51 protein-coding genes and 2 pseudogenes (2 of these 53 cut by a window edge) are annotated in these 57,671 nt (G+C 42.2%); 36 read left to right on the forward strand and 17 right to left on the reverse strand.

Annotated elements, in window-relative coordinates:
• The 3 genes and pseudogenes from recD2 to rnhC form a co-directional block, all read right to left on the reverse strand.
• A pseudogene (gene recD2, locus AB3329_RS00570) lies at positions 1-131 on the reverse strand (SF1B family DNA helicase RecD2); its annotated part reaches 2,069 nt to the left of the window's first position; the annotation flags it as partial.
• A 605-nt stretch (positions 132-736) separates the two neighbouring features.
• The gene (gene lepB, locus AB3329_RS00575) at positions 737-1,330 is read right to left on the reverse strand and encodes a signal peptidase I (protein WP_368393789.1); all 594 of its coding nucleotides are present in this window, start codon (positions 1,328-1,330) and stop codon (positions 737-739) included.
• A gap of 11 nt (positions 1,331-1,341) precedes the next feature.
• Positions 1,342-2,247: a ribonuclease HIII gene (gene rnhC, locus AB3329_RS00580; protein ID WP_368393790.1), complete on the reverse strand. Its 906-nt coding sequence runs from the start codon at positions 2,245-2,247 to the stop codon at positions 1,342-1,344.
• 327 nt (positions 2,248-2,574) lie between these two features.
• Between rnhC and zapA the strand changes: the two genes are divergently transcribed.
• Genes zapA through AB3329_RS00595 form a run of 3 tightly spaced genes read left to right on the forward strand, consistent with a single transcriptional unit; the run spans position 2,575 to position 5,816 of the window.
• On the forward strand, positions 2,575-2,889 hold the full coding sequence (gene zapA, locus AB3329_RS00585) for a cell division protein ZapA (RefSeq protein WP_368393791.1): 315 nt from the start codon (positions 2,575-2,577) through the stop codon (positions 2,887-2,889).
• Complete coding sequence (locus AB3329_RS00590; protein ID WP_368393792.1) at positions 2,886-3,434, forward strand: CvpA family protein; 549 nt, start codon at positions 2,886-2,888, stop codon at positions 3,432-3,434. The genes zapA and AB3329_RS00590 overlap by 4 nt, the downstream gene beginning before the upstream one ends.
• 45 nt (positions 3,435-3,479) lie before the next feature.
• The gene (locus tag AB3329_RS00595) at positions 3,480-5,816 is read left to right on the forward strand and encodes an endonuclease MutS2 (protein ID WP_368393793.1); all 2,337 of its coding nucleotides are present in this window, start codon (positions 3,480-3,482) and stop codon (positions 5,814-5,816) included.
• A 10-nt stretch (positions 5,817-5,826) separates the two neighbouring features.
• Here AB3329_RS00595 and AB3329_RS00600 read toward each other — a convergent pair whose 3' ends face one another.
• Positions 5,827-6,072, reverse strand: coding sequence for a hypothetical protein (locus tag AB3329_RS00600; protein ID WP_368393794.1), 246 nt, complete (start codon positions 6,070-6,072; stop codon positions 5,827-5,829).
• Positions 6,073-6,085: 13 nt separating this feature from the next.
• On the opposite strand from AB3329_RS00600, the gene AB3329_RS00605 reads away from it, so the two are divergent.
• Positions 6,086-6,601: a phosphatase PAP2 family protein gene (locus AB3329_RS00605; protein ID WP_368393795.1), complete on the forward strand. Its 516-nt coding sequence runs from the start codon at positions 6,086-6,088 to the stop codon at positions 6,599-6,601.
• Between the two features lie 183 nt (positions 6,602-6,784).
• Here the strand turns inward: AB3329_RS00605 and AB3329_RS00610 are convergent, their stop codons facing one another.
• Positions 6,785-7,813: an NAD(P)H-dependent amine dehydrogenase family protein gene (locus AB3329_RS00610; RefSeq protein WP_368393796.1), complete on the reverse strand. Its 1,029-nt coding sequence runs from the start codon at positions 7,811-7,813 to the stop codon at positions 6,785-6,787.
• A gap of 277 nt (positions 7,814-8,090) precedes the next feature.
• Here AB3329_RS00610 and AB3329_RS00615 point away from each other — a divergent pair, with 277 nt between their 5' ends.
• A complete protein-coding gene (locus tag AB3329_RS00615) occupies positions 8,091-8,798 on the forward strand; it encodes a MerR family transcriptional regulator (RefSeq protein WP_368393797.1) in 708 nt (235 codons plus the stop codon).
• Between the two features lie 246 nt (positions 8,799-9,044).
• The gene (gene trxA, locus AB3329_RS00620; protein ID WP_067060052.1) at positions 9,045-9,359 is read left to right on the forward strand and encodes a thioredoxin; all 315 of its coding nucleotides are present in this window, start codon (positions 9,045-9,047) and stop codon (positions 9,357-9,359) included.
• A 172-nt stretch (positions 9,360-9,531) separates the two neighbouring features.
• On the opposite strand, the gene mutY is transcribed toward trxA, so the two are convergent.
• Entirely contained in the window at positions 9,532-10,686 is a 1,155-nt protein-coding gene (gene mutY / locus AB3329_RS00625; protein ID WP_368393798.1) for an A/G-specific adenine glycosylase, read from the reverse strand.
• 1,122 nt (positions 10,687-11,808) lie between these two features.
• Here mutY and AB3329_RS00630 point away from each other — a divergent pair.
• The 11 genes from AB3329_RS00630 to AB3329_RS00680 all read left to right on the forward strand — a co-directional run bounded on the left by AB3329_RS00630 (position 11,809) and on the right by AB3329_RS00680 (position 26,316).
• Positions 11,809-12,093, forward strand: coding sequence for a DNA repair protein (locus tag AB3329_RS00630; protein WP_368393799.1), 285 nt, complete (start codon positions 11,809-11,811; stop codon positions 12,091-12,093).
• A complete protein-coding gene (lepB, locus tag AB3329_RS00635; RefSeq protein ID WP_368393800.1) occupies positions 12,071-12,673 on the forward strand; it encodes a signal peptidase I in 603 nt (200 codons plus the stop codon). The genes AB3329_RS00630 and lepB (AB3329_RS00635) overlap by 23 nt, the downstream gene beginning before the upstream one ends.
• 42 nt (positions 12,674-12,715) lie before the next feature.
• On the forward strand, positions 12,716-17,653 hold the full coding sequence (locus AB3329_RS00640; protein ID WP_368393801.1) for an InlB B-repeat-containing protein: 4,938 nt from the start codon (positions 12,716-12,718) through the stop codon (positions 17,651-17,653).
• A gap of 88 nt (positions 17,654-17,741) precedes the next feature.
• A complete protein-coding gene (locus tag AB3329_RS00645; RefSeq protein ID WP_368393802.1) occupies positions 17,742-19,136 on the forward strand; it encodes a SpaH/EbpB family LPXTG-anchored major pilin in 1,395 nt (464 codons plus the stop codon).
• Between the two features lie 383 nt (positions 19,137-19,519).
• Positions 19,520-20,458: a class C sortase gene (locus tag AB3329_RS00650; RefSeq protein WP_438272887.1), complete on the forward strand. Its 939-nt coding sequence runs from the start codon at positions 19,520-19,522 to the stop codon at positions 20,456-20,458.
• Between the two features lie 729 nt (positions 20,459-21,187).
• On the forward strand, positions 21,188-21,925 hold the full coding sequence (locus AB3329_RS00655; protein ID WP_368393803.1) for an amino acid transporter: 738 nt from the start codon (positions 21,188-21,190) through the stop codon (positions 21,923-21,925).
• Positions 21,926-21,936: 11 nt separating this feature from the next.
• Complete coding sequence (locus AB3329_RS00660; protein WP_368393804.1) at positions 21,937-22,515, forward strand: CPBP family glutamic-type intramembrane protease; 579 nt, start codon at positions 21,937-21,939, stop codon at positions 22,513-22,515.
• Positions 22,516-22,526: 11 nt separating this feature from the next.
• Entirely contained in the window at positions 22,527-22,955 is a 429-nt protein-coding gene (locus AB3329_RS00665; protein WP_368393805.1) for an Msa family membrane protein, read from the forward strand.
• Positions 22,948-23,823: an ABC transporter ATP-binding protein gene (locus AB3329_RS00670; RefSeq protein WP_368393806.1), complete on the forward strand. Its 876-nt coding sequence runs from the start codon at positions 22,948-22,950 to the stop codon at positions 23,821-23,823. The genes AB3329_RS00665 and AB3329_RS00670 overlap by 8 nt, the downstream gene beginning before the upstream one ends.
• A 4-nt stretch (positions 23,824-23,827) precedes the next feature.
• Positions 23,828-24,598 (forward strand): ABC-2 family transporter permease, encoded by a 771-nt coding sequence (locus AB3329_RS00675; protein ID WP_368393807.1) that lies wholly within the window; start codon positions 23,828-23,830, stop codon positions 24,596-24,598.
• Between the two features lie 2 nt (positions 24,599-24,600).
• Complete coding sequence (locus tag AB3329_RS00680) at positions 24,601-26,316, forward strand: ABC transporter ATP-binding protein (protein ID WP_368393951.1); 1,716 nt, start codon at positions 24,601-24,603, stop codon at positions 26,314-26,316.
• Between the two features lie 532 nt (positions 26,317-26,848).
• Here the strand turns inward: AB3329_RS00680 and AB3329_RS00685 are convergent.
• Positions 26,849-27,232: a hypothetical protein gene (locus AB3329_RS00685; RefSeq protein ID WP_368393808.1), complete on the reverse strand. Its 384-nt coding sequence runs from the start codon at positions 27,230-27,232 to the stop codon at positions 26,849-26,851.
• A 139-nt stretch (positions 27,233-27,371) separates the two neighbouring features.
• On the opposite strand from AB3329_RS00685, the gene AB3329_RS00690 reads away from it, so the two are divergent.
• Positions 27,372-28,106 carry a response regulator transcription factor gene (locus AB3329_RS00690; RefSeq protein WP_368393809.1) on the forward strand — a complete coding sequence of 245 codons (735 nt, stop codon included), beginning with the start codon at positions 27,372-27,374 and terminating at the stop codon, positions 28,104-28,106.
• Between the two features lie 3 nt (positions 28,107-28,109).
• A complete protein-coding gene (locus tag AB3329_RS00695) occupies positions 28,110-29,477 on the forward strand; it encodes a sensor histidine kinase (RefSeq protein WP_368393810.1) in 1,368 nt (455 codons plus the stop codon).
• A 513-nt stretch (positions 29,478-29,990) separates the two neighbouring features.
• Here AB3329_RS00695 and AB3329_RS00700 read toward each other — a convergent pair.
• Positions 29,991-31,100 (reverse strand): alpha/beta hydrolase, encoded by a 1,110-nt coding sequence (locus tag AB3329_RS00700; protein WP_368393811.1) that lies wholly within the window; start codon positions 31,098-31,100, stop codon positions 29,991-29,993.
• Between the two features lie 39 nt (positions 31,101-31,139).
• A complete protein-coding gene (locus AB3329_RS00705; protein ID WP_368393812.1) occupies positions 31,140-31,559 on the reverse strand; it encodes a helix-turn-helix domain-containing protein in 420 nt (139 codons plus the stop codon).
• Positions 31,560-31,789: 230 nt separating this feature from the next.
• On the opposite strand from AB3329_RS00705, the gene rpsF reads away from it, so the two are divergent.
• The 3 genes from rpsF (at position 31,790) to rpsR (ending at position 33,653) form a co-directional block, all read left to right on the forward strand.
• Complete coding sequence (rpsF, locus tag AB3329_RS00710) at positions 31,790-32,080, forward strand: 30S ribosomal protein S6 (RefSeq protein ID WP_368393813.1); 291 nt, start codon at positions 31,790-31,792, stop codon at positions 32,078-32,080.
• Between the two features lie 14 nt (positions 32,081-32,094).
• Entirely contained in the window at positions 32,095-32,598 is a 504-nt protein-coding gene (locus tag AB3329_RS00715; RefSeq protein WP_368393814.1) for a single-stranded DNA-binding protein, read from the forward strand.
• A gap of 815 nt (positions 32,599-33,413) precedes the next feature.
• On the forward strand, positions 33,414-33,653 hold the full coding sequence (rpsR, locus tag AB3329_RS00720; RefSeq protein ID WP_000068664.1) for a 30S ribosomal protein S18: 240 nt from the start codon (positions 33,414-33,416) through the stop codon (positions 33,651-33,653).
• Positions 33,654-33,861: 208 nt separating this feature from the next.
• On the opposite strand, the gene AB3329_RS00725 is transcribed toward rpsR, so the two are convergent.
• Positions 33,862-34,545, reverse strand: coding sequence for a DUF1129 domain-containing protein (locus AB3329_RS00725; protein ID WP_368393815.1), 684 nt, complete (start codon positions 34,543-34,545; stop codon positions 33,862-33,864).
• Positions 34,546-34,851: 306 nt separating this feature from the next.
• Complete coding sequence (locus AB3329_RS00730; RefSeq protein ID WP_067060088.1) at positions 34,852-35,796, reverse strand: magnesium transporter CorA family protein; 945 nt, start codon at positions 35,794-35,796, stop codon at positions 34,852-34,854.
• Between the two features lie 258 nt (positions 35,797-36,054).
• Between AB3329_RS00730 and uvrA the strand changes: the two genes are divergently transcribed.
• The 10 genes from uvrA (at position 36,055) to AB3329_RS00780 (ending at position 47,099) form a co-directional block, all read left to right on the forward strand.
• On the forward strand, positions 36,055-38,880 hold the full coding sequence (gene uvrA / locus AB3329_RS00735; RefSeq protein WP_368393816.1) for an excinuclease ABC subunit UvrA: 2,826 nt from the start codon (positions 36,055-36,057) through the stop codon (positions 38,878-38,880).
• Positions 38,881-39,078: 198 nt separating this feature from the next.
• Complete coding sequence (locus AB3329_RS00740; RefSeq protein WP_368393817.1) at positions 39,079-39,768, forward strand: hypothetical protein; 690 nt, start codon at positions 39,079-39,081, stop codon at positions 39,766-39,768.
• Between the two features lie 81 nt (positions 39,769-39,849).
• On the forward strand, positions 39,850-40,659 hold the full coding sequence (locus AB3329_RS00745) for an Nmad3 family putative nucleotide modification protein (RefSeq protein ID WP_368393818.1): 810 nt from the start codon (positions 39,850-39,852) through the stop codon (positions 40,657-40,659).
• Between the two features lie 348 nt (positions 40,660-41,007).
• A complete protein-coding gene (locus AB3329_RS00750; RefSeq protein WP_368393819.1) occupies positions 41,008-41,208 on the forward strand; it encodes a hypothetical protein in 201 nt (66 codons plus the stop codon).
• A 119-nt stretch (positions 41,209-41,327) separates the two neighbouring features.
• On the forward strand, positions 41,328-42,392 hold the full coding sequence (locus tag AB3329_RS00755) for a M24 family metallopeptidase (protein WP_368393820.1): 1,065 nt from the start codon (positions 41,328-41,330) through the stop codon (positions 42,390-42,392).
• A gap of 546 nt (positions 42,393-42,938) precedes the next feature.
• Complete coding sequence (locus tag AB3329_RS00760; protein ID WP_368393821.1) at positions 42,939-43,409, forward strand: deoxycytidylate deaminase; 471 nt, start codon at positions 42,939-42,941, stop codon at positions 43,407-43,409.
• A gap of 74 nt (positions 43,410-43,483) precedes the next feature.
• Entirely contained in the window at positions 43,484-44,044 is a 561-nt protein-coding gene (efp, locus tag AB3329_RS00765) for an elongation factor P (RefSeq protein ID WP_067060098.1), read from the forward strand.
• A 31-nt stretch (positions 44,045-44,075) separates the two neighbouring features.
• Positions 44,076-44,465 carry an Asp23/Gls24 family envelope stress response protein gene (locus tag AB3329_RS00770; protein WP_368393822.1) on the forward strand — a complete coding sequence of 130 codons (390 nt, stop codon included), beginning with the start codon at positions 44,076-44,078 and terminating at the stop codon, positions 44,463-44,465.
• The gene (nusB, locus tag AB3329_RS00775) at positions 44,458-44,904 is read left to right on the forward strand and encodes a transcription antitermination factor NusB (RefSeq protein WP_368393823.1); all 447 of its coding nucleotides are present in this window, start codon (positions 44,458-44,460) and stop codon (positions 44,902-44,904) included. The genes AB3329_RS00770 and nusB overlap by 8 nt, the downstream gene beginning before the upstream one ends.
• A gap of 731 nt (positions 44,905-45,635) precedes the next feature.
• Entirely contained in the window at positions 45,636-47,099 is a 1,464-nt protein-coding gene (locus tag AB3329_RS00780; protein WP_368393825.1) for a glycoside hydrolase family 32 protein, read from the forward strand.
• 114 nt (positions 47,100-47,213) lie between these two features.
• On the opposite strand, the gene AB3329_RS00785 is transcribed toward AB3329_RS00780, so the two are convergent.
• Together AB3329_RS00785 and AB3329_RS00790 are read right to left on the reverse strand one after the other, a co-directional pair.
• On the reverse strand, positions 47,214-48,179 hold the full coding sequence (locus AB3329_RS00785) for a LacI family DNA-binding transcriptional regulator (protein WP_368393826.1): 966 nt from the start codon (positions 48,177-48,179) through the stop codon (positions 47,214-47,216).
• Positions 48,160-49,617: a sucrose-6-phosphate hydrolase gene (locus tag AB3329_RS00790; RefSeq protein WP_368393827.1), complete on the reverse strand. Its 1,458-nt coding sequence runs from the start codon at positions 49,615-49,617 to the stop codon at positions 48,160-48,162. The genes AB3329_RS00785 and AB3329_RS00790 overlap by 20 nt, the downstream gene beginning before the upstream one ends.
• A 194-nt stretch (positions 49,618-49,811) precedes the next feature.
• On the opposite strand from AB3329_RS00790, the gene AB3329_RS00795 reads away from it, so the two are divergent.
• On the forward strand, positions 49,812-51,725 hold the full coding sequence (locus AB3329_RS00795) for a sucrose-specific PTS transporter subunit IIBC (protein WP_067060110.1): 1,914 nt from the start codon (positions 49,812-49,814) through the stop codon (positions 51,723-51,725).
• Between the two features lie 353 nt (positions 51,726-52,078).
• On the opposite strand, the gene AB3329_RS00800 is transcribed toward AB3329_RS00795, so the two are convergent.
• Both AB3329_RS00800 and AB3329_RS00805 read right to left on the reverse strand, forming a co-directional pair.
• Complete coding sequence (locus tag AB3329_RS00800; RefSeq protein ID WP_368393828.1) at positions 52,079-53,416, reverse strand: NtaA/DmoA family FMN-dependent monooxygenase; 1,338 nt, start codon at positions 53,414-53,416, stop codon at positions 52,079-52,081.
• 3 nt (positions 53,417-53,419) lie between these two features.
• Entirely contained in the window at positions 53,420-54,400 is a 981-nt protein-coding gene (locus tag AB3329_RS00805) for an NAD(P)H-dependent flavin oxidoreductase (protein WP_368393829.1), read from the reverse strand.
• Positions 54,401-54,517: 117 nt separating this feature from the next.
• Between AB3329_RS00805 and AB3329_RS00810 the strand changes: the two genes are divergently transcribed.
• On the forward strand, positions 54,518-54,886 hold the full coding sequence (locus AB3329_RS00810; protein WP_368393830.1) for a TetR/AcrR family transcriptional regulator: 369 nt from the start codon (positions 54,518-54,520) through the stop codon (positions 54,884-54,886).
• Positions 54,887-54,976: 90 nt separating this feature from the next.
• Here the strand turns inward: AB3329_RS00810 and AB3329_RS00815 are convergent, their stop codons facing one another.
• Positions 54,977-55,333 (reverse strand): hypothetical protein, encoded by a 357-nt coding sequence (locus AB3329_RS00815; RefSeq protein WP_368393831.1) that lies wholly within the window; start codon positions 55,331-55,333, stop codon positions 54,977-54,979.
• Positions 55,333-55,741: pseudogene (locus AB3329_RS00820) on the reverse strand (Y-family DNA polymerase); the annotation flags it as partial. The pseudogene AB3329_RS00820 and the gene AB3329_RS00815, both read right to left, overlap by 1 nt.
• A 133-nt stretch (positions 55,742-55,874) precedes the next feature.
• Here AB3329_RS00820 and scrK point away from each other — a divergent pair.
• Positions 55,875-56,756, forward strand: a complete 882-nt coding sequence (scrK, locus tag AB3329_RS00825; RefSeq protein WP_368393832.1) for a fructokinase ScrK — start codon at positions 55,875-55,877, stop codon at positions 56,754-56,756.
• A 144-nt stretch (positions 56,757-56,900) separates the two neighbouring features.
• Positions 56,901-57,671 carry the 5' portion of a MurR/RpiR family transcriptional regulator gene (locus AB3329_RS00830; RefSeq protein ID WP_368393833.1) on the forward strand. It continues 6 nt past the right edge of the window, so the window shows 771 of its 777 coding nt (coding positions 1-771); its start codon is at positions 56,901-56,903; the stop codon falls past the right edge of the window.

The following is a 57,671-nucleotide window of genomic DNA, read 5'->3' on the forward strand; positions in this document are numbered from 1 at the left end:
CCTGTTACAATAATTTCATAATCAGAAAAAGGACTGTCGGTGTCCTCAATTTCTAAAAGCAGGATTTTAAAGAAATTGCTGCTGTTTTCAAAAATAATACGCTCGATGCTGCCGGAAAAATAATACTCCATAAATCCCTCTTAAAAACAAGATACAAAGCCCGTTAAAAAATCCGTATGAAAATAGGGGATGGCAAGTGATGCTGGCATCACGCTGACAGCCATCTTTTTCACTAGGATTTTAGGGCGTGTTCAATTCCAACAAGATACAAAGGGCGTTAAGAACGCAAAAAGAAAATAGGAGACTGACCGATGAATCCAGAAAGATTCGAGGTCAGGCTATCTTTTTCCCGCAGCGTTTAGCCCGTGTTCAATTCCAACAAGATACAAAGGGCGTTAAGAACGCAAAAAGAAAATAGGAGACTGACCGATGAATCCAGAAAGATTCGAGGTCAGGCTATCTTTTTCCCGCAGCGTTTAGCCCGTGTTCAATTCCAACAAGATACAAAGCCCGTTAAAAGAGCAAAGCAAAAATGGCGGTAAGCCAGAAATCTTTGATTTCGCAGACGCACCCCTGCCAGAACGACTAGACAGGTGCGGTCGGCTGTCAAGACGACAAAGCTTTCAGACGTTTACGGCTGACGGTAAGTCCGAAATCTCTGATTTCGCAGACGCACCCCTCTGTGCTACATAAAGAAGTGTTTAAAAAAGCCGGAAAGGGCATGGCGTTCCGGACTTTAACTAATGAAGCCGATACTTGATAACGGCCAGAAACGAAATTTAACTTCACCGGCTATGGCGCTTTCAGCAAAAGTGCCAACTTCACGGCTGTCTTTAGACACAATGCGGTCATCCCCCAGCAGATAATACTGCCCTTCAGGAACTTGGACCGTAAAATTGGCTTGGCCGTCAGCATCCGTTGTAAATGCTGTTGCCTGAGCGGCTAATTCCTGAAAGAGGGCACTGTAAGAGTAGGTGCTTTGAAGTTTATCCTGAGTAAATTTTTCTTTATAGGCATCTAGGTAAGCTTCATCTACTTCCTTGCCATTAACAGTCAGGACATCATTATTATAGGCAATCGTGTCCCCGGGCATTCCGATGACGCGTTTAACAACCTGCTTGGTTTCGCCATCTTCCGTTTCGTCGGCAACCACAATATCAAAACGCTGAATCTTAGCAGTTTTGACCATGATCAAACGGTCACCCTCAGCCAGGGTAGGATCCATAGAATGACCGTCAACTTGAACCGGAATAAAGATAAATAAACGCAGTAAAACAATAGCCGTGATCAAAAGGGTGAAGGGGCCCCATTCTTTGATAAATTTTCTCATAGACTTCCTTATTATGATTTTTTTAATAGTAACTGTGCTTTTTGGGTATTGGCAAAATGAAGTTTTGCCGTACGGGCCAGGCCGGACATGCCGTAAGCAGCTAAAATTTTGCTCGCTGTCATATCCGATTGGGAACCGGCTCCGCTGGGTAAACGGTAGCCGATGTCTTGCCCCAGTTTTGTTAGATTTTCTAAAAAGAGCTTGCGGGCAATGATAGAACTGACTGCCACAGCCAGATACTTGGCCTCAGCCTTTTCTTCCAGCCAGACAGCTTGGCTGAAGCGGTTGCTTTCTTTTTGCAGATATTTTTGATAATTTCTGGGACTGGTAAAAGCATCAATAATAATTTTGTCAGGCTGCAGCCCTTTTTGCAGCAGCAAAAAAATGGCTTGATTATGCAGGGCTACTTTGACAGAAACGGCATTATGCTGTTTATTTTCACCGACAACTTCATTATATTTCTGCGGTGATAGAAAGAGTGCTTGATAAGGGATTTCTCTTTCCAGAATTGGAGCAATTTGTAAGATTTTAGAATCTGTTAATTGTTTGGAATCAGCAACACCTAATTTTTTCAGTATGTCATGCTTCTCAGGAGCAACAAAACTGGCTACAACAGCAAGACCGCCAAAATAAGAGCCGTTCCCGACCTCATCAGAACCAATTAATGACAGTTTTTCCTTCTGGCTGTCCGGCTGCTTAGTGGGACTAGAGGCTTGTATTCCTAGTTTTTGAGCAACACTTTCAACCTGGCTGCCCTGCAGGACAACCTTACCGGACGTATAGATGAGAATCGTCACTTGTTCAAGCTTGGCAGCGAAAACGACATATGAATTGTGGCGCGGAATCTGCTGATTTACCAGACGCTTCTGCAAATCTGCCAAAGTTTTTTTATCCGGCTTTGCAACAAAAGTTTTCATACCTAATATTCTATCACAAAAAGCTAAAAGTTAAAAAAATTCTCCTTCAGTCACAGCAGAAGATCCTCTCTATACTGTAAAGGCAGTGAGAGTAGGGGACAGCCATTTTAAACAGTGATAAAATATCGATTGCATTTTGGTTTTTTGGCAAAAGAGGATCAAAATCTGAATGATCAAAACACACGCTAAAGACAACCGGCTGTTTTGTCTGTCGGGTCTGTCTCCTACCGCTTTGGCTGATGAAAGCTTTTTTAACAGAAAAAGGCTTATCGCTATTTTACGAAAATCTTATTTTGCGGTATAATGCTAAATGAGAGGTGTGAGAGTATGACAAGTAAAAATCGCTACAAATTCAGCTTTGGGGATAAGCCTTTGACGCTGACGACTGATAAAGATAACCTTTTTATGGAAGAGGTAGAGCGTGTCGCCAAGGAAAAATATGAGGCCATCAAAGAAAAACTCCCGCAGGCTGATAATGAGACAATAGCCATTTTAATGGCGATTAATTCTTTGTCGACACAGCTCAGCCGCGAAATTGAGTTTGAAAAAACAGAAAAAGAATTAACTGAGCTGCGGACCAAAACGATTGTCGGCATTCAAAAAAGGGCCGGACATTCTCAAGGCAGCGGAGAAGAACGATGATGACCTTTCTGCTTTTGCTTATTTTAGTCTGGCATTTCTATATTGGTTATACACGCGGCCTTCTTTTACAAGGTTTCTATTTTGCTGGCAGTATTGCCGCCTTGGTTATTGCCGGGCAATTTTATAAAGAATTGGCTCAGGTCATTACGCTTTGGATTCCTTATTCCAATCCCAGCGAAGGGGCTGAGGTCGCTTTCTTTACAGATGTTGATCTTTTTGATTTAAGCTATGTCTACTATGCCGGAATAGCGTTTCTGCTGATTTTTATGGGAGTTTACCTGCTTGTTCGTTTGCTGGGTATTTTTCTTCATTTAGCACCGCTTGATTATTTTGATAATACACGTGCAAATTGTATCAGCGGTACGTTGTCAGTTCTTGTTACCCTCCTATTTTTTAGCCAGATTTTATCTATTTTAGCGACAGTCCCTTTAGATTTTGTGCAAAATGCCCTGTCAGGAAGTTTTTTGGTGCGCTTGCTGGTCAGTCATTTTCCGCTCCTTTCGTCCCTGATAGAAAATCTTTGGACGGTTAATATCCCTAAGTAAGGCAGACGCCTTACTTTTTTTAACTTTTTAGGTATAATAAAAGGTATGAACAACAAGATTTTAGAACAAATGGAGTTTGTTAAAGTCAAGAATCTATTTGCGGTCTATTTGCAGACGGAACAAGGGGAGCAGGAACTGGCTGCCCTGACACCGATGACCGAAGAGAAAAAAATTAAGCGTGCCTTTGCGGAAATTTTGGACATGGAGGCTGTTTTCACAGAAGAGCACTCTTTTGGGGTCGGTCAGATTCAGGATATATCGGGCAGTATTCAGCGGCTGCAGGCAGACGCTGATTTAGATCTTACAGAACTGCTGGGGATTAAACATGTTTTATTAACTGCAGCCGATCTAAAGCGCTTTTACGCTGACTTGGAAAATGTCAGTTTAACGGAACTGCAGCGTTTATTTGAAGAGCTGACTGTCTTTCCGCAGCTGCAGGGAAGTCTGCAGGCGGTTAATGATGCTGGTTTTATTGAGGATTTTGCTAGTCCGGACTTGACTAAAATCCGCCGTCAGCTCCGCCAGCGTGAGGATGAGCTGCGTCAGCTCCTGCAGGATTTGTTAAAAAAACAGGCCGAGTTTTTATCTGAAAAACTGATTGCCAGCCGTAACGGACGCAGTGTTCTGCCTGTCAAAAACACTCACCGGCACCGGATTCCAGGTGTTGTACATGATATTTCAGCATCAGGTGCTACTGTTTACATTGAACCGCGAGGGGCTGTCAATTTACATGAGGAAATCAGCCGACTGCAGGCAGACGAACGCTATGAAATTCAGAGAATTCTGCATGATTTATCACAGCTTTTGCGGCCTCACACAGCTTCTCTGCTTCAAAATGCCTGGATAATTGGGCATATTGACCTTGTCCGGTCTAAATATTTTTTCCTGCGTGACTATAAAGGGACAGTGCCGTCTGTATCGAAAGATAAGACAATCCATCTCCTTTCAGCCCGTCATCCTTTGCTGGCTGACCCAGTGCCTAATGACTTGCAGTTTGCTGATGACTTAAGAGCGATTTTAATCACCGGGCCGAATACGGGCGGTAAAACGATTATGCTGAAAACGCTCGGTCTGGCTCAGATTATGGCTCAGGCCGGTCTGCCTATTCTAGCGGCTGCTGGTTCAAAAATTGCTGTTTTCCGCCAGATTTTTGCCGATATCGGTGATGAGCAGTCTATTGAACAAAGTCTCTCAACCTTTTCCAGCCATATGACACAAATTGTTGCTGTCTTAAATAAAGCCGACCAAGACAGTCTCGTTCTTTTCGATGAGCTTGGAGCAGGTACTGATCCTAAAGAAGGAGCGGGCTTGGCTATGGGGGTTTTGGAACATTTGCGCTCACTTAATATTAAGACTATGGTAACGACGCACTATCCTGAACTCAAAGCTTATGGCATTAAGACAGACTTTGTAGCCAATGCCAGCATGGAGTTTGATCAGGACAGCCTTCGCCCCACCTATCGCTTTCTCCAAGGCGTTCCTGGACGATCTAATGCTTTTGAAATTGCCCGCCGTCTGGGTCTGTCTGATACCATCGTTAAAAAAGCCGAAGAACTGACGGATACGGACAGTGATGTCAACTCCATTATTGAAGAGCTGGAAAAACAAACGCTGGAAAGCCGCCGGCGCTTGGAAGGCATTACAGAAATTGAAGAGGAAAACAAGAAGTTCAACCGGGCTGTCAAAAAACTCTATAATGAGTTCTCCCGCGCGCGTGATCAAGAGCTTCTGAAAGCTGGTAAACAGGCGCAGGAAATTGTCGACCGTGCCTTGTCTGAGAGCGATGAAATCCTTAAAAATCTTCGGGAACAATCAGCTTTAAAACCTCATGAAATTATTGCTGCGAAAGGCCAGCTAAAAAAACTGGCACCGGCAGAAGATCTGTCCAAAAATAAAGTGCTGAAAAAGGCCAAACACAGCAAAGCGCCGCATGCTGGTGATGATATTGTCATTACGGCTTACGGCCAGCGAGGAACACTGACTAAACAGTTAAAAGACGGGAAATGGGAGGCGCAAGTTGGCCTGATTAAGATGACGGTCGGGGAGGATGAGTTTACCTTAGCTAAAAACCAAACCGGCAAGCAGCCTTCTAAAAAGAAGGAACTTAAGGTTGTTAAAAAGGCCAATAGGAGCAGCAGCCCCCATGCTCGTTTGGACTTGCGCGGCAAACGCTATGAAGAAGCGATGCAGGAATTAGATGCCTTTATTGACCAAGCGCTTCTTAACAATATGACTCAAGTGGATATTATCCACGGTATCGGAACAGGGGTTATCCGTCAAGGGGTGACTCAGTACCTGCGCCGCAATAAACATGTCAAAAAATTTGCTTATGCTCCGCAAAATGCCGGAGGCAGCGGCTGCACCATAGCCCATTTAGGCTGACAGCTAAGCACTAAAAAATCAGCTGGATCTGCTTTTCAGATCGAACCTCAGCGCTGTAGGGAAGGTATTTGGGAAGAAATCTGCTGGACATTTCCGGTGTTTTCATGCCTTCCTTTTCTAAGATGGCTTGGTGCAAAGGCCGGTCTCTAAAAAGTTCCTGCTTCGGAGCTTTCAGGTTTGGATATCTGAATTCAGCCGTTTGACCGCTCTTTAGCCTTTCGGTTTTAAAGCGCGGTTCAGCCGATTTCAAAATCATGATTGCATTCAATATGACAGTATTTAAGAAAACAGAAAAAAATTATGCGGCTTTTTACAATAGCCTCACGGCTAAAATTCGCCGACAGCCGCAGAAAATCCGCCTTCTGAATCAGCTCAACACGTTTCTGACTAGGTTGATTTATCTTACCTATCCCCTGCTTTTATTAGCTGTATTATGGCAGAAAGACTATCCTTTTCTTCCTTTTGTATTTATTCCTGCCCTCAGTTTTGCCGGTGTATCGCTGCTGCGGCGCATTATCAATCTGCCACGGCCTTATGAAGCATGGGGAATTGCCCCCTTAATCAGCAAGGACACCAAGGGCCAGTCTATGCCCAGCCGCCATGTTTTTTCAGCTGCTATTATCAGTATGTCCGTCCTGAGGCTTTACATTTGGCTTGGTTTGCTTTATCTTATTTTATCCCTTTTGCTGGCTTGCTGCCGCGTTCTGGGAGGCGTTCATTATCCTAAGGATGTTATCGTGGGCTATGCTTTAGGTCTGCTTTACGGTCTGCTTTTATTTCTATAAAAAGCTGTCTTTAGCATTATAGCTTGATTATTCAGACATTGCCTCAAGCAAAGTATCTGTATTGGGTGCTATGTTCTTTCACTGCTTTTTAGACAAATATCCGAAAAGCTGAAACAGCAATTCAAAAGAAATCATGACAGACCTCTGTGAATAGAGATCTGTCTTTTTTCTTAATTGGATAGTTTACAGATAAGTGTGCAGAGGAAAGCTTGGGTAAGACAGAAGTGGTAATTTTTCTGCGGTTATAAAGCCTGCCGGAGCATTAATAACACTTGGGATTCGGTTGACAATGGTAGCGCAGGTTAAGGCAACCGTATCAGGTTTAGAAACTGAAAATTCCAAATCAGGCTGACCGGAAATAAACCAATCGCACATATCGCCGTCTTCTTTACGGTAGACTTTGCCGATGCATTCCACCTCCAGATCGATTCCCTGCTGTGTTTTAATTTCTGTAACCGCAGACATTCCGATAGCCTGTCCGGCTGGGATTGTCCGTCCCAGTGTCTGAGAATAGACATCCTCATCCAGAATAAAAGGGACATTTTTTTGCTGGATTCTGCTGATTGTCCAGCCCATTTTTGCACAAATCGCTTCAGCAGCATTCCACATATAAGAAGGCAGACTTTCAGCAGCAGCGATTTCTTGATTGAAGCGGTCCAAATCATAGCCGGCACCGTGTGCTTCTGCTAAGGCTGGACCGTAATCTTCTACATTGTAGCTGACTTTCCCGCTGACTTTTTTTATCTTATTCATACCGGCCATAGCTAAGCAGGGCATGTTAATCCAGTAAATATCCTGCATACCGGATCCGGTGATTGTGGCATGATTGGCTTTAGCCAGCTTATCTAAGCGGTTGGTTTCCGAAGGAGAGGTTGTCCAAGGGTAGATGGCCTCCTCACATGTGGAAATAACATTGACACCATGTCTTAAAGCTATTTCGTAGAAATCAAACATTTCAGGCATATAGGAAAAGACAGTTACAATGGCAATGTCAGCGTCGCACTGTTCAAAAACAGCTTCGGCATCATCAGAAATAATGACACCTGTCTGGCAGCCCAAGTCAGCAAATTCTCCTAAATCTTGACCGACAAGCTGAGGGTTCGTATCAACAGCACCGACAATTTCCACATCGTGGTCTTTCAAGTAGCGGCAGATAAATCTGGCCATTTTACCGCAGCCAAACTGTACGGCACGGATTTTTGTGTTTCTCATGAGAAGTTCCTCCTTTTAGTTAAGTGATAAATATTGTACAAGGTGAGATGATATACTGCTAAAAAGTCAGTGTTCATTAGCAGAGTACCTATGTCTGCAAGGATTAAAAAGATTTTCGGCCCTTTCTCTCTCTGCTGACTTGATTTTTTATTTTCTGCCTATATTATAATGTCTATAGTAACTAGAGGGTCAAGAATACACCATAGAGTGAAATTTCTGCCCCTTAAGAATTCTTCTTTCCTGCTTAAGGCAAAAGCATAAAAAGAAAGGGGAGGCAATGAAAAAACTTTTACGGATTGGAAAATTTTCAGAGATGAATCATATTTCCATTCAGACAATACGTTTTTATGACCGCATTGATTTATTAAAACCTTTCTATGTTGACCCTGTGACCAACTACCGCTATTACCATATTAACCAGTCGTCTATAGTAGATGCTATCCAGCATCTACGGCAGTTAAACTTCTCCTTAAAAGAAATTAAGCTGATTCTTTCACAGGACGACTTTTCGTTTCTTAATAAGCTTGTTGAAAAGCACAGACAGGATTTAAAAGAAAAAGAACTTATGCTGAACAGGCAGCAGCAGGACTTGAAAGATTTTCAGGCCTCCCTGCAAGCCTATCAAGAGCATGCCTCCTGTCAGAAATTAGAGATTATTCCGCTCCCCAAGCGGCGAATCCTGTCTTATACTGTAGAAGATAACATTTACCAAATGACCGCAGAAGAGTATGAGCTTCAGCTAAGAAGACTGAAAGACAAAATTCAGTCTTACAGCCCTGCTTTCCAGAATTTTGGCTGTATCGGTTCGATTATGCCTCAGCAATCTTTTTTATCAGGAAACTGGTATTCTAAAGAAATGATTGTTTTAACGCAGGCCGAGCCGGGTTTCCCTTTTACAAAAGTCAGCTATCTTCCTCAATCGCTTTATGCTGTGAGCTACTGCGATTCTTTTCAGGAGGAACTGGCTGCTCTGCCTCTTTTTTAAAAGCTGTTCAAGAAGCAGACTGCCGTATTTGCGGTGACTACGTTTGTCAGGTAATTTATGAGCACCCTAAACTGACAGAGGCAGAAAGAAAAATGTTTATCCGCATGCAAATCCCGGTTCAATATAACTAACACGGATTCGCTTTGTTCTGTTTGGACAGTTTTTCATTTACCGTAGCAAATATTTGGCAAAACACTTTTTTTCCCGTACAATAGGCTCATAAACTAAAAGAAACGAGGGAAATACATGACACAGGTTGTTACAGATAAAACTTTTGCAGCTGAAACAGATCAAGGTCTGGTTTTAGTTGATTTTTGGGCTACTTGGTGCGGCCCCTGCCGGATGCAGGCTCCTATTTTAGAACAGCTTTCCGAAGAGCTGGACGAAGATGAGCTTAAAATTGTTAAGCTGGATGTAGACGAAAATCCCCAAACAGCACAGCAGTTTGGTATCATGTCCATTCCTACTCTGCTTTTTAAAAAAGATGGAGAAGTGGTTAAACAAGTGGCAGGTGTCCATACAAAAGATCAGCTTAAAGAAATTGTAGCTGAGCTGAGTTAATCAGCCGATTGTTAAGTAAATAAAACCAGCGTCTAATGCTATAGACGCTGGTTTTATTTGTTTAAAAATGGAAATAGGGCTAATGAATAAGATCCTAAATCCGTCAAAGGCCTTTGCTTGAAATGAGCCTGCTGCCTGCAGCAGGCTCCAAATAGTTTAACTGGGCAAAAACCTAATCGCTATCGTGTTTCAGATACTCCTCCAGTATTTTCTGCTGCGGTGCTGCAAAAGGATAATTGGCAAAATCGGCCGCAGAAACCCAGCGGACGGTTTCACTCTCCTGTATATCAGCCGCTGCCAGCAGACCTTCTGTCAGCTCGATCTGCCATTTCCGATGGCTAAAGACATGTTTAAGCTGGCTGAAGCGTCTGTCAGACCAGCTGGGACTGATCTGATACTGCTCTTCAAACACCTTTTTTTGAGACAGAGTTTCCCGCAGACTGTCAGCACTATCGTCAAATAAAGTTAATGGCTGTCCGATAAAGCTTGTTTCCATCAGCGGGAAGGACCAAAAACCTTCCAGCAGGCGGCTGTTCTTATTTTTTTCCAGTAAATAATCGCCTGTTTCATTTCGGATAATAAAAGCTTGAATTTGTACCGGCTGCGGTTTTTTCTTAGGACGCTTGATGGGGTATTTGTCCATTGTTCCATTTAAATATGCAGCACTGAAAAAGCGGACAGGGCTCTCCTCTGGTCTGGGATTTTTGGCCGATTCAATATCGCTCCCTAGATCCATCAAGGCCTGGTTAAAGTCTCCCGGCCGCTCAGGGTCAATTAGGATTTCCATCAAAGCTTGAAAAATTTTACGGTTTTTAGGCTGACCAATATCATAATCAATTTCAAATAACCGTGACAGCACACGCATGACATTTCCATCAACAGCGGGTTCCGGCAAATCAAAAGCGATGCTGGCTATAGCACCGGCAGTGTAAGGGCCGATGCCTTTGAGCTGAGCTATTTGTTCATAGTTTTCCGGAAAATGTCCTTGAAAATCCTCAACAATCTGTCTGGCGGCTTTTTGCATATTACGGACTCGGGAGTAATATCCCAAACCTTCCCAAGTCTTGAGCAGTTTTTCTTCGTCGGCGGCTGCCAAGTCGGTGACAGTCGGAAAACAGTCAAGAAACCTCTCATAATAAGGAATAACGGTCTGAACTTGGGTTTGCTGCAGCATGATTTCGGAAATCCAGATTTTATAAGGGTTTTTAGTCCGGCGCCAAGGGAGATCACGCTTCTCTCGGTCGTACCAGTTGAGGAGAGTTCGCCGGAAAGAAGCAATCTTGCTTTCATCCCACATGACAATCCCATAGGCTTTTAAATCTATCATATCTCCTATTGTAGCAAACTGACTAAAAATTTCAAAATTGGATCATTTTATGAGCTTTATACTTGACAAGCGAAAACGCTTACAGTATAATATAGATGAAATTAAGTAAGACTCAGTAAAAAGAAAGGAGATGTTTAAAAAGATTTTGGGAGTCTTCAATAGGTAGGCAATAATGATTTGATTATAAGGAAGGTGGCACATATGTTAGTTTTAAATATAGGCCGCTATAAAAACGGTGACAGTAAATAGCAGGCGGTTTTTCCGCTTCTTAAGAAGACTTTGCAGAATATTCGTTTTTGGAGGTCAGTTTATGCATGTAGCTAGGTATAAAAATGGAGATACTGCTTAGATGGGAACTTAAGAGTTTCTGTCAGCAGTAAACAGATTAGAAGAGGTACAGACAATGCTTAAACTTAATCTAGGCCGCTATAAAAACGGCGATATTTTCTCTTGACACTAACAGAAATAAAACAGACGAAACTTATATAAAAAATCATACTAAAAACACAAGCAGCCTCATATGAGGCTGCTTTTTTTATGTAAGATACAAAGGGCGTTCAAGCTCACAGCAAAAATGGCGGTAAGCCAGAAATCTCTGATTTCGTCTGCGCACCCCTGCCAAGACGGTTAGAAGGGTACGGTAAAAGCTTTAACTTTTGAATCAATTCTAGCTTTTTTTCAGGACATTAGTGTCTAGTGACATTTTAGTCGCTTTTTCAAAGCTTTAAAATGCCTACTAGGCCTTTCGGAGGTGGGGCAAAGAACTTTTTATCCTTGACAAAAGTTCTGTCCTACTCCCAGACGTCTGCGGTTGCACTCAGTGACGCAGAGCCTCAGCTTATAAGATCGCCTCACCCTCTAATTTCTAAGTTCTGTCCCAAATCCTCTATTAGATAATTTGGATAATTTCACTCCACAGCACCTAGACTGTATTCAGGTCAAATGCAAAAGCTGTTAATAGAGCGAGGCAAAATGGGGATGAAGCCCCAGAACAGGCGGTCTGTGCTCTATGTTTCTCAAAGATTACAAAAATGTTAATTGTTTTACAATATAATATAAAATTAATTACATTTTTTGCTAATCTTATGATATAATTAACACGGAGAGTTAGGAATTACAATTATGTTAAATAAAGAGAGAAAAAACTTAAGAAAACTTAAAAAAACCGAGCTTTTAGAGATTATGTTAGCGCAAAGTGAAGAGATTGAAGCGCTTAAAAATCAACTGGCTGCCGCTGAAGAAAAACTGGCAGACAGGGAGATTATTCTCAAAGAATCGGGATCTCTGGCTGAGGCTTCGCTTAAATTGACCAATATTTTTGCAGAAGCGCAAAAAGCAGCCGACCTATACTTGAATAATATAAAAGCAAGATTGGGAGAAGAAGATGGAAAAGCCGACAGAAGCTAAGATTCAAGAGACTCCTGTACTGCCTGAAAAAAAAGAAATTGAAGCTGCTTACAAGGAGCTGAGCTACCGCAAGAAATTTTTAGAGACATTAAGAAGCACCGCCTTTATGTTAACAGTAGTCGCAGCTGTCGCTGTTTTGGTTGCCGTGCTTTTTTTGCCCATTTTGCGGATTTACGGCAAGTCTATGAAGGGGACGCTGGACAGCGGAGACTTAGTTGTTTCAGTCAAAAGCAGCCGCTTTGAAACAGGCGATATTGTTGCCTTCTATTATAATAATAACATTCTGGTCAAACGGGTTATTGCTGAATCCGGCGATTGGGTTGATATGGATAAGAAAGGCAATGTCTATGTCAATCAGAAAAAAATAGCTGAACCTTATCTAAAAGAAAAGGCTTATGGAGAAACAAACATTACTTTTCCTTATCAGGTTCCTGACGGCCGTATTTTTGTCATGGGGGATAACCGCAAAGTTTCTATCGACTCCCGAAACAGTTCAGTAGGGACGGTGGCTTCAGAACAGATTGTCGGGAAACTTATCTTTAAAATCTGGCCGCTGCCTGAATTAGGCCTGATTCAATAATTTGAAACGATCCGTATAGAAAGGAAAGTGAAAAGACAGGCGATGAAACAATGGTTTGATTTTAAATATCTGAGATCGCTTCAGTCTCGATATAAAAAATTAGCAGTCGCATTTGCGATAATAGTTGTTTTTGTAACCACTTATGCCTTGATTCTGCCGGCCATTACGCTGGATCAGAACACTGCCAGCCAAGAGCCCGGCATTGAAGCCGCAGAGTCAAATACTCAAGCGGCAGAGGACGAGTCTCCTGCAGCAGATACAGAAACTGAAAATCAGTCTAAAGCAGACAGTTCATCCCAAGATAGTGCAGAAGATGAGGCAGATTTGATTACTCAGCCAACAAGTCTGCAGTACAGCGGGAATGATTATGAGATTACTGTTAACTTTGATGCAGATGCGAAACTGCCTATAGGAGTGGAACTCAAGGTTGAAGAGATTAAAGAAGGCTCGGACAGTTACGCTGCTCATTATGAGCAGACTAAGAAAGCGCTGGACGGTGATGACCTGTCCTATGCCAGATTTTTTGATATTTCCTTTGTTTACCAAGGCAAGGAAGTCGAACCCTCAGCAGCGGTAGAAGTGCAAGTCAAATATCCTGAGGGGCTGAAAAAAGAAAAAGACAGCGAACTTTTGGCTGTACATTTTGCCGATAACAGTGACAAAACAGACCTTCTTGCGGTTGAATCAAACGAAAAGGACGGAAAAATATCGGAAGTCAACTTCTCAGCTGACAGTTTCTCTGTTTATGGTGTCGTGCAGCGAGGAATTACCATCGAAGGGGTCAACTACTACACGGTCAGGTTTGTTTATACAGATAATGACGGTGAGGAACAGGAAATCTCCACCTTAATCGATGTCAAAGAGGGTGCCACTATCGGCTCTCTTCCTGAGGATCCTTTTAAATCGGGTTATCGCTTCGATCATTGGGAAAACAAGGAGACCGGTGAAACCGTTACAGCGGATACGCCGGTTACAGATGATATGACGGTTGAGGCTGTCTTTACAGATATCTCAATCTATACTGTGACTGTCAATTATTTTTACCATAATAACAGTGCTGACCGGGATGTGACTTTTGATACCGAGATTTACCAGATTGAGGACAATGATACGCCCTACCGCATCACGCCCCCTGCTTCTACCGAAGTCAGCAAAGGTGAAGATACCAGCCTGCCTGCAGATGCTATTTACTATCCCGAACAGTCTTTGATTGAACTTAAAGGGGAAGACTTAGCCGCTAAGGATGCTGCCGACGGAAATGAAGATCAGAAGATAGCCATTAACGTTAAGTATGTGCCTTATACAGCAGAGTATGATTATGTCTACATGCTGAAAGACCTTGATGGTCAAGGCTATTCTGAAATTGAAACGGTTCATGCCTACGGTGTTCTCGGATCAACCGTAAGGCCGCAGGTTCTTTCCTATGATTATGCTAATTTTGAAAAGACAGAATCGGTCGAGATTACAGAGGCTAAAGGACAGAAACTCTATGTTTACTATACCAGAAAGAACTACACGCTTTCCTATGACACTAAGGGCGGTTCTTATATAGCACCGCAAACCGGCCTCTACCAGAGCAAGCAGCCTCTGACAGAGACAGTTCCTACTAAGACAGGCTATGACTTTGTCGGCTGGCATGAAAAGGCTGATTTGTCTGATGAGGCTAAAACCAGCGGGTCAGTGACTTTAGACAGTGATAAGACTCTTTACGCTGAATGGAAAGGCCAGACGGTTGATTATACTATTGTCTACTATAAAGAGCAGTATGATAACAGCAGCGGAACGACCCATTTTGTTTATGACAGTGCCGAGAGTGCTCAGGGACAGGTCGGTACAACGGTTTCAGCTGCTGATGCTCCGGCAATCAGCACAGATACTACCGGCTATGAAAGAGACAGTGCACAAAATACTGATTCCAAAGTAGAAATAGCCGCCGATGGTACCTCTATTTTAAAAGTTTACTACAAGCTAAAACGTTATACCTTTATCTTTGATTTAAACGGCCCAAGAACTACTTGGTGGGGAAGTTCGGGCAGAATTTACAAAAATGGTCGCTATTATTACGATACAGAGTACCGAATTTCCGATGTTGTTTTAGGACAGGATGTTTCCAGTGTTTGGCCTTCAGGGGTAGATGAAGTTGCCGATAGTTACAATGAAAAATTGTTTGCTGGCTGGGAAAATCCTAATAATACCAGATATAATACACGGCGTTTTGAAGTCACTACCGATATGATTGCAGGAGCAGATAGCAATAATGAAAAAACGTATACGGCTGCCTGGCGGGGTGACTTAGTAGCCTATACTGTTGAGTATTATCTGCAGTCCGCCGATGATCCGTCTGTCTATGTGAAATCTGAGACTTACAGCCAATCATTTGCGAAAGTAGGTAATTCCAGATTTAATGCTAAAACTATTGTTGGCTATACTTATATTGAAGAGCCGCCGAGCGGCTATCAGGCGACCGATGCGAATTCCAGCGGTGGTACCTACCGCTTCTACTACAACAGAGACAGTTTTGAAATTGATTATTATTATGGCAGCAGCAAGATAGAGACCAAGTCGAACATTCTTTTTGATGCCAATATTAATAATTCGACCTACAACTTTACACCGAATCGGCCGGACGATGTTGATGAGGATTATACTTGGGGCGGCTGGTATGCCGATGCGGGTCTGACAACACCTTACGACTTTGCGACAATGCCGGCTAGCAATGTGGTTCTCTATGCCAAATGGCAGGCACCAAGCTTCAAAGTGACTTTTGACACCAATGGCGGGGACAGCCAGGCACCGGCAGCACAGACTGTTGAAAAATATAAGGAAGCTAGCTTCCCGGACAGTCCGACTAAAAAGTATTATGACTTTGTCGGCTGGTATACAGATTCTGACGGCGGTGAACTTTATGACTGGTCCAAGCCTGTGACTGAGGATATCACACTCTATGCTCACTGGCAGCTGAAACCACTGACCTATACTGTCCGCTATCTAGAAGCGGGGACTGATAATCCGCTGGCAGCTGAAAAAACAGAAACCAGTCCGGCTTTTGTACACGGTCAGGCAATTTCTGAATCTGCACTGGGTATTACCGGCTACAGACCGGATGATACCAGCAAAACAATCCATCTGGATTATGAGAACAATGTGATTACCTTCTATTACTCACCTAAGGTGGCAGATGTTACCTATACGATTAAGTATGTCCTTGCGGATAATGAAGCCATTGAAGTAGCGCCGACTGTCACAAAGACTGTTGACGGCAGCACTATCCGAGCCAAAGAATCGGCGGTGGCAGCAGATAAGGACCACATGGCTTCGCAGGCCGGAGTAACTGAAGAGATGCTGTCTGTCGATTATTACCCCTTAGAAGATGTGGAGAGCTTAGTGCTGTCCTCGCAGGCAGACCACAATGTCATTGTCTTTAGGTACCGCAATTATGATACAGCTCAGATTACGGTTAATTACTTGGACATGGACGGGAACCCGATTCCTGGTCAGGATCCGCTGACTGTTCTAAAGAAAAGACCAGGAACGTACACTGTCAATCGTAAATCCATAGACGGCTATACCTTTGAAGAGTCCAAGGACAGCAATGACGATAAAAATAAGGTTGTCTACCGAATCGACAAGGGTGAAACCATCACTATTGACCTTTACTATAAGAAAAATATAGCTGTCACGGCTCAAAACAAAGAAAAAACCTATGATGGTACAGCTCTGACCAGCTCCGGCCTTTCAGACCTTCAGAACAATTACAGTCATATGCTGGCTGAAGGAGACAGTCTGGACAGCGTCGCTTATAGCGGCAGTCAGACAGATGCCGGTGCCAGTCAGGTAAATCCAAAAGACCTAGTCATTAAGGACAGTGATGGAAAAGATCGCAGCTACTATTATCATATTGATTACAATCCTGGCGTTTTGACTGTTCATAAGCAGCCGGTGACTGTGATAATCAGCGGTCAAACTAAAGAAAAGGTGTATGACGGTCAAGAAGCAAGTATCACTTATGATGATATAGAGATTGTTGACAGCAGCAAACTCTATACAGAATCCGATCTGACCTTTACCGGCCCGAGTGATGGCCAAAAGGTTTCAGCTACAGATGCCGGTACTTATGATCTGGACTTGGAGAATCGGTTTGTCAATGAAAATCCTAATTTTGATGTGACTTTCCAAATCTCTAACGGACAGCTGGTGATTAAACCGCGTGAGCTGATATTGGTTTCTGCTTCGGCAGACAAGGCCTACGACGGTTCAAGCTTGACAGAGGATACCATAACAATCAAGGTTCCGGATGGTGCTGATTACAGCGGTTTTGTTGAGGGAGAAGGGGCCAAGTACACAGTGACTGGCAGCCAGACCGATCCAGGTCAATCGGAAAATCGTTTTAGCTATACTCTTGATGACAATACTAAGTCACAAAACTATGAGATAGTGACAGAGTTTGGAAAACTGACTGTTTTGCCAACACTTAATGTGCAAAAGACCAATAAGAGCTGGGAAGCTTTATCTGGCGGTAAATTCCAGATAAGCAAATGGGATGGCAGCAAATGGGCTGCGGTTGCTGATTTCGATGAAATCACTATCAGCAGTACCGATGGTGCTAACATTCCGGGGCTGACAGCCGGCCGTTATAAACTTAAAGAAACGGCTGCGCCGGATGGCTATATTGTCTTAGGTGATGACATCTACTTTACTGTTACAGAAAAAACAGATGATGATGGACTTTCATCGACTTACAGCATTGAGCTGACTGATGAGAACGGTGATGCTGCAGAGGCTCCTAATGCCAGACTGCAGTCAGGAGCCGGCCAGTACAGCCAGCGGCTGCAAATAGCTAATGAGCCCGGCCGAGCTCTGCCGCAAACCGGCGGTCAAGGCAGATATTTCTATATTGCCTGCGGTTTTGCACTGATGGGAGGAGCCTTGCTTGCTGCTCTCGTTAAAGAAAAGCATAGGAGGAGGTCGTCCTATGGCTGATACCTCTTAAGTTGACTGCATGCTTGCAAAAAGTCTGGAGCTAGGCAAGGCTTAGCTGAATCAATTATATTTTAGAAGAAGGGATATTATGAAGAATTTAAGAAAAATGGTAGCGCTGATACTGGCTGTGCTAACAACCGTATTGGCTGGCGGACTGGTATCTGCCGATAACACCACAGGATCTATTACAATCAGCAATGCTTCGGCGGGGCAGAAGTACTCGGTTTATAAACTGTTTGATGCGACCTACAGTGCTGACGGGATTTCATACAAGGTGCCAAGTGGCAAGACCTTTACTGGCAATGAATGGTTTGATGTCGACAGCTCAGGCAATGTCTTGGCCAAAGAAGGCGCTGATGTTTCTACAGAGGCATTCAGGACATGGGCAGAAAGTTTCGGCACTCAGGTCGACAGCGAAGTGACAGCAGAAAATAACACAGTTGTCTTTGATAATCTGCCATTCGGCTACTATTTTGTGAAATCCTCTCTTGGAGCAACACTGACCGTGGATAGTACCAATCCTGATGCGACAGTGATCGATAAAAATGAAACCAACCCTACAATTCCGGATCCAAGCGACGGCGGCGGTAAGAAAATCGTTGTTGATGGAAATACCGTTTCGGAAACAACTGCTAAAATCGGTGACACCGTTAATTTCCAAATCAAATATATTGCCACTAACCACGTGACAGCTGACGGCAAAACCGAACAAATCACTAAATACACCATCAAAGATACCCCAGCTGCTCTGGATATTGACAAATCTTCTGTCAAAGTAACAGTCGGCGGTCAGGATGTGACCACAGCTGCTGCAGTTTCAAAATCAGAATCCGGTGAGCTGACTGTTACTGTGCCATGGGTAAATGGCAGCACCAGCATTTATAACTCACCGACAGAAGTTATTGTTACTTACAATGCCGTTGTGACCAAAGACGCTCAAGGTGGCACTGCAAGCAACAAAGCGGCGATTTCCTACGATACTACAACAACTCCTGACAATCCTGTCGACCCAAATGACCCAGGCGATAATGAAACAACAGTCAAAACTTACAAATTTAATTTGGTGAAAACTGACGGAACTAAAAATCTGACAGGTGCTCAGTTTAAGCTCTATACAGCAGCCAACGGCGGTGAAGAAATCCAAGTCGTCAAAGACGGCGACAGCTACCGTGTAGCTGAGGCAGGCGAAACAGGTGTGGCTATCGAAGCAGGCCAAGTAGAAGTTAAAGGTCTTAAAGGCGATACAACTTACTATCTAGAAGAAATTAAAGCGCCGGACGGCTACAATATTTTGACAGAACGTCAGGCCGTATCTATTGACCCAGAAAAAGCTAATCAAGCAGAAGTTATCAATAGAGCCGGTGCGGAGCTGCCTTCAACAGGTTCTATCGGTACCACTCTCTTCTATCTCTTTGGTTCTCTTCTGGTAATCGGAGCTCTCGTCTTTATGATCTCTAAAAGAAGAATGAAGAATCAGGCATAAAGCAGTTTTAGAGTATTTTCAGCCTATTAAAAAGAAATCTCCGGAAGGAGCGGCAGCTTTTTCCGGAGATGACTCTTTTATGAAAGTAAGCTTACACTTTTTGCTGTGATTTTTAAGAGCTTTTCCTATCTTGGATGAACTGAACACGCCCTAAACACCGCGGGAAAAAGATGTCCTGACTTAGAATCTGGCGATTTGTCAGTCAGTCCCCTATTTTCCTTTTGCGTTTTATACGGGCTTTGTATCTTGGTGAACTGAACACGCCCTAAACGCTGCGGGAAAAAGATGTCCTGACTTAGAATCTGGCGATTCGTCAGTCAGCCCCCTATTTTCCTTTTGCGTTCTTAACGGGCTTTGTATCTTGGTGAAAGGGGTTTGTCGTCTTGCTGGATTGGCTAAAGAAGCATATAACAGCTATAAGTTTGACAGGGGTTTTTCTTGTTGGCCTCGGTCTTTTGGCTTATCCGACTGTCAGTGATTATTGGAACTCTTTTCATCAGTCTGAAGCCATAATGGATTACGCTAAAAGTGTGTCGGACATGGATTCTGAAGCTTATGATGAGATATTGGCGAGTGCTAAAGCCTATAATGCTCAAAATAAGATGAACTGGAATTTTTCCAAAGAAGACCGCGAGCAGTATGAGAAAGAGCTCAATTTCAATAAAAATGGAATTATGGGTTATATCAATATTCCTAAAATTGATATTAAACTGTCTATTTTTCACGGGACAGATGAATCGGTTTTACAGACTTCGATAGGGCATCTTGAGGGGACTTCGCTGCCGATTGGAGGAACGGGGACCCACAGTGTGCTCTCCGGCCACCGCGGCTTGCCTTCTGCCCGGCTGTTTTCAGACTTGGATAAACTGCGTGAAGGTGATGTTTTTACCCTGCATATTCTGGATGAAACGCTGACATATGAAGTCGACCAAATTCGCGTTGTTGAACCGACTGACTTGTCGCAGCTGCAGATTGACCCCGATAAAGATTACTGTACCTTGGTGACCTGTACTCCTTATGGGATTAATACTCACCGTTTATTAGTCAGAGGCCACCGTATTGATAATCTTGACGGGAATGCCAATGTGATTGCTGATGCGGTACAGCTTAAACCTATTTTTATTGCGCCTTTCCTTGCGGTTCCTATTTTATTGATTTTACTCGCCTATATTTTACTGGTAACAAGCCGTCCTTACCAAGAGCGTTATAAAAATCGTAAGCAGAACTACTTGCGTCAGCATGATTTACAGCCTGTACCAAATAACAAGAAAGACCGCCAGAAAGTTCTGGATAAGTTAGAACGGTATTTAAAGCATGACTAAAATAAAAATTATTAATAAGCCGCTGGCGATTATGGAGAGTCTGTGCGAAATTGCGGCTAAAACGAGCAAACAAGCTGGGACATTTTGTCTCAGCTTGTTTGCTTTATATATTGGCTCATTGTCAGCTGGAGTGGGGACTTAAAGTTAATATCTGGAGAGCACTAATTTGAACAGCTTTTTTTGGATTTACCATTCATTATAGAATAGCGACTATTCATGACAAAGTGATTTATTTTTCTTTTTGATGCGCTATACTAATCCATGTAAAGACGAAGTGCACAAAACGCTCTTTAAAAAAATAAGGAGGACACTTATGACAAGTGAAACTGGGAATAAGAATTTTCCAAGAGACGGATGTAAACTAACTAATAACTAAATTTGATTGCAGCACAATTGCTTGTAGAAGGGAGGAATTTTAAATGATAATAACAATTGTTGCAGATGACTCAGTCTGGCAAGAAGTTCCAATGTCAAAAAAAAGAATCCCTGATTAAAAAGCTAAGCCCATGATTCAAAGGAGAAATTTCAAATGAAAAAACAAAGCAAACGCAATACGGTCAGTGTCGGTATCTTCTCATACACTTATACGCGCGGAAATCATAAGATCTAAGCGGGAAATAATTTTTACTGATAGTTAACGGACGAACAGTTAACTATCAATAAGATGGGGTCTTAGTATCAGTTATTAAACCCCATCTTATTGATAAAAAATAGAAAAGGAAAAAAGAGATGTTATATACTTCAATTTTAAAATCAGTAGCAAGTCGGAGAGATGTCAAAATATTCTTTGCTTTTATTATCTTACCCTTGTTAGTACCATTTTTGTCTCAAACAATGGAAGGTGCCCAATCTAATTTTGGTCAAAGCTTTCTAACATTTTTGGATTTGACTTTAAATACTCAATATAGGATTATCTTACCAGTCATGATTTTTTCACTGGTTGTTACTTCTGTTTTTAAAGATGAAATTGATTCTGGCATCATGTTCCTCTACAAAGATATCAATCGGACAAAGATTTTTAATGCTAAAGTCTTAAGTCTATTTACTGTTTATGGTCTATATCTCTTAGGTACAGTAGCAGCAGGTTTGCTTGCCTACTATGTGATGATGGTGCCTAGAGGAGGTGTATCGGGCAGTCTGCTTCCTGAACAAATAGCAGATATCGGTCAAGCGGTCGTTTCAATCATTTCAACTATTTTATTGAACCTGATTACAATCGTATTGGTGACAATGGTTTCAATCACATCAAAAACGATCCAATCCGTACTGACAGGTGTATTCTTTACATTGTTTGTGACAGTATCTCCAATGCTGGTTGGTATTCGATATCTATTTCCAAGTGGCTATGTGGCGATGAGCCAGGAGAGTTTTGGCATGGCCTTCCTGCTTATTATTGCCTTATCGGCTGTTTATTTAGGAATCTGTTACATTCGAGGATTGCAAAAATTTAGAAAAATTGAATTTTAGGAGAAGTAACAATGTTATTATCAAGTATAAAGCATCTCTTTATCGCAATAGGGCTGGTTGTTATAGCTTCGCTAGTCTATGTATTCGGTACCTCCATGCTATTCTTTAGTTCTGGAGATCAACTGGAATTCTCTTATCTGCTTTCGCTTATTTGTTTCATGCCCTTAGGATTCATCATTTTGCCGCATTTTATAGCAAAGAAGAATAATCTTTATTCAAGCGAGCATGACATTCACTTTAGCTGGCAATCATATGTAATATTAGCTGTTTTAATTTTCTTGGTCAATCACTTCTTTATCAAAAGCAGTGAATATTTCCACCAAATGATTATTTCAGCCTGTGAGGAATTTCTCTTCCGATTTGCCCTCTACAAGATTTTGCGAAAGCATTATCGTTTCTGGCCAACAATTATTATTACTTTCCTCTTGTTTGGATTCGTTCTTCATTTGAACTATCCATTCATAGACAATTTAATATTCAGAGCGCCAATAGGTTTTCTCTTTGCACTGTTAGCTTCACGCTTTGGACTGCAATATTCGATTGCTGGTCACTGGCTTTATAACCTAGTCATTTCACAAGTTAATTTTTAGGAGGTCTCATTATGACACTATTATTCATCGCTGCAATTATCTATATCATTCTTACACTAGCTGGTTCACATTTTTTACTAGCATTATCCGCTTCGAGCTTTGCTTTGCTGGTCTATGTCTTACCGCTTGTACTTAATTTCCTAGTGACAAAAGTGCAAAAGACTGACAAGCAAAAATTGATTGCCAGTGTAGTTTGTCCAACCTTATCCTTATTATACTATATCGGTCTTACTTATTTGTCCTCATCTTCAGGTGTTTGGTCAAAATTTGTTGAAGTCAATAGCGTAGCAAACAGCAGTGTGAGTATGGAAATTACAAAAACACCGCTTGCTGCTTCACAACTTATCTTTGTTGCATTAGTTTTCTATGGTGTCTCATTAGCAGCATATTTTATCGCGAAATCATCAGTATCTAGAAATAAAGGAGTTCAACATGCTTAAGGTTGAAAAGATTTCAAAAAAATTCTCAGGTAACGATTTTTATTCTCTCAAAGATGTCAGTATGGAAATTGAAAAAGGCGAGATTGTTGGTCTTATTGGTAAAAATGGTGCAGGGAAATCAACCCTGATGAAGTTGATGGCAAAATCTTTGAAGCCAACATCTGGAGCCATTACTTACAAGAAAGAAGATATTAACAGCCGTGACAATGTATTGGATGATTTTGGGATTATGATTGATCCTGTCTTCTATCCAGAAATGTCAGTTATTGATAATTTAAAATTCTACCTTAAGTTACACGGTAAACAAGATTTATATTCTAATATTGAAAGTACTTTGAAAATTGTTGAACTTTGGGATGCTCGGAATCGTAAACCCAAAGGCTTCTCATTTGGGATGAAGCAACGGACAGCCTTGGCAATTGCTATGGTGGCTGAACCTGATTTCCTTATTCTTGATGAACCTTTTGTCGGTCTGGATCCAATCGGAGTTCAAAAACTCATTGATATTCTCAAAAAATGGTCAAGCGAACGTCAAATCTCCATGCTGATTTCCAGTCACCAATTGGGAGAATTAGAGGCGTTATGTGACCGTTATATTTACATTGATGCTGGGCAGTTAGCTGATTCATTCTTAGGACAGGAAGCTCAAAGTGTTCTTGTCCGCTTGACAGAAGGGGCTGACTTAGAGCCCTTGCAGGCACTCTTATCAGAATCTGTCAAATTGAACAACAATCAACAATTAGAGATTTCGACTGCCGCTGATAAGGAGACCTTGAATACAGTTTGGTCAAATCTTGGGAACTATCGTCTCATTGAAAGTATTGAAATCAAAGAGAATCATCTTAAAGATGTTTTTATGAAAGGATAAGTCTATGAAAGGCATTTTTTCAGCAGTATTAGAATCAGTTTGGAAGCGCAAGGAAACCAAAATATTCTTGGTTTTCGCCCTCTATCCTTTGATTTACTATGTTGCATCGTTCTTTGGGGCATCAAACTTTATGCAAATTGATGTTGGACAGGGGGTCCAAGTTGGCTACCTCGACTTTGCTGATATGATGCTCAATTCAATAGATGCAATGATTTTACCAACTTTAGCCCTGTATTTTTTAACCATTTCAGTCTTTAAGCGCGAGACAGATGATCATACCATGTTTTTATATAAGGATATCAATCGTAAATCGATTTTTCTATCGAAATTTTTCAGCCTAGTTCTTATCTTGGTACTCTACTTCATTTTATTCCTTGCGGTAAGCATGTTTGTTCATTACAGTCGTGTTGTTAACATGGACTTTGGCAGCAGTCGCTTTGGGTCTGACAATCTCTACAGCACCCTCTATGTCATCATTAATCTATTGGTGATCTTTCTTAAGGGAATCTTGTCCATTGCCGCAGCAGCATTTCTTTCTCTACGCTTTGGAACAGGGGCAACCATGGGAGTTTCCATTGCTCTCTCTCTAATGATGGCCGTTACTTCCATCATCGGTGGCCCTATTGCTATGATCTTCCCGAATGGTTACAACCAGTTTTTCAAAGGCATCAGTGATATTTGGATTCCTTTGGCGGGTTCAGTATCTGTTACTGCTCTCTACACTCTCATTTGTAATTATTTTAGTATTGAAACATTTAAAAATTTGGAGTTTTAATGATAACAAATCAATTGTTCAAGCTGCTGATTAACTTCCTCAACAAGCCAAAATTTATTTTAGGTTTTGTTCTGAGTTTGATAGGAACAAATTTAGGTCTTTTGTTGCCGCAGCTAATTGGTAGATTATTAGATGTAAAATTTTTAACAGAAATCAGCTCCCAGCCAAATTTGTTAGCCGGGATGGTCCTATTTTTCATTTCTGTTTATGTTATTCGGGCAACCTCATCCTATTTAGTAGGTACATGTGGTAGCCAAGCCTTAAATAAAATTCAAAAATACATCTATGATCACCTTTTAAAAACATCGGTTCAGGAGTTGGATACCTATCAGTCTGGTGACTTGGCCAGTCGTCTGACAAATGACATGTCTATTGTTCTCAATTTCATCACAGCTGTCATCCCAAATTTATTATTAAATTTCATTATTATTGCTGGTTCAATTTATTTTTTATTCACAATCAGTCCCTCAATGACTCTGATTAGTTTAGTTATTGTCCCAGTCTTGCTATTGATTATTGTTCCTATCAATGCTCGATTAGAATCCTACTATAACAATTACCAAACTGGAGTTGGGGAAATTTCTAGCCGCATCAGTCATAAGTTTGTTCACATCCGTCTTATGAAGGCTTTTCGAGGGGAGCGTAGTGAAGCAAGGGAAATGGGGAAATCTTTCGACCGTCTGACTGCAAATTATAAAAAAATTATCGGTTGGTCTTCCTTCCAAAACACCCTAATCAGCAGCCTAATGATGGGATTCATTATCCTGATTCTGGTTCTGGCTGGTGGTGAAGTGGCTAAGGGGGCAATGACCATGAGTTCATTGATGACTTTTGTTCTTTATCTTACGCAGATGATTGACCCAATATCAGATATTTCGGAAGGCGCGACTGAAATTAGTGAGTTTAGAAGTGTTTCAAACCGTTTGATGGAAGTTCTGAAATTAGCTAAAGACGATTATTGTGAGGATAAATTTGGTCTTGAGAATACAACCATTAACATGAGCGGAGTCAATTTCGCTTATGATACGGATAATATTTTGAATAATTTGTCTGTTCAAATTCCTTCGGGCAAGCATGTTGCCATTGTTGGTCCGAGCGGGGCAGGGAAATCGACCATCTTTTCCTTGTTAATGAAATTCTACCAAGACTACCAGGGAAGTATCCAAATTGGTCAGCAGGAGTTGAAGAATTTATCACCCAGCCAGGTCCGTCAAATGATTTCTTATATCCCTCAAGATAATACCTTATTTCATGGCACAATCCGTGAAAATTTGCTTTATGGGAAAAATAGTAGTGTTTCGGAAGAACGTTTACAAGAAATTCTTGAGCAACTTGATCTATCTCGGGTAATTGATGAATTGGAAAAGGGTATTGATACTGGGATATCAGATAGTGGTACGGGACTTTCAGAAGGACAAAAGCAGCGCTTTAACATTGCCAGAGCTTTTCTAGTGGACCACCCTATCTATCTTTTAGATGAGGTAACAGCCAGTCTTGATAGTGTTACAGAGAGCATCATTAGCAAGGCAATTGATAAATTCACAGCAGGAAAGACTCGGTTGACGATTGCTCACCGCTTAAATACGATTAGAGAAGCTGATTATATTCTGGTTTTAAATAAGAATGGATCTGTTTCAGATTTTGGGAAGCACCAGCAATTAATCCAACGCAGCAGCCTCTACAATCATTTCCTGTCTGAGTTGCAAGAAGCAAGTTAAGAAGTGAATGAAACTATCTATCGAGAATTCTTAGTGAATCTGAAGGAGTTTTTCAGCTCTCTAAGTTTTGGGCAGCCACCTGAAACAGCCTATCTATTCTCGGCTGTCAAAGGTTCAATCGTCTTGCCTTGATCTTATTCATTGCAGCAAAAATCAGACTGCTTTACCATTAGAATAGACTTTCTGTCGTTCCCGCAAATAGCTAGATTTGCTATTTTGTTTTCTTATTTCAAGGCACCTTTCTCTGTACTTAAATCAAAAGCGGCATTGCTTTTGTAATAAAAGCCATAGAGAGAATTGCTTGTTGGGAAATGCGCAAAAGCGATTATTTTTATTAAACACAATAAAAGCTAACCATGATTGCGCAATCATGGTTAGCTTTTATTGTGCACGTTTCAAGAAGATTACAAAATTATTTTTTGTTTATGTATTTGATGTCTAAAGCACTTCTTTAACATTGAAGACTTTATTATGTTGTGATATGATAAAAAAGTAATTGGGCCATATAAAAGAGGCCTAATCTTATTTTTTTTCAGAAGATGTTAGATTGATAAGACATGTAATCATCAATGTATTGGCATATTTCATTTTTATCGAGTTCTTTGCTGCTTATGACCCCCAGAAAGCTTATGTGGGTTCTGAAAATCATCGTATAATTGAGCTGATCAGCGACTAAAATAATCTGATTTGAGTAGCTGTTAGAACTAAAACGGATATATTTTGATTGTTGAATGCCATCCCAATCTTTTAGTGTAGAGTCATCGATGATGAAGAATAAATTAACTTTACTAAGTAAAGGAAAATCTATATGGTGGGAAATTACTAAGCGATGACTTGGATATTTTTGTTTTAAATAATCTTGGGTAATGATTTCTAAGTCTGTCTTGTAAAATAAGGGCTGAATGAGATAAATCACTATGCTTCCTTTCCGTTTTTAATAATATTATAAAATAATCAAAGGGCTAGGGTTGCAAATATAATAAATAGGCTTTTTTTTGTCACAAATGGTGTTAAAGTCTAAAAATTAATGTGTATTGCTTTTGGAGAGAGGTATTATGTTAAATATATTTATATTAGAGGATGACTATTTACAACAAACTCGCTTAGAAAATATCATTAAGCAAAGTGCTGCTTCAAAAAATTTAAAGTACAGACATTTAGAAATATATGGGAAACCCCAACAACTGTTAGATGCTATTACTGAGCAAGGGAATCATCAGTTATTTTTTCTTGATATTGAAATCAAAGGGGAAAATCAAAAAGGAATGGAGATTGCTCGTGAAATTCGTTTAAAGGATCCTAATGCAGTTATTGTTTTTGTGTCAACCCATTCAGAATTTATGCCTGTAACCTATAAATACCGTGTTTCAGCACTGGATTTCATTGATAAGGGACTGCCTGAAGAAGAATTTCAAGAAGCTATCGTTTCAGTATTGGCTCATGCTTATGAGAATATGGGGCGCACTGTTGGAGAAGATGCCTTTATCTTTAAGAATAAGCATTCACATGTTCAGGTTCCTTTTTCAGATGTCCTTTTTTTTGAAACCTCAACAACTGTTCATAAGGTTATTCTGTACACAAAGACAGGACAATTAGAATTTTATGGGAAAGTATCAGAAATCGCTAAATCGGATGAGCGACTATACCAAAGTCACCGTGCTTATGTAGTTAATCCTGAAAATATTGTCCGCATTGACCGATCTAATCATTTGGTTTATTTTGAGGGTGATGAGTCTTGTTTTGTCTCCAAGTTGAAACTAAAAGGGCTGATTGAAAGAATGGAGAAATAAATAGTGGCGGGTAGTATATATAGTGGGTTAATCATTCTGGTCGATTGGCTGATTAAATTATTTGTATTCAGTAAAATAAGCGGTCTGAAAATAGGACTAAAAAAGATCCTGATTATTCTGACAGGTATCCTTGTTTTAACTTGGATTTCACAAGGACTGGGGCCATTCATTGAATCATTTTATCTTGTCTTTATACTTATCTTTATTTTACGGCCAAGGTGGAAACCTTCTCAGTATCTCTTTTATGGCTTAGTCCCGATTGTGTTGGTGGATTTATTTCAGCGAATCACAGGGATTTTTATGGTAAAACACTTGTTCGTTTTCAATGTGAATACCTCTAGCGATGATTTCATCTTTAGCTTATTCTCCCTTCTCGTATTTTTACCTGTTTACTTCTTATTTATTCGGATCATGCAGGTTGATTTTGAGAATATTGATATCATTTTTAACGGCAAGATGTATCAGGTTACTGTTTATGTCATTAATACCTTTCTTCTGGTATATTGTGTGGTCATTAATCCTTTGATGGTTTGGAATAATCAATCTCAATTCTCGCTTGAAGTTCCCAATTATAAGTTCAGCATTGATGTAACTCGCTTTTACCTTTTATTCTTTATTGCAGCCATTATTTATGTTAATTTTAGGGTGAAGGATCAGCTGGACAAGGAGTTGCGCCGTTCAAAAGAACGACAATTGAAATCTCTGTCAGAATATAGTAAACATGTAGAATCTCTTTATCGGGAAATCCGTAGCTTTAGACACGATTATACTAATATTTTGGTCAGTCTTTCTCAGTCTATAAATAATGAGGATCTACCCATGATTAAGCAAATTTATAAATCTATTTTAGAGGATTCAGATAAAAAATTTTATGATGCCAAATACGATATGGCTAATTTGGCGAATATTAAGGATGAAGCATTAAAAAGTATTTTATTTGCAAAACTGAGTCAGGCTCAGCATGCTGGCATTGATGTGACAATTGAGATCATTGAGCCGATTGGAGTACCTAATATGGAATTATTGGATGTTATTACTATCCTTTCAATTCTGCTGGATAATGCTATTGAAGCTTCTTTAAAAGCAGAGGAACCAAGCTTTTTGTTTGCTTACTTTAAAGAGGCAAATCAGACGATTCTTATTGTAGACAATGCAACACAATTTGATAAAACTGATACTAAATCAATATTTAATTACGGCGAATCCAGTAAAGGTGAAGAAAGAGGGATTGGTTTAGCAAATGTTAGGGAGATTCTAGGGAAATATCCTGATGCTAGCTTAATGACCACTAGTTCCAATTACCGATTTAGGCAGGAATTACACATTCTCGAAAAGAAGGCGTACATGCCAAGTTTGGATAAAGACAGCTGAGAGCTTTGAACTTTATGCTGAATGTCGTCAAACCTACCGTTGTTCAGGAATCGCTGTCAATCGCAGAAGCAGGTCAATTAGAAGCACTTGAGTCATTAGACTGTGGACCAGACTAGAAGTGATTTGAAAAAATTTTATCTTTGAAGTGCGACAGTGAGTGGACTGAATTTTAGCATGTTTTTTAAACTATGGCAGGCTTTGCTATGTCTAGAATTAAAGGGGATGGAAGCACCTTTTGGTGAGTTGGACGGTTTAAAGAATTATCATGGGTTTACAAGGACTTTTTTGCCCTTTTTTCATTATAGGTCATATGAGATTTTTCTACACCCAAAAAGGCCCTATAATCTCTGCAGTAGGGTTATCCCACTACAGAAATTATAGAGCTGGCTTTTTTAGTTTAAGGCGGCTGACCAGCCTAAATAAAGGCCTTTGAGCGTTTATGAGGTTTAAAGGCGGCGATTTGTCACTGTCTTTTTCGCCTTTTTTACCTTTTAAATCGGTTTTCCAGTAGCTTTAATCAGCTGTCAGTGCGGCCAGTTGATCGACAGCTTTAATAAAAACCTCAGGTTTATCAGCATGAATATCGTGGCCGCTTTTGATATGGTTGATAAAGGTATTCTGCCTCAGTAAGCTATCAACGCGCTTAGCATCCTCATCGTCCATGGCACTGAGAAGGATACCGTTATCATCATAATAATCTTCCATATTGGTAGGTTTTGCAGCATGCAGCAAAACAGAGGGACACTGAATGTTTTTAAGCGTCTCTTCCTGATCGAAGCCATTAAACCAGGAAAAATCATAAAAAGTAAGTCCGAACTGCAGATCATACTCGCCTGTCCCGTCCTGTAAGTTAGCAGTTAAAGTGTAGATTTCGTTGATTTTCAGTTCAGGAGGGTAATACCATATTTTTGGGATGGTCTGAGGATGTTTCTTCATATAGCGGAGAGCTGGATTTTTGACAAGTTTATCGAAGATTTCTTGCCCGCCAAACAATTCTGCCATATAAGAATGCTCCAATGAATAGCGTGTAAAGTTCTCCTCTTTGCTTGCTAGAAAGTCCGCCATATCTTTGAAGCCCAGCCAGGCAAAAGTTGACTCTGCCCGCCCTTTTTCGGTTGAAAAGAAGGGGGCGTCTTCGATCAGCAGCCCTTTAACCGCACCCGGCTCATTAGCCGCTACCCAAGCGGCAATCAGACCGCCGGAAGAATGTCCGGAAATCAGCACAGACTCTTGAATAACAGTATCAATAAACCAAGCGATATCCTGGCCAATAGCTACTGCCGAGTATTTTGCCGGATCTTTGCTGGAGCCGCCGTGTCCGTAGTAGTCAACTGCATAGATATGATAGCGCTGCGAGAGTTCTCCCAGTACTTTGGCATAATCTTCCCAGGACACCTGCTGACCGTGCAGTAAAACCAAAGGCTCCCCTTTATCAGGACCTTCCCCGTAGTTGAGGATGGAACCATCCGGTAAATGGACTTGCTTTTCCTTAAACTGAGCTTCCTTAATCTGTTTGGCTGTCTTTTGCTCATAGGTCATGTTGCGGTAGGCGTAAAAAGCTAACCCAATTCCGGCAGTGATTAAAAAACAACTAATGATAGTAAGCATTCTTTTCCTTTTCATTTTTAGCTCCTTTTTAGACGGCAGCCCAACTGTTTTACTTTATTTATTGTTTTTAGCCTTGAGGGACTGATAGCCTTCTAAAAAGAAATCAACACTGACTAAGGCTAAACCTCTGTCAGTATCTCCAATTAGGAGTAAGTCGTCGCCTGGCTTAATGGCAAACTGTTTTCTGGCTCTTGCCGGCAAGGAGACAGAACCATCCTTCTGGACGGTCACGCTGCCAAAAATATACTTCCCCTCTTGCTGAGGCAGGGATAAAAGCGCAGGATCCAAATGCAGCAAATCTTCCATACTGACATCGAAGCATTCTGCCAATTTGGCGCAGGAGAGGACATCAGGCAGGCTGCTTCCTGCTTCCCATTTGGCTACTGTCTGTCTTGAAACACCGATTTTTTCTGCCAGACGTTCTTGAGACAGGTTTTGCTTTTTTCGCAGCAGTTTCATATTTTTATCAATCATAGGCTACCTCTTTCTTGATAGCATTAGTATAGCAGAAAAACAGAAGCTTACAAGCAACAGGCTTTGCCATATTGCTTCTTTTTTGTTAAAAAAGGGAGCAGGCCATGTCAAAATCGTTTGAATTTCACTTGCATTTAGACTAAAATTCCTGTATAATAATGTTTCGTGAGTATCCCTCACTTACTCGCGGGAGAACCGTGAGTCACTAGTCCAAAAGGAGGAACAAATCAATGGCTAAATACGAAATTCTTTATATTATTCGTCCAAACATTGAAGAAGAAGCTAAAAATGCTTTGGTAGCACGTTTTGATGCCATCTTAACAGACAACGGTGCTGTTGTTGCTGAATCAAAAGATTGGGAAAAACGCCGCCTGGCATATGAAATCCAAGATTTTCATGAAGGGCTTTACCATATCGTTAATCTTGAAGCGAATGACGCCGCTGCTCTTAATGAGTTTGACCGTCTGGCTAAAATTAATGATGACATTCTTCGCCATATGGTCGTTAAATTAGACGCTTAAGAAGAAGGTAACTTATGATTAATAATGTTGTACTTGTGGGCCGTATGACCCGTGACGCAGAATTGCGCTATACCCCAAGCAATCAGGCTGTGGCGACTTTTACTTTGGCAGTCAATCGCAATTTTAAAAATCAGGCCGGAGAGCGCGAAGCTGATTTTATTAACATTGTCATTTGGCGGCAGGCCGCAGAAAATTTAGCTAATTGGGCTAAAAAGGGGACTTTGCTTGGAATTACAGGCCGGATTCAGACCCGTAATTATGAAAATCAGCAGGGTCAGCGTGTTTATGTGACGGAAGTTGTTGCTGATAACTTTCAAATATTGGAAAGCCGTGCTGCGCGTGAAGGCGCTAATGCAGGTAATTATCAGCCTTCAGGCGGGAACCAGTCTTTTGGCGGTTCACCACAAGGCACTGCTCAGCAGCCTTCACAGAATCAAACCCCTAATTTTGGCAGAGACGAGAGTCCTTTTGGAAATTCAAACCCCTTGGATATCTCTGATGATGACCTGCCATTCTAAAGAGAAGCAGATAAGCAGTACTGCTGCCTGAGAGCACCTGACTGCTTTAGTGCCTTAGGTTTTCTGTTTGTTCTCTAATTTTAATATCAAAAAAATAGGCCCAAGCGCTGTGTAAAAAAGAGACGCAGTCGTAGAAAGCGTAAGCTGACCTACGAATGTGGCCGCTCTTGTGAGTATAGTCTTCCTTAGAGTCTTCAGTGCCTCATCGGTTAGTTTCCTTTTTTACTTTGCGTTTTAAACGGGCTTTGTATCTTGATTGAATTGAACACGGGCTAAGAACAGTGCAAAAAAGAATAGACAAGCTGAATTCTGATTTTTAATCATTGTCTAGCCGTAGACGTCTGAAGGCTTTGCAGTCTTTACAGCCTGCCGCACCCTTCTAGTCGTCTTGGCAGAGGTGCGCAGACGAAATCGAAAATTTCTGGCTTACCGTCAGCCGTAAACGACTGAAAGTTTTGTCGCCTTAACAGTCGACCGCACCTTTCTAGTCGTTCTGGCAGAGGTGCGCAGACGAAATCATAGATTTCTGGCTTACCGTCAGCCGTAAACGACTGAAAGTTTTGTCGCCTTAACAGTCGACCGTACCCTTCTAGTCGTCTTGGCAGAGGTGCGCAGACGAAATCATAGATTTCTGGCTTACCGTCATTTTTGCTTTGTTCTTTTAACGGCCTTTGTATCTTTTTGGAACTGAACACGGCCTAAGAGCTGTGCAAAAAAGATAAAATTTCCTAGAGTCTTAGCGACTCTTCGTCAATTTTCCTATTTTTGCTGTGCTCTTTTTACGGCCTTTGTATCTTAATTTAAGGAGAAATGATATGGCTCAACAACGCCGCGGCGGTTTTAAACGCCGTAAAAAAGTTGATTACATCGCAGCTAACAAAATTGAATACGTTGATTATAAAGATACTGAATTACTCAGCCGCTTTGTTTCAGAGCGCGGTAAAATTCTTCCGCGCCGCGTAACAGGCACATCAGCTAAGAATCAGCGTAAAGTAACTACAGCTATCAAACGTGCGCGTGTTATGGCTTTAATGCCTTTTGTTAATGAAGACTAATCATCTTGTTTGATAGTGACTAAACAGCTTATAAGCAAACTGCTTATAAGCTGTTTTTTTTATTAAAAAAAGAGTGGGATTAAAATCGGATTTCGGCGGTATCCTGATTTTAATCTCACTTATCATAATGCCCGGCCCCAGTTTGCAGCAGGAATGTGAAATTTTCGCTGAAAAGCGTTTCCTGCTTCCTGTCTCTCTTTTTTGAGAGTTAAGGCCGTCCTTGCTGGGCGGTCAAGGCGTTTAAAATATTATATTTTCGTTTAAGATAGAAGCGTACAGCAAGTGATCCGCCGCCAAGAACAACTAAAGCATACCAAGGGAGCTGCGGGTTGAGACTGGTCGGCAGGAGGGCGGTGGCAGAATAAATAAGCACAAAGGCCAGCATAGCAGCGCCCAAGATAAAGAAGGTTTTGAGCCGTCCTGGACGCTGGCTCTTTTCTTTGCCCATATGCCGGTAAAGAAAGTGGTAAGTAGCGTACATAACAGCGCCGGCTCCAAATCCCAGTGTTATCAGTGTAAAGAGGCCCGTAGCTGCCGTATTGCTGTTGAAGAGCATAAGGATACCATTAAGCAGTGCCACGATTCCCAGAAAAAGCAGGGACGTATCCAGCCACATCAGCCATGGATTGGTATTTTTTTCTTGCTGGTCTGCTGCAGTGCTGCCGGAGCTCCTTTTTTCAGGGGAAAAGGCAGAAGCCCAGGCTGTCGGCGAACCGAGGAAGGAGCGGGCGGGGATTCCTTTTTTCTGATTTTCCAGTATTTCCGGCAGAATGTCTTTAAGAATGGCTTGAGTCTCAGTTTCTGTTTTGCCATCTTCCGTAAGCTGACGCATAGCAATGCGGATAAATTCTTGATTTTTTCTGGTCAATTGTGATAGTATTTCTTGCTCCATGATTTCTCCTTAAATTAAGATACAAAGGCCGTAAAAAGAGCACAGCAAAAATAGGAAAATTGACGAAGAGTCGCTAAGACTCTAGGAAATTTTATCTTTTTTGCACAGCTCTTAGGCCGTGTTCAGTTCTAAAAAGATACAAAGGCCGTAAAAAGAGCACAGCAAAAATAGGAAAATTGACGAAGAGTCGCTAAGACTCTAGGAAATTTTATCTTTTTTGCACAGCTCTTAGGCCGTGTTCAGTTCCATCAAGTTTTGCTCTTGATTGGAATAGCTGGTTAATGCCAAGTTCTCAGTTAGCCTGAGTTAAAACCATTTTTTTCTGATGAAATAGACAACAACGATAGCGCTCATTATTGAAGCGATTAAAACGATATACCAAAATGCGTGTTCCAAACCGTTTAAAGGCAGCCAATTGTTTTTAAAGTTCATGCCGTAGGCGGAAAAGATAACTGTAGGAATATCCAGCGCCATTGTCATCAGGGCCAGCGTTTTCATAATGGTATTCTGGTTATTATTGATAATTGAAGCGGTGGTTTCAGTCATGGCATTTAAGACATTTTCGTAAATCCCTGCCATCTCAATCGCCTGTTGTGTTTCAATCAAAGTATCTTCCAGAAGATCTTCGTCTTCGATATATTTTTTGAGGCTGCTGGTACTGCTGGAGAGTTTTTTGACGATACGCTCGTTAAATTTAAGCGAAGCCTTTAAATAAACAATAGATTTCTCCAGCTCCATCATATCAATCAGCTGTTCGTTCCGAGTCGCACCTTCCAGCTGAGCCTCAATTTTATCGCTTTGCCTGTCAATAGTCCGCAGGGCTGCCAGATAGAGTTCGGCGTTGCGGTACAGGAGCTGAAAGACAAAACGGGTCTTCATAAAAGTATAGAAGTTGCGCACCCGTCGGTTGTAAAAATGATCAAAGAGTGTCAGTTCTTCCAAACAGGTCGTAATAACAGCGTTTTTGGTTACAATGATACCTAAAGGAATCGTGACATAGTAGCTCTTATTATTGCGCTCCTCATAGGTTGGGACGTCAACAATAATAATGGTATAGTTATCTTCGACAGAAATACGGGAGGTCTCTTCTACGTCAAGCGGAGCCCGTAAATCAGAAATGTCAATGTGGAACTGTTCAGCCAGCTGACTTGACTCTTCCTGGGAGGGGTTGACCAGATTGATCCAAGCACCCGGCTCGAAACTTTCAATTTCTTTGAATTCCAATGCTGTTGAAAGAAACATTTGCTTCATGACAAGCCCTCCTTCGAAATAAGATACCGTGCTGACAGTTTAAACCAAGCAGAAAAGATGCCGTACAGGGAGGCAAAGCCTGCTGTTTTATCAAATAGTAACAGCCAGCCCTGTATTGCTTGTCATCAACTGAAGCACACTGTTCTATTATACTATAATTGTTGAATTTTGGGGCAAGAGATTACGATAAATTTTTGATATAATAATACAGACAGTTAGATAGGAGGGTATGTTTTCAAAAAGAAGCATACAGAAATTATGCAGGATAAATTGGTGATACACGGGGCCAGAGCCCATAATTTAAAAAACATTGATGTTGAAATACCGCGTGATAAACTGGTGGTTGTGACCGGTCTTTCCGGTTCAGGGAAATCAAGTTTGGCCTTTGATACTATTTATGCGGAAGGCCAGCGCCGCTATGTTGAAAGTCTGTCGGCCTATGCCCGGCAGTTCCTCGGGAATATGGAAAAACCAGATGTTGACTCAATTGACGGGCTCAGTCCGGCTATTTCTATTGACCAAAAAACGACCAGTAAAAATCCTCGCTCGACAGTAGGAACAGCAACGGAGATTAATGATTATCTGCGTCTGCTCTATGCGCGTGTAGGGGTGCCTTACTGTATTAACGGCCATGGTGCGATTACCGCTTCATCCGTCGAACAGATTACAGACCAGATTCTGCAGCTACCGGAACGGACTCGGATGCAGATATTAGCCCCTGTTGTCCGTCGAAAAAAAGGCCAGCATAAAACTGTTTTTGCCAGAATACAAAAGGATGGCTATGTTCGTGTCCGTGTTGACGGAGAAATCTTTGATATTGCAGAAGTTCCCGACTTATCAAAAAGCAAACTCCATAATATAGAGATTGTCGTTGACCGACTGGTTAATAAAGAAGGTATACGAAGTCGCCTCTTTGATTCCATCGAGGCTGCCCTGCGTTTAGCCGACGGCTATGTTATCATTGATACGATGGACGGCAATGAGCTGCTTTTTTCAGAGCATTACTCCTGCCCGGTCTGTGGTTTCACGGTACCGGAATTAGAACCCAGACTCTTCTCTTTCAACGCTCCTTTTGGCTCCTGCCCGACCTGTGATGGGTTGGGGAGCAGGCTGGAAGTAGACTTGGATTTAGTTATCCCTGACAAAAGCAAAACGCTGCGTGAGGGGGCTCTGGCTCCGTGGAATCCCATCTCTTCTCAGTATTATCCGGCTATGTTAGAGCAGGCTATGACTGCTTTTGGTATCGATATGGATACGCCTTTTGCCGATTTATCAGAGGATGATCAAAACATCATCCTTTACGGTTCCGGTGACCGGGAGTTTCATTTCCATTATATCAATGACTTTGGCGGCGAGCGTGACCTTGATTTGCCTTTTGAAGGCGTCGCTCGTAATATTGACCGGCGCTATCATGAAACAGCCAGTGATTTCACCCGCAATGTCATGCGCGGCTATATGAACGAACTGCCCTGTGTGACTTGCGGCGGCTATCGGCTGAATGAACAGGCTCTCTGTGTCCGGGTCGGTGGAGAGAAAGGTTTGAATATTGGTGAAGTTTCTGACCTATCTATCGCTGATCATTTGGATTTACTGAACCGCATTGAACTGTCGGAGACAGAAAAAACCATTGCTGCTCCGATTGCCAAGGAAATCAAGGATCGCTTGACTTTTCTGCATAATGTCGGCCTGAACTACCTGACGCTTTCGCGTTCTGCGGGGACCCTTTCCGGCGGTGAAAGCCAGCGGATTCGTCTGGCCACTCAAATCGGCTCCAACTTATCCGGAGTTCTCTATATCCTTGACGAACCTTCAATAGGCCTGCACCAGCGCGACAATGACCGCCTGCTTTCAAGCTTGAAAAAAATGCGGGACTTAGGCAATACTCTGATTGTGGTTGAACATGATGAAGACACCATGATGCAGGCGGATTGGCTTATTGATGTTGGTCCGGGTGCAGGTGATTTTGGCGGTGAAATTGTAGCTTCAGGGACGCCCAAGCAAGTAGCTAAAAGCAAGGCCTCCATTACCGGTCAGTACCTATCAGGCAAACAGGCCATTGCCGTTCCTTCAGAGCGGCGTGCAGGCAATGGGCGTTTCCTTGAGATTAAAGGAGCGGCCGAAAACAATCTGCAAAATTTAGATGTCCGTTTTCCTCTGGGGAAATTTATCGCGGTGACCGGTGTGTCCGGTTCAGGCAAATCTACCCTAGTTAACGGGATTCTCAAAAAAGCTGTTGCCCAAAAACTAAACCGCAACTCGGCTAAACCCGGTAAATACCGTTCAATAACAGGGATTGAGCACTTAGAACGTCTGATCGATATCGATCAAAGTCCTATTGGCCGGACTCCGCGTTCCAATCCTGCTACTTATACCGGAGTTTTTGACGATATTCGGGATTTATTTGCTAAAACAAATGAAGCTAAAATCCGCGGCTACAAGAAGGGACGCTTTTCTTTCAATGTTAAGGGAGGCCGCTGTGAGGCCTGTTCCGGCGACGGTATCATCAAGATTGAGATGCATTTTTTGCCGGATGTTTATGTTCCCTGCGAAGTCTGCCATGGGACCCGTTATAACAGCGAGACTTTGGAAGTTCACTACAAGGAAAAAAACATTGCCCAAATCCTCGATATGACCGTCAATGATGCTGTTGATTTCTTTGCTCCCATTCCTAAAATTGCCCGCAAACTGCAGACGATTAAGGACGTCGGACTGGGTTATGTCACATTGGGACAGCCTGCAACGACCCTTTCAGGAGGAGAAGCACAGCGTATGAAACTGGCCTCGGAACTCCATAAACGCTCAACGGGCAAGAGCCTCTATATCTTAGACGAACCGACAACAGGTCTCCACACGGACGATATTAAACGTCTCCTTAAGGTTCTTGAGCGTTTTGTGGACGACGGCAATACCGTTCTTGTCATCGAACACAATCTTGATGTGATTAAGACAGCTGACCACATTATAGATTTAGGTCCGGAAGGCGGTGTCGGAGGCGGAACTGTCGTTGCTACAGGCACTCCGGAAGAAGTCGCACAAATCACAGAAAGCTTTACAGGCCAGTACCTCAAATCAAAATTAAAATAAACACAGATCCGGCTGAGCTGCTGGATTTTTTGCGTGTTTTTTACCTTTTTTTCTTGACAAATTGCTTGATATACTACCTATATCAAGGCTTGACTTTACAGCCAAGCCTTTCTAGCAGCAAAAAACAGTAAGTACAAAGTATATTTGACTGATGTTTCAGAAACTATAGTGTAAGCGCATTCAAAAGGAGAAGCAGTGATGGCAACACAAACACTTATCTATTGTTATCGCATGACGCATGACTATGGTGTCAATCCTTGTACTTTTACTATGGATTATCAGTCTACGCCTGAATTGTTAACCGAAGGCGGCTGCATGAAAGCGATTCGAGCCAATCTTAAGAAGCACTGGGCAGACAAGATAAAGAATAAGGAAATTGATGCTTATATTATGGCAGTTGCAGGCCATTCTGATGATGGCGGCCGTAAAACAGATGTCGCTGGGAAACATTTTATCAGTCCTAAATACAACGGCTTGATTTTTACAGCAAAAATAACAGACATCATGACGAAAACTGAATATTTACGATCACCTATTTCTAAGAATCGGCGGGATGCCTATAATTACCAATGGGAAGCGGAGCAGGATAATTTAGCATTTTCACCTTCTATGCAAGAAGCTGTCATTGTATCTAATGAGTTCAGATATTTTGGGAAATCACCGAAGGTATTGCCTCAGCATATTGTCGAATTGTTTCCTAATGGCAGTCGGGCTATGTTAAGCGGAAAGAAAATGCCCCGCTGGAATCCCAAAAATGGTTTATATTATTCTGATGAACGTCCGCAAGAGACACAGGAACTTTTAGATTTTATTAAAGCTATTTTCCAGTCGGAAGAAGAACCTGTTGTTGATTTGCCTTACTACCCTATTTACATTAATGAAAGCTAGAAGGATTTATGAGTTATTATCAGATATTTTATAATGAATTTTAGCAACACCTCTGTAGATTGATTAGTAAAGGAGAAAAAAATGAAAATTATATTGTCAAGAAAAGGATTTGATAAATCAAACGGCGGTTTCCCAAGTCCTATCTTGCCTGATGGAACCTTATTATCATTGCCGATACCTGCTAAGAATGATTTTCTGACCTTTGATGAACTGGAATATGATGGTGTCGCTTATGCTGATATTTTGAGACAGTTGCGGGGAAAAGAAGATGAATTTAACCATTCTCACTGTCATCTTGACCCGGATATTCGAAAACAGGTCCGGAAAATATCAATACCAGACTGGCAGCCGGCTTTTGGGCAGATTAACTCAGCCCAAGGTTTTTTAAGGAATCAGCAGGTTGGACTTGGTGACCTGTTTTTGTTTTTTGGCTGGTTTAGACAAACTGAAGGGGATTTAAAGACTGGGACGTTGAGATTTAAAAAGGATGCCCCAGATTTAAGTGTCATTTACGGTTACCTGCAAATTGGTGACCTGATTAATCAGCCCGAGAAATTGCAGACCGCCTATCCTTGGCACCCGCATTCTCACAGTTTTCGTGCTGAGAAAGCTACCAATATGCTTTATTTAGCAAGTGAAAGTCTAAGCTTTAATAAACCGCTTAGTGGCTCAGGGGTATTTCAGCTTTCAGAAAATAAAATCCTGACTATGCCTGGGGCGACTCGTTCTGTTTGGAAGGAGATTGACGCTCTGTCTCCAGATAATCTCCGCGGCAGTCATAAAAATTCTGCTCGGAATGGCGGTATTTATTACAGTGGAATTTGGCAGGAAAAAGTTTTAAAAGAAAACGCTCTGTCAGAAGAGTGGGCAAAAGGATTGTTTAAAAAATAAAGATATATGATTTAGAAATGAAGAACAGCCTAAAGTTGTAAAAAAGAGATGCACCATCAGGTGCTGACTTCTCATTTATCTAGCTGTAGCTATCTGAAAGTTTTGTTGTCCTAGCGGCCGACAGCAGCTTTCTAGTTGTCTTGACAGAGGGACATCTGCCAAATTAGAGATTTCGGACTTACCATCAGCCGTAAACGACTGAAAGCTTTGTCGCCTCAGCAGTCGACCGCACCTTTCTAGTCGTTCTGGCAGGGGTGCACCTACGAAATCAAAGATTTCTGGCTTACCACCATTTTCATGCGGGTTTCTTAATGGGCTTTGTATCTTGTTTTAAAGGAGGTGAGAACGATGATAACACTGCAAATTGATAAGGAGTGGAACGGAGATTATACCTTTACGGTTTCTAATACATTCGAGAGCAGAAGCCTCTCTGTACCAAGCTATCAAGTATCGGATTTTGGAATTCAGCAAGCCAAGAATAATATTCAGTTTGCATTTGATTTAGATGACGGTATCTCTAAAGTTAAGCAAGCTTTAGGGATATACTAAGCATATTGCCATTATTTTTTAGAACTCGCTATGAGTTCTTTTCTTTTGCCTGTTTTCCTAGAATTACTGCTGAAATCATGATAGAATAAAGGAAAGCTATATGATGAACAAGGGGGGTTATGGAACAAAGAATCCTCAATTTTGAACGAAAACTTGCTCAGTCGGAGCTCGATGGTTTTCTAGTCACTAATTTGCTGAATATTTATTATTTAACAGGCTTTTCCGGGACTGAAGCAACGGTTTTTATCTCTAAAAACCGCCGGCTTTTTCTGACTGATGCCAGGTACTCTTTGGCGGCTCAAAATACTGTATCGGGATTTGAAATTATTGAAAGTCGCCGGCCTCTGTCAGAAATTGCTGAGATAGTGAAAACTGATCGGCTTTTTCGTCTGGGTTTTGACCACCAAGTAACTTTTGCCTATTACCAGAAACTTCAGACACATTTTGCAGGAATCGATCTGGTTGCGCTGGCCGATTTTACAGAAGAGCTGCGCCTTGTCAAAGATCCCGAGGAAATAGCTGCGATTCGAACGGCCTGCCGTATTACCGACCAAGCCTTTGCTGATGTTTTGGATTTTATTAAGCCGGGGGCGACAACGGAATGGGATCTTGCTAACTTTTTAGACTTTAGAATGCGTCAATACGGGGCTTCCGGTCTTTCTTTTACAACGATAGTCGCCTCAGGCTGCCGATCGGCTATGCCGCATGGGACAGCCACTGACAAGGTGATTCAAAGCGGGGAGATGCTGACTTTGGATTTTGGCTGTTACTACGATCATTACGTCAGCGATATGACTCGCACTGTTCATATTGGTCCGGCGACAGATGAAGAACGTGAGATTTATGATATCGTTTTGCGCGCTAATCAAGCGCTTATAAGAACAGTGAAAGCTGGTCTCAGTTACCGCGATTTTGACAGTATTCCGCGTGAAGTCATTGAACAAGCGAGTTTCGGCCAATATTTTACACATGGGATCGGGCATGGTATTGGTCTTGATGTCCATGAACTCCCTTATTTCAGTGAGACTGACGGGATACTTACAGCAGGTATGGTTGTAACAGATGAACCGGGGATTTATCTTGATAATAAGTACGGTGTCCGTATTGAAGATGACCTTCTAATAACTGAAGATGGCTGTGAGGTTCTAACAGAATCGCCCAAGGAGCTGCTGATATTGTCTTAAAAATTTGTTTAGCTCACAGAGCTAAAAGAGAAAACTGAGCGATTGGTATGGCTAGGAATTCTTCCAAAAGAAGAATTCCAAAGCTGCTCTCTGTTTGCTCCTAGAGATGAGAGAATTTTATGGCTGGGGTCCTGTCCCTCTTTTCTCGGCTAACCGTCAGCCGTAGCCGTCTGAAGGACGATTTTAAAAATAGGCCCTAATGTTTGTTATGGTGTTATGTGCAAGACGCAGTAGCCTAGTGGCACTTTATTCGCTTTTTCAAAGCTTTAAATTGCCTACTAGGCTTTGCGGGGGTGGGACAACGAACTTTGTGGTCTGGGGTTCTGTCCCACTCCCTAGTCGTTCTGGCAGGGGTGCGTCTGCGAAATCATAGATTTCTGGCTTACCGTCAGCCGTAGCCGTCTGAAGGCTTTGCAGTCTTTACAGCCTGCCGCACCCTTCTAGTCGTCTTGGCAGAGGTGCGCAGACGAAATCATAGATTTCTGGCTTACCGTCATTTTTGTTTTCTTCTTTTAATGGGGCTATATGTCTTTGTGGAGTGTGTTTATGGTTAAAGATCAACGTTTATCTTGGCAGGATTATTTTATGGCGAATGCGGAACTGATTTCCAAGCGTTCAACTTGCGACCGCGCGTTTGTGGGGGCCGTTTTGGTTAAAAATAATCGGATTATCGCTACCGGCTATAATGGTGGCGTCTCAGAGACTGACAATTGCAATGAAGTGGGGCACCAAATGGATGACGGCCATTGTATTCGGACTGTGCATGCGGAAATGAATGCCCTGATTCAGTGTGCTAAAGAGGGGATTTCAACTAACAATACAGAGATTTATGTTACCCATTTTCCGTGTATTAACTGTACAAAGGCGCTTTTACAGGCCGGTATAAAGAAGATTACTTATAAGGCCAATTACAATCCGCATCCATTTGCTATTGAACTATTGAAGGCGAAACATGTTCCTTATGTACAGCATGATGTGCCGGAACTTAAACTGGGGAATGGCTCGGACCAGCAGTGAGTCAGAAAAAAATTTGAGCCCCTGCTTATTTTATGATAGAATGAGTTGATAACTATTTATAAGAGGTAAGAAGAATGATTGAAGCAAGCAAGCTTAAAGCTGGGATGACTTTTGAAACGACAGATAATAAATTATTAAAAGTCCTTGAGGCCAGCCACCACAAACCTGGCAAGGGTAACACTGTTATGCGCATGAAACTGCGTGATGTACGGACAGGTTCTACTTTCGATACGACTTACCGTCCGGAAGAAAAATTTGAGCAGGCTATTATTGAAACTCGCTCTGCACAGTATCTCTACCAAATGGACAGCACAGCCTTTTTCATGGATACTGAAAATTATGAGCAGTACGAAATTCCGGTTGCTAATATCGAGCAGGAACTGCTCTATATTCTTGAAAATTCGGAAGTCAAAATCCAATTTTACGGGACGGAGGTTATCGGCATAACAGTACCGACAACTGTTGAATTAACTGTAACTGAGACGCAGCCGTCAATCAAAGGGGCTACCGTAACAGGTTCAGGCAAACCTGCCACTCTGGAAACCGGACTTGTTGTCAATGTGCCGGACTTCATTGAAGAAGGCCAAAAATTAATCATTAATACAGCAGAAGGGACTTATGTTTCGCGTGCCTAAGCCTTGACCCGGAGCTATAGAAAGGACTACTATGACAACTGAAAATATTGGTGATATTGTTATCTCTCCCAGAGTGCTCGAAGTGATTACCGGAATTGCTGCAACTAAAGTTGAAGGCGTTCATTCGCTCCACAATAAAGTCGTAACGGATAGACTCAGTAAAGCTACTCTAAGCAAGGGTGTTTATCTGCAGACTGAAGAGGACGGTACGATTAATACAGATATCTATGTCTATTTGCAGTACGGTGTATCTGTTCCGGAAGTGGCGGTGGCGATTCAAAAAGCTGTCAAGGCTGCTGTTTATGAAATGGCAGATGTTATTGTTTCTTCGGTTAATATCCATGTCCAAGGAATGGTAACTGAGAAGACGGCAAAGCCGGATATGAAATCTCTGTTTGAAGAGGATTTCCTAGATGACTAATACATTTGAAAATTCGCGCCGTGATTTGCGTGAACGCGCATTTCAGACCTTATTCAGCTTAGAATTGGGCGGTGATTCTTTAGGAGCTATGCAGTTTGCTTACGGCTATGATAAGGAGCAGGGAAGTCAGGAGATTCCTGCTTTTCTTTCAGACCTTGTTACAGGGGTTCTTACCTACCAAACAGACTTGGATCGGATAATCAGCCAGCATCTAAAATCAGGCTGGTCTCTGGAGCGTCTGACACTGACTGATAAAACCTTGCTGCGCTTAGGCTTGTATGAAATCAAATATTTCAGTGAAACACCAGACCGTGTAGCCGTTAATGAAATTATCGAAATAGCCAAAAAGTATTCTGATAAGACATCTGCAAAATTCGTTAACGGACTTCTGAGCCAATTCGTCATTGAGGAAAAAGAAGAGGCTGACAGTCTTAACTAAATCATTTTTTAAAACTCATAAAACGGCCTATCTCTATGATTGCTTTATAATCATGGAGGTGGGTCTTTTTTATTAAAATCATTTTTTAATCAGCTGCGACGACAGTTTAAAAAGAATTGCATTATGAAACCGTTTTCGCTATAATGGAAGAAAACGGAATACTGTTGAATTGAACACGGCCTAAACGCTGCGGGAAAAAGACTAGTCAAGCTGAGTGCTGATTTCATTACTATCCAGCCGTAAACATCTGAAGGACGATTTTAAAAATAGGCCTTAATGTTTGTTATAGTGTTATGTGCAAGACGCTAGTCGTCTAGTGGCACTTTATTCGCTTTTTCAAAGCTTTAAATTGCCTACTAGGCTTTGCGGGGGTGCGTCTGCGAAATCAGAGATTTCGGACTTACCGCCTATTTTCCTTTTGCGTTTTATACGGCCTTTGTATCTTTTTGGGACTGAACACGGCCTAAACGCTGCGGGAAAAAGATGTCCTGACTTAGAATCTAGCGATTCGTCAGTCAGTCCCCTATTTTCCTTTTGCGTTCTTAACGGGCTTTGTATCTTGTTTGAACTGAACACGGCCTAAGAGCTGTGCAGTGAAATCATCCAGTGGATGATTTCAGCCCGAACCTAAAAAAGGGAGAGTGAGGGGGCTGGAAATCATAGATTTCTGGCTTACCGTCATTTTTGCTTTGCTCTTTTAACGGCCTTTGTATCTTTTTTAAGGAGGAATTATGAAAGAGTGGACGCTTGCTGAACGTTATCGTGTTTTGGAAGATAAAAGTCAGATAGAAGAGCTTTACAGCCGTATCAGCCGCTCTGATTACCGTCAGGACTATCATGTTCAGCCGATAACCGGCCTCTCCAGCGATCCTAATGGTTTTATTTACCATAAAGGGCAGTGGCATCTTTTTTATCAATGGTGTCCTTGGGGAGCTGTTCACGGGCTGAAATACTGGTATCATGTGCTATCAAAGGATCTGATTCATTGGGAAAATAAAGGTATAGGGCTTGCACCGGATACATTTTATGATAATAAAGGCGTTCATTCAGGTTCCGGTTTTTCATATGACAATAGGCTTTACCTTTTTTATACAGGCAATCACCGTGATGAGAACTGGGTAAGAACACCCTATACTTGTGCAGCCAAGCTCAGTGATTCAGGACAGGTCAGTAAGCTCCCTCAGCCTCTTTTTGGCCCTCATCCTGATTATACAGAGCATCAGCGTGATCCCAAAGTTGTCTACCATGAGGAGAAACAGCGCTATTATATTTTACTTGGAGCTCAATCGAAGGAAGGCAAAGGCAAAATTTTGATTTATACTTCTAAACAGCTCCTTGCAGGTTGGACTTTTGCTGGAGAATTGAAGGTTCCGGGCTATGAAGATTTTGGCGGAATGTGGGAATGTCCGTCAATTGCACAGCTCGGCGGCAGTGATGTTCTTGTTTTTTCACCGCAGTATACCAAGCTCCCTGGAAGAAATGCTAATACAAATCACACAGTTTACCTTATCGGCCGGATGGATTATGACAGCTTAACTTTTACAGCAGAAGGGCCTTATCGCTGCTTAGATTACGGTTTTGACTTCTATGCCGCTCAGTTTGCAGCCAATATTCAGGATAAGAATAAAGCTGTTTTGACTGCTTGGATCGGTCTGCCGGACAACCATTACCCCACAGAAGAAGAGGAATGGGAGGGGAGCCTTTGTTTACCAAGAGAACTGAAAATTTGCAAGGGCCGCTTACTGCAGCAGCCGGTAGAGCAAGTTAAAGAACTGCGGCAGGAAAAGCTGCAAATAAATCAGCAGCAGAATTTGCCAAGAGTCTGTGAGCTTGAAGCTGTCAATAAGGGAACAGATTTCCGTCTGGGCCTCTTTACCAAGTCAGATGGCAGCGGCGGTTTAGAGATTCACTATGATGCCAAAAACAATCTCTGCCTTATTGACCGCAGTCAGATGGATCAGCGCTTTAATCAGGAATTAGGCGAAGAACTGACCCTGCCATTGGAGGCCCCTTTGACTTATTTGTCTGTTTTTATTGACAGATGCTCTGTGGAGCTTTTCTTTAATCAAGGCGAGGCGACTTTCACTACCCACCTCTACCCAATAAGTCAGGACAGCTTTTATACCGTCAGCGGAGAACTGGATTTAGAGATTTGGACCTTAAAAAAAGCTGTAAAAGACAGCTTCATCGTTTAAAAAATAATTAAAAACCATCGTTACCTCCTTATTTGAGGTGTTCGATGGTTTTTATCATAGCGTTTGAAGTCCTTACCGCAATTGGCAAAGAAAGGACGAAGCTCTTTACTTGTCTCAGGTGCTTTTGCCAGAAAGCAGAGTAATCGGCAGAATATATTCTGTTTTTAGTTCCTCTGTCCCTTGAATTTTCTTGAGCAGGAGTTCAACCATTAATTTGGCAATATCACTGATTGGCTGCTTGACTGATGTCAGATAAGGGACGTAGTTTTCAATGAATGCTGTGCCGTCATAGCCGATAATCTTCAGTTCTTCGGGAATTTTAATGCCAAGTTCCTCTGCTAGTTTCATCACCAGCATTGCTGTAACATCGTCAGAAGCAAAAATACCATCTGGTTTTGTCCGTTTGATTAGGTTTTTGATTTCCATGGTTTTTCGAACAGGAGAGAAGTCACTGGAAATATTAACATAAGTGGCATTGGGTAAGACGGAACTGAAACCGACACGCCGTCTGGCCGTTGGAGAGTCGCTGTCGTCATTGCCTGTAATCATGGCAATATTTTGGCAGCCTGCTTTGGCTAAAGTCTGGGCGGCCAGCACACCGCCGGCGAAATTATCAGAAGAAACGACAGGAATATTAGGTGAGAGGTTACGGTCAAAGGCAATAATCGGTGCTGTGACACGATCATAATCAGAAATGCCCAGATTGTGGCTGCCGGAGATAATGCCGTCTACTTGGTTGGCTTCCAGCATCTCCAAATATTCTTTTTCTTTATCAGAGTTATGTTCACTGTTGCAGATAATTGTCTTGTAACCTGCTTCAAAAAATTCATGTTCCAGATGTTCAATTAATTCAGCATAAAAAATATGGCTGATATTTGGGAAAATCAGTCCTACTAGCTGTGCTGATTTTCCCTGCAGGCTGCGGGCCAGATTATTGGGACGGTAGCCCAGTTCCCGCATGGCCTGAGTGACTTTGTCAATTGTCTTTTGTGAAAGATAGCCTTTTCTGTTAATAACGCGTGAAACGGTTGTCGGACTCACTCCGGCTAGCTTTGCAACATCAGTTAGTTTTGCGACCATAGTCTAATTCATAGTATTTTCCGCTGACATTACCGCTTTTTATAAGAATACCCGTCTGGTCTTTATCAGGAAAAACACGTCCGGAAAATACTTTTTCTCCTTTATTAATAAAAATTTCAAAGACTGATTTATCAATGAAGATATTAGCGCTTATCTGACCGGGTTCAACGGAACAGGACCGAGTTTGACCGTATTCCGTGGCATATTGTTCTCCGGCTTGGCTTCTGTCTATAGTAATTTCCCCTTGTTTGCTGTCCACCGCGATTGAAAAACCTTTTCCTTTTTGGTCAGCAAAGAGGATGATTTCAGCTTGTTCTTGAGCTGCGAAAGTTAATTCAAGTTCATAGACATTAGTGGTAGAAGGCAGACTGTCGAAGATTTTGCCCTCGTCTTTGCGCAGACTGACAATCGCTTCTACAGGGTACTGATAGAGCTTGCCGTCTTTGATTTTCAGCTCTTTAACCAGCGAGAGAACACCTTGGTAGTCAAATTTATCTGTTGGGTAGGCAATATCAGGCAGTCCCAGCCAGCTGACTGTGAGGGCGCGTCCGTCCGGCGCATTGAAACCTTGAGTAGCATAGGCTTCAAACCCATAATCCAGATTTTGGATAGCTGACGGATTTGTAAGCTTTCCGGTCTCGGCTTCAAATGACTGAGCGATTTTATACATATTAGGGTAGATATTGCGGTAATCATTGATGCTTTTATCCAGTCCCTGCGGGCAGTAGAGCAGGACAGGCTGCTTGTCGACAAAAACGAGATTGGGGCATTCCATCATATAAGCAGTCCCGTCATTGGCAAAATCTAAGTCAGCTGCAAAACTCCATGTTTTGTAATCGCGATTATCTGCTTTATAGAGTTTGATAAGCCCTTTTTTATTTTTATCCTGAGCACCGATTAGGGCATAATATTCACCTTCATAGTAAAAAATCTGCGGGTCGCGGAAATGTGCTGTAACATCGTCAGGCTGTGCGATCAGTGCCTTTGGAACTTTTTCCCAGTTTCCTTTGCTGTCAAGGAGCGCGCCGTTTTGATAGGTCTGACGCAGCCAGTTTTCATCACGGACATTGCCGGTATAGAAGATGAACAGTTTATCACCAAACTGCATGGCTGAACCGGAATACATGCCATGACTGTCTAGGGGACTGTCAGGGGTTAAAACTGTTCCGGTCTCTTCAAAATGGACTAAGTCGGTTGATTCTGTCTGTACCCAGGACTTCAGGCCGTGAGCAGCCCCGAAAGGAAAGTACTGATAAAAAAGCTGCCATTTGCCTTTGAAGAAGGAAAAGCCATTGGGATCATTTAACAATCCATAAGGGGGTTCGATATGAAAATTAGTATGCCAGGGAGAACGGGCTGCGTTTTCCCTGATCTTTTTCATCTCGGCCTCTGACCAGTCAGCATAAGGCCTGTATTTTTGCTCGCGTGTTAGCGCCATTTGTGCCTCCGTGTAATTAACTTTATAATTCTATAATAGACGTTTTCAGAGCAAAAAGCAATTAAATGTGGTAAAAAAACAAGTTCGAACAAATTTATGTAAAACGCTTGACATATTTTAGAAAAATGTTACAATGGTAATACGATGAAAGTGAAACGCTTTCAAAAATATTTTTTAGAGGAGCTTTTTGCCACATGGATAATGCACAAATTGCAAAACAGGTTGTCGATGCCATCGGCGGTGTGGACAATGTCCGCAGTGTCACCCACTGTGCTACACGTCTTCGTGTCATGGTCAAAGACGAATCGGTTATCGATAAAGACACAGTTGAAAATATTGACAAAGTTCAAGGTGCCTTCTTTAATTCAGGTCAGTACCAAATTATTTTTGGGACCGGAACGGTTAACAAGATTTATGATGAAGTCGTAGCTCTTGGTTTGCCGACAGCTTCTAAAGAAGAGCAAAAAGAAGAAGCGGCCAAACAAGGAAACTGGTTCCAGCGTGCCGTTCGGACTTTTGGCGATGTTTTCGTTCCTTTGCTTCCGGCAATTGTCGCTACAGGTCTTTTTATGGGGATTCGCGGTGCCATTGCACAGGATGAGATTTTGCAGTTTTTCGGGACTACTGCCGAAGAATTTCAGTCTACCAATTTTTACACCTATACAGTTGTTTTAACTGATACAGCCTTTGCTTTCTTCCCAGCTTTAATTTCTTGGTCAGCCTTTCGTGTGTTCGGCGGCAATCCAGTTATCGGTCTGGTTTTGGGGCTGATGATGGTCAACTCTGCCCTGCCAAATGCTTGGGCAGTTGCTTCCGGTGATGCCACACCGATTTATTTCTTCGGATTTGTTCCGGTAGTCGGCTACCAAAACTCGGTTCTGCCAGCCTTCTTTGTCGGTTTGCTCGGTGCTAAGCTGGAAAAATGGCTGCACAAGAAGATTCCGGATGTTCTTGACCTTCTGGTTGTTCCTTTCCTGACCTTTACCATCATGTCCATCTTGGCTCTCTTTGTTATTGGTCCAATCTTCCATACAGTAGAAGACTATGTATTGGCAGCAACAGAGTTCCTGCTCAATCTGCCATTGGGGCTTTCCGGCTTAATTATCGGAGGTCTTCATCAAGTTATCGTGGTAACAGGTGTTCACCACATCTTCAACCTGCTGGAATCTCAGTTGATTGCTAATAACGGTGCCGATCCGTTTAATGCGATTATCACTGCTGCAATGACTGCTCAAGCAGGAGCAACTTTAGCGGTTGGTGTCAAAACGAAATCTGCTAAGTTAAAAGCTTTGGCTTTCCCAGCTGCTCTTTCTGCCGGCCTTGGAATCACTGAACCGGCTATCTTCGGGGTTAACCTGCGCTTTGGGAAACCATTTATCGTCGGTTTGATTGCCGGTGCTGCCGGCGGCTGGCTGGCTTCCATTCTTGGCCTTGCAGGTACTGGTTTTGGGATTACTATTATTCCGGGAACTCTTCTTTATCTTAACGGTCAGCTTTTGCAGTATGTCATCATGGTTTTGGCAACAACAGCTCTTTCCTTCACCTTGACATATATGTTTGGCTATAGCGATGAAGAAGAAGTGGCTAATACTGAAGCAACCGCAGCTCCGGTTGTTGAAGAAAAAGTTGTTGAAGAAGCTCCTGTCGCTTTAGCTGATACAACCGTTCAAGCACCGCTTTCCGGTGAAGTTGTAGCTCTTGAAAATGTCAACGATCCAGTATTTGCCAGCGGTGCCATGGGACAAGGTTTGGCTATTAAACCAAGTGAGGATGCTGTTTACGCACCGGCTGATGCTGAAGTCACCATTGCTTTTGAAACAGGCCACGCTTACGGACTGAAGACAGAAACCGGAGCAGAAATTTTAATTCATATCGGTATTGATACTGTTTCAATGGACGGAGACGGCTTTGTTAAAAATGTTTCTGCCGGACAGAAAGTCAAAGCAGGCGATAAGCTTGGTTCATTTGACTCAAGTAAAATTGCTGCTGCCGGACTTGATAATACCACGATGATTATTGTAACGAACTCAACTGACTTTTCTTCAGTTGAAGGATTGGCCAGCGGTTCAGTTAAACAGGGTGATGACTTGCTTAAAGCAGCAAAATAATGGCTGTCTGAGAGCTGGTCAAAATAGGATTTTAGACGAAAAACAGCAGTCCTGTCTGCCAAAGACGGTTTCACCTTGTTAAGACAGCAAAAGAATAAGAAAATCCCTTCTCACATGCAGTGAGGAGGGATTTTTTAACCGATAAACGATATATTTTAGACAAAATGGTCCTGGTTGGAGTAAATCAGACTGACCATATCCTCGTAAGGCACTGCAAAGATAACAAACTCTCCCTAAGCCTCTTCCTGGCCTCGTCCCAAGAGTTGAACGGAGATATCAGCCTGTTCAAAGTGCTTCGTGCTTCTCTAAAGCCTTTCCCATCTTTCCTTGACCAATAATGCTTACGGTAGGGCTCATTTTTCTCCACCCTCTTTTCGCACACCGTACTGGTAATCAATACCGAAATGCTCACGCAGGGTGTCACCCTCATAGTCCTCATGAAAGATACCACGTTCTTGGAGGACTGGGACAACTTCATCCACAAAGCGAGGCAAATCAGCTTCATAGACATCTGGCATTACCCAGAAGCCATCAGCAGCACCAGCTTCAAACCAGTCTGTCAAGTGATCGGCCACATCTTCAGCTGTACCGACAGCGGCCGGGTGGTAATCAATTACGGAGTGGTAAACCACTTCACGCAGGGTCCAACCTTCACGGGCTACTCGTATAACATTTTCAAGCCTTGGGTCGCTGTATGGGGTCACCTGAACAGCATCCAAAATCTCTTTAGCAATCGGTCTTTCAATATCCGCAGGCGTAAAGTTAACACCCAAAAGGTAGCCGATATGAGCGATACGTTGCATGAGGGTCTCTCCAGTGATAAAGGTAGCATGGCGATCAATGGCTTCCTTCTTGCTATCGCCTAGCAGGGGCATGATACCAGCGATAAACTTGATGTCATCAGCATTACGACCATTAGCAACAGCAGCCTCACGGAGAGCCTGACGTATAGCTTGACCTTGCTCAATCGTCCAAACCTCACCGACAAAGACGTCAGCGTATTTCCCAGCAAAGGCAATGCTATTTTCAGAACCACCTGAGTGGATAATGACAGGTTGCCCCTGCTTAGAAGGTGGGATTGGGAGGGTTCCTGATGTTTGGACGTATTCTCCTTTGATAGTGATGTTTTTGACCTGGTCGTAGTCAGCAAATTCCTGATTTTTATGGTCTAGTTTAAGGGCATCTTCGCCCCAGGTAGCCCAGAGGTGTTGCACAGTCTCGACAAATTCAGACGCCTTCCCATAGCGGTCAAAGCTACTTGGCAAATTGACACCATAAGCATTGGCACTGACACCGTTAGCACCCGTTACTGCATTCCAGGCTGCCCGTCCCTTGCTGACAGCGTCCAAGGTCTTGAACTGTCTGGCCAACTCGTAAGGATTGGACCAAGAGGTCGCTCTTGTGATACCCATGCCGATATGTTTAGTATGGCTACTGATGATGGTCGCCAGCAAAAGCGGATCCATCCCCATAGTCTGCATATCGCCATTGTCGCTGGCCTTAATGCCTGGGAAATCTCCAAAAAACATGAACTGGAATTTCCCTTTTTCAGCCAACTGAGCAGCCTTAATATCTACTGAAACATCTGGATAACTTTCCAATTTGACAGCAGGATCCATCCAAGACCTAAAATTCAACCCAGCCGCACCAAACATAGCAAGACCCAATACCATTTGTTTTTGTTCTGTCATATCTTACACAAAATCCTTAATACCAGCCATCAATTTATCCATGATTACAGCTACTGGCTCAATCTTGTCAATCATGGAAATGCCCAAACCAAAGGAAGCAAAGCCCTTGCTGAGATCACCAAAGAGCATACCGTCCCGCATACCGTCATAGCCCCGCTGAATTTCAAAAATGTCCTCTTCAGTCGCACCGCTATTACTCATCTCTAAGAGCTTGTTAGGAATTTCTCCTGGAAGCGAACGGTAGTAAGCTGGTACAGTACGATAAAGCAAGAGATCAGAAGCATTTGACTTGAGCGCCAAGTCCTTGATGTTTTGAGCAAGAATAGATTCCGCTGACATCATAAAGGCTGTACCTACATAGAGCCCTTCTGCCCCCAAAGCGAAGGCTGCTCGGGCTGTACGGGCATCCGCTATACCTCCAGCAGCCATGACAGGCACACGCCCCTTGGCAGCATCTACAATCATGGGTACGACCGAGAAAGTCCCAATGACTTTTGTAGGAACCGTTCCACCCTCGTCAAAGCCAGTTGCTACAATAATGTCCGCACCTCCTTGGATAGCCTCTTCTGTGTTTTCCACGGTTGGCGTCTCAGCACGAAAGACTACCTTAATACCTTTTTCTTTAAATTTTTGAGTCCAGTATGCTGAAAACTGTCCTACCATAACGGCTACTTGCACCCCTTCTTCAACCATAAGGTCCATCATCGGCTGGGTAAAAATATCCGTCAATTCATGACTAGGGGCTACGTTCAAACCTAGGGGTTTATCTGTGATTTCCCGAGCAATACGAATCTCACGGCGCATATTTTCGACGGTTTCTTCTACTGTTGTCGCGGCGACTGTTTGACCAGCACTAATACCGAGGACTCCCAACCCCCCAGCAGCACTGACTGCTGCAGCATAGCGACCATTTGTCAACCAGGCCAAAGGCCCCTGAATGATTGGTTTTTCAATCCCCAAAATTTCTGTCATCCGATTTGCCATTTGTCTTCTCCTTGCACTTTTGTTATATTGAATATATTACACCTGTCATTTAATTTGGTCAATTGACAAAGTCTGACCACCTGTCACTTATATGACAAAAGAAAGGAAACTGTCATTTTGAAACAAGATTTACGCTTTGCAAGAACCGAAAAAGCCATCCAAAAAGCCTTTTTAGACCTGCTACAGGAAAAGGAGATTGGAAGCATCTCTGTCAAAGAGATGTGTGACCTAGCTGAAATCTCCCGAAATGCCTTTTACCAGCACTATGAGAGCAAGGAACACCTCTACCAGAGCATGCTTCAGCAAATCCTCTTTTCCATCGAGGAGGCCTGCCGACCAGTAGTTAGCGACTTAGCAACTGTCACTGAGGCGGAAAGCCGCCTCTTTCTGGTCAATATCCTTCTGGCTGTAGAGCAAAACCGCTTTATCATCGATCGACTCCTATCCAGCCAGCCATCTTTTCAGCCGCCTTTAAAGACATGCTAGTAGCTGCCACCCTCCAGGGAAGTCAGGAGATTGAAGCTGACCTTGATCCGGCCTTTTACCATGTCTTTGCTGCTGGTGTAGTAGCCTTTGTTAGTTACTGGTTGCTAGAAAGTAGTTACAGTTTTGAGGAGGCTCAAGAAAAAATCTATACAATTTTGGGGCAGGTAAAAGCTGTCTAATCCTTGGATATTTCTGTCCTGTCCTTGATAGGTGACTTTTTTGATTATTTTGCTTAACGTCAAAATACCCCTTTAATTGCCCCGCATAGAGCTGTGAGATGAGCGTTAATTTACCTAGTAAGGTTAGTTCATCTGAAAAATTGACTTTATGTTTCTCCTCACCTAAAGATGTTGTATGCTCGGACAAGAAAAAGCCTATCCACTTCATCATCCCACGGTCTTGATGCTCTCTTGCTGATTGAAACGGTAAGTAACTTCTATCCACCATTAGCTAAGTCTATCCAAACCACCTGACGAATGCCCACCAACCAACTGACTTCTTGCAATGACTTTTGAGCCATCTGTTAAAGCATTGGCTTTCAATAATGCTGTAAAACCAAACTGTTGCCTGATAGTATCAATAGCCGATTGAAGCCTTTCTTTATTTCTCTTTGTCCTACATCATCAAAAAGTGAAATAAGACCGAAAGAGTCATCCACTAGTTGAGAGTAGTAAACGCTGATATTTCTATCCGCACCAGCACTATATTTCTTGTGAAACAGTGCCAAGATATGATTCTTCAATAGTTCAGCCTGATTAGTTGGTTCAACTTTCATTTGAGTGTGAATACTTTTTTGTTCTCACTACGAGAATAGCCTACTCCTATCGAAACACAAATCGTTTTCTTCCCAGCTTTTTTAATATACAAAGCCTTCAGTCCTCTATAGCTAGGGCAAAAGTATCAAATGCTTATCCTATCTTTTAATTGACTGTAATTAATGCTATAATATAAATGATTTTTAAATATAATTGATGTTGAGGTTTTTACAATGGCAAAATTATATGGCAGTGTTGAAGCAGGCGGTACAAAATTTGTCTGCGCAGTAGGCGATGCTGATTTTCAGATTGTTGAAAAGGTGCAGTTTCCGACTACAACTCCCTATGAAACAATTGAAAAAACAGTCGCTTTCTTTAAAAAGTTTGAAGCCGATCTGGCAGGGGTTGCTATCGGTTCCTTTGGTCCTATTGATATTGATGAAAATTCACAAACCTACGGTTTTATTACCACAACCCCTAAACCGAATTGGGCTGATGTGGATTTAGTAGGATTGATTTCAAAGGATTTCAAGATTCCTTTCTATTTTACGACTGATGTGAACAGTTCTGCTTATGGCGAAGCCCTTGTGCGTAAAGGGGTTAACAGTCTGGTTTATTATACGATTGGAACCGGCATCGGGGCAGGTGCGATTCAAAATGGTGAATTTATCGGCGGTCTCGGCCACACTGAGGCTGGCCATGTTTATATGGCACTGCATCCTAAAGATGTTGCTGATGAATTTTCAGGAACCTGTCCTTTCCACAAGGGCTGTCTGGAGGGCTTGGCCGCAGGTCCCAGCTTAGAAGCACGGACGGGAATTCGCGGTGAGGAGATTGCTCAAAATGCTGATGTCTGGGAAATTCAGGCCTACTATATTGCTCAGGCGGCTATACAAGCTACGGTTCTCTACCGCCCGCAGGTTATTGTCTTTGGCGGCGGTGTTATGGCGCAAGAGCACATGATTAAACGAGTGCGCAGCAAATTTACAGCTCTCTTAAATGATTATCTGCCAGTGCCGGATGTTGAGAGCTATATTGTAACACCTGCTGTTGCTGAGAATGGCTCCGCAACACTTGGAAATTTTGCGCTTGCAAAGAAAGTTGCTGAACGCTAAATTTGCCAGCCAATCGGATTGGGAGAATGTGAGCCCATCTGATTTTATCTGATAGACCTAATAAGGAGCAGAAAAGATTTAACAGTCATTTTCTCTGCTCTTTTTATAGTAAAAAGAGTTACTGCTGTCCTAAGAGAGGAATTTATGAATTTTAAAGAACGTATTTCCATTCAGTTTACTAATTTGACTAAAACAGATAAAAAAATTACAAATATCCTCTTAAAACATCCGGAGTATTTAATTGAACACAGTGCCCAAGAGGCTGCTGAACTGATGAAAACCTCGCCGGCTGCACTGGTCAGATTAGCTAAGAAAATCGGGCATAAGGGGCTGGCAGATTTTAAGATATCTTTGGAAGATTATGCCCAACATGAACCAAGAGAAGATGTCTATTTAGAAAGACCGCTGCTGACCAAGGTTATTGATAATTATCGGAAAAACCTCCATTTATTAGAAATGCAGCTGGATGAGGAGCAGCTGGAGCGGATTTCAGAGATATTAGCTAAAGCCCCACAAATCAAAATTTTAGGAATCGGAAGTTCCGGCTTAGTTGCTGAGCACATGGTCTATTTTTTGCTTTATCAAGATAAGTATACGGAGAGTGTGACCAGTAAAACGAAAATGTACTACCTTTCCCGGAGTCTGACAGCAGAAGATGTCCTGCTGATTTATTCTGTTTCCGGCAATAAAGACTATGAAGAATTGTTTGCAGCGGTGAAAGAGACAGGGGCGCAGCTTATTGTTGTAACAATGAATGACCATGCCGATATTAGAAAAATCGCAGCAGAATTTGTTTTACTGCCATCAAATTTGACTAATTTAGGGAGTTCATCCGGGGAAATATACCAGCTGGATAATCGGTCGCTGTTTTTAGTTTTTTCGGAAATTTTAGCTGCCTATATCCACAAAAAATTA

The sequence above is a fragment of the Streptococcus huangxiaojuni genome (assembly GCF_040930515.1).
GTDB lineage: Bacteria > Bacillota > Bacilli > Lactobacillales > Streptococcaceae > Streptococcus > Streptococcus huangxiaojuni.

Bases quoted from the DNA above. Each gene is read 5' to 3' on its own strand.
- AB3329_RS00750 (WP_368393819.1), top strand. From the start codon at position 41,008: ATGATAACACTGCAAATTGATAAGGAGTGGAACGGAGATTATACCTTT.
- AB3329_RS00675 (WP_368393807.1), top strand. From the start codon at position 23,828: ATGAAAGGCATTTTTTCAGCAGTATTAGAATCAGTTTGGAAGCGCAAG.
- mutY (WP_368393798.1), bottom strand. From the start codon at position 10,686: ATGATAGATTTAAAAGCCTATGGGATTGTCATGTGGGATGAAAGCAAG.
- AB3329_RS00670 (WP_368393806.1), top strand. From the start codon at position 22,948: ATGCTTAAGGTTGAAAAGATTTCAAAAAAATTCTCAGGTAACGATTTT.
- uvrA (WP_368393816.1), top strand. From the start codon at position 36,055: ATGCAGGATAAATTGGTGATACACGGGGCCAGAGCCCATAATTTAAAA.
- AB3329_RS00790 (WP_368393827.1), bottom strand. From the start codon at position 49,617: ATGGCGCTAACACGCGAGCAAAAATACAGGCCTTATGCTGACTGGTCA.
- rnhC (WP_368393790.1), bottom strand. From the start codon at position 2,247: ATGAAAACTTTTGTTGCAAAGCCGGATAAAAAAACTTTGGCAGATTTG.
- lepB (WP_368393789.1), bottom strand. From the start codon at position 1,330: ATGAGAAAATTTATCAAAGAATGGGGCCCCTTCACCCTTTTGATCACG.
- AB3329_RS00665 (WP_368393805.1), top strand. From the start codon at position 22,527: ATGACACTATTATTCATCGCTGCAATTATCTATATCATTCTTACACTA.
- AB3329_RS00600 (WP_368393794.1), bottom strand. From the start codon at position 6,072: ATGATTTTGAAATCGGCTGAACCGCGCTTTAAAACCGAAAGGCTAAAG.
- efp (WP_067060098.1), top strand. From the start codon at position 43,484: ATGATTGAAGCAAGCAAGCTTAAAGCTGGGATGACTTTTGAAACGACA.
- AB3329_RS00730 (WP_067060088.1), bottom strand. From the start codon at position 35,796: ATGAAGCAAATGTTTCTTTCAACAGCATTGGAATTCAAAGAAATTGAA.
- AB3329_RS00610 (WP_368393796.1), bottom strand. From the start codon at position 7,813: ATGAGAAACACAAAAATCCGTGCCGTACAGTTTGGCTGCGGTAAAATG.
- rpsF (WP_368393813.1), top strand. From the start codon at position 31,790: ATGGCTAAATACGAAATTCTTTATATTATTCGTCCAAACATTGAAGAA.
- AB3329_RS00785 (WP_368393826.1), bottom strand. From the start codon at position 48,179: ATGGTCGCAAAACTAACTGATGTTGCAAAGCTAGCCGGAGTGAGTCCG.
- AB3329_RS00655 (WP_368393803.1), top strand. From the start codon at position 21,188: ATGTTATATACTTCAATTTTAAAATCAGTAGCAAGTCGGAGAGATGTC.
- AB3329_RS00700 (WP_368393811.1), bottom strand. From the start codon at position 31,100: ATGAAAAGGAAAAGAATGCTTACTATCATTAGTTGTTTTTTAATCACT.
- AB3329_RS00595 (WP_368393793.1), top strand. From the start codon at position 3,480: ATGAACAACAAGATTTTAGAACAAATGGAGTTTGTTAAAGTCAAGAAT.
- AB3329_RS00605 (WP_368393795.1), top strand. From the start codon at position 6,086: ATGACAGTATTTAAGAAAACAGAAAAAAATTATGCGGCTTTTTACAAT.
- AB3329_RS00690 (WP_368393809.1), top strand. From the start codon at position 27,372: ATGTTAAATATATTTATATTAGAGGATGACTATTTACAACAAACTCGC.
- AB3329_RS00705 (WP_368393812.1), bottom strand. From the start codon at position 31,559: ATGATTGATAAAAATATGAAACTGCTGCGAAAAAAGCAAAACCTGTCT.
- AB3329_RS00770 (WP_368393822.1), top strand. From the start codon at position 44,076: ATGACAACTGAAAATATTGGTGATATTGTTATCTCTCCCAGAGTGCTC.
- nusB (WP_368393823.1), top strand. From the start codon at position 44,458: ATGACTAATACATTTGAAAATTCGCGCCGTGATTTGCGTGAACGCGCA.
- AB3329_RS00760 (WP_368393821.1), top strand. From the start codon at position 42,939: ATGGTTAAAGATCAACGTTTATCTTGGCAGGATTATTTTATGGCGAAT.
- AB3329_RS00725 (WP_368393815.1), bottom strand. From the start codon at position 34,545: ATGGAGCAAGAAATACTATCACAATTGACCAGAAAAAATCAAGAATTT.
- AB3329_RS00715 (WP_368393814.1), top strand. From the start codon at position 32,095: ATGATTAATAATGTTGTACTTGTGGGCCGTATGACCCGTGACGCAGAA.
- AB3329_RS00800 (WP_368393828.1), bottom strand. From the start codon at position 53,416: ATGACAGAACAAAAACAAATGGTATTGGGTCTTGCTATGTTTGGTGCG.
- AB3329_RS00795 (WP_067060110.1), top strand. From the start codon at position 49,812: ATGGATAATGCACAAATTGCAAAACAGGTTGTCGATGCCATCGGCGGT.
- zapA (WP_368393791.1), top strand. From the start codon at position 2,575: ATGACAAGTAAAAATCGCTACAAATTCAGCTTTGGGGATAAGCCTTTG.
- AB3329_RS00660 (WP_368393804.1), top strand. From the start codon at position 21,937: ATGTTATTATCAAGTATAAAGCATCTCTTTATCGCAATAGGGCTGGTT.
- AB3329_RS00740 (WP_368393817.1), top strand. From the start codon at position 39,079: ATGGCAACACAAACACTTATCTATTGTTATCGCATGACGCATGACTAT.
- AB3329_RS00805 (WP_368393829.1), bottom strand. From the start codon at position 54,400: ATGGCAAATCGGATGACAGAAATTTTGGGGATTGAAAAACCAATCATT.
- AB3329_RS00615 (WP_368393797.1), top strand. From the start codon at position 8,091: ATGAAAAAACTTTTACGGATTGGAAAATTTTCAGAGATGAATCATATT.
- lepB (WP_368393800.1), top strand. From the start codon at position 12,071: ATGGAAAAGCCGACAGAAGCTAAGATTCAAGAGACTCCTGTACTGCCT.
- rpsR (WP_000068664.1), top strand. From the start codon at position 33,414: ATGGCTCAACAACGCCGCGGCGGTTTTAAACGCCGTAAAAAAGTTGAT.
- AB3329_RS00815 (WP_368393831.1), bottom strand. From the start codon at position 55,333: ATGGTGGATAGAAGTTACTTACCGTTTCAATCAGCAAGAGAGCATCAA.
- AB3329_RS00640 (WP_368393801.1), top strand. From the start codon at position 12,716: ATGAAACAATGGTTTGATTTTAAATATCTGAGATCGCTTCAGTCTCGA.
- AB3329_RS00755 (WP_368393820.1), top strand. From the start codon at position 41,328: ATGGAACAAAGAATCCTCAATTTTGAACGAAAACTTGCTCAGTCGGAG.
- AB3329_RS00630 (WP_368393799.1), top strand. From the start codon at position 11,809: ATGTTAAATAAAGAGAGAAAAAACTTAAGAAAACTTAAAAAAACCGAG.
- AB3329_RS00745 (WP_368393818.1), top strand. From the start codon at position 39,850: ATGAAAATTATATTGTCAAGAAAAGGATTTGATAAATCAAACGGCGGT.
- scrK (WP_368393832.1), top strand. From the start codon at position 55,875: ATGGCAAAATTATATGGCAGTGTTGAAGCAGGCGGTACAAAATTTGTC.
- AB3329_RS00645 (WP_368393802.1), top strand. From the start codon at position 17,742: ATGAAGAATTTAAGAAAAATGGTAGCGCTGATACTGGCTGTGCTAACA.
- AB3329_RS00780 (WP_368393825.1), top strand. From the start codon at position 45,636: ATGAAAGAGTGGACGCTTGCTGAACGTTATCGTGTTTTGGAAGATAAA.
- AB3329_RS00590 (WP_368393792.1), top strand. From the start codon at position 2,886: ATGATGACCTTTCTGCTTTTGCTTATTTTAGTCTGGCATTTCTATATT.
- trxA (WP_067060052.1), top strand. From the start codon at position 9,045: ATGACACAGGTTGTTACAGATAAAACTTTTGCAGCTGAAACAGATCAA.